Source organism: Ruegeria sp. I3 (assembly GCF_056532525.1).
The window spans coordinates 1-56683 of sequence record NZ_JBQFNI010000005.1 but is presented as its reverse complement, the minus strand read 5'-3'; the positions used below and the strand labels follow the sequence as shown (position 1 = coordinate 56683).

Genomic DNA, 56683 nt, shown 5'->3' with positions numbered 1-56683 from the left:
GTCAGCAGACCTACTCGATCTTCCTGCCGATCCATCCCGAGACCGGGCGGGTTCTGTATGTGCCGATGAAGAAGGTTTGTGCCGATACCTACACTGTCACCTTCGATGACGAGGATGGCAAGGAATGGACGCTGCCCGTGACTGGCGGCAATGTGAAGCTGCAGTGGAAGCCTGATTTTGGCGCGCGCTGGGCCGCTTTGGGTGTTGATTTCGAGATGTATGGCAAGGAACATGCCACCAACGAAAAGATCTATGACGCGATTTGCCGGGCTTTGGGAGGTCGTGCGCCTGAGCATTTCTCGTATGAACTGTTCCTCGATGAGAACGGGCAGAAGATATCAAAGTCCTCGGGCAATGGCGTGTCGATCGACGAATGGCTGACCTATGCACCGACCGAGTCGCTGGCCTATTTCATGTATCAGAAGCCCAAAACGGCGAAGCGGATGCATTTCGATGTGATCCCAAAGGCGTATGATGAATATCATCAACAGTTGCGGGCCTATCCGGGACAGGACCTGAAGGCTCAGCTGAATAATCCCGTCTGGCATATCCATGGTGGCGACGTTCCGGAATCCACCCTGATGGTTCCGTTTGCGATGCTGTTGAACCTGGCGTCCGTGTCTGGGGCCGAGGACAAGGAGGCGCTGTGGGGCTTTATCCGCCGTTATGCGCCCGAGGCCACTGCCGAGACCCATCCCGATCTGGATCAGGCGGCGGGCTTTGCAGTGAGGTACTTCAACGATTTCGTCAAGCCGACGCGCCAGCATCGCGCGCCGACGGATCAGGAACGTGAGGCGCTGGAAGCATTGAAGGCGGCCTTGGAGGCCTATGATGGGCCGATCGAAGATGAAGCGCTGCAATCGGTGGTCTATTCCATCGGGCGCGAGCGGTTTGATCCGATGCGCGGCTGGTTCACGGCGCTTTATGAGGTGCTGCTGGGGGCATCGCAGGGCCCGCGCTTCGGTGGGTTCATCGCGCTTTATGGATTAGACGAGACCATAGAGCTAATTGACCGGGCACTGAACAACGAACTTACGATGGATGAAGCCCCGGGCTACGATGCTCCATCACCCGGGATGGGGATGTAATCCATCATCCGATCTGGTGTTGCGCCGATCTGATTTGACCTGATCCAGTGTGGGGCTACCCTTGCATCAGGAGGTGGCCCCATGCGTCGACTATTGCTTGCTGTATCCCTGAGTGCCGGACTAGCATCCGGAGTTTTTGCTCAGAGTGACGAGATTGAGGCCAATATCTCGGCGCAGATTCAGGCCTTCAAGGCGGATGACTTTGCCACCGCCTTCACCTTTGCCAGCCCCAATATCCAGCGGCTGTTCGGCGATCCCGAGAATTTCGGGACCATGGTGCGCCGCGGCTATCCTATGGTCTGGCGGCCTGCGGATGTGAGGTTTCTGGAGCTGCGCGAGATTAGCGGAGCCCTGTGGCAGAAGGTCATGATCACTGATGGTGACGGACGGGTGCATCTGCTGGACTACCAGATGATCCAGCAGGAAAACGGCTGGAAGATCAACGGTGTACAGTTGCTGGGCAATTCTGACCCGGCGGCCTGAGGCAACACCACCGTCACGGTGGTAAGAGCCGCGATTAATCCCTTTTCGATACTCAGACCCATGCGCTTGGGCTCAGGGCCCAGGCGGTATCGGGTTTTGGCGCGCGTGCTTGGCGCGATTGGGAAAGGGATTTTACATGAACAAGGCAATCACCGACGGCATCGTGTTCATGCCGCCCGCCTATGCGGCTGGTCTTGGGGTCTGGTCCAGTGGCGACGGCACGCCGGGCTCTCCGACCTATGAGGGGTCGGGCACGGGGGTGTTCGTTCCGGCGGATGCGGATTTCGCAGGCTGTCTGGAGATTTATAAGACGGCAGAACCGCAGCGGCTGCGCTATATGGGGCAAACACCTTTGTTGCCGGGCTGCTATCTGCAGATCAAGGCGCGGGTGAAGGCGATCAGCGGGCCGCTTCCCGAGGTGCGGATTGCCGGCTGGGCCGGAGGAGCCGGAGATGCGCACGTGGACGGATTGGCCGAGCAGGGTCCGGCGGTGCAGCTGACCGGCTATGGCACTGTGCATGAGGTGACGGCCATCGTGGGCACAGGCCTGCGGCCCGGCGTGGACATGCCCTGGGGCAATGCGGTGCTTTATGGCCATTTTGGATTGGATATCGAAGGCACCAACGGTGCGGTGGTGCGGGTGGATGATATCGAGATCACTGATGTGACCTCGGTCTTCCTGCGCGATTTGATTGGTCTGGTCGACGTGCGCGATTTCGGCGCTGTGGGTGACGGGGTCACCGATGACTCGGCAGCGTTTGAGGCGGCGGATCAGGCAGCGAACGGGCGCAAGGTTTATATTCCGCAAGGTGAGTTCCGGCTGGAAGAGAACACTAACATGGCGTCCGAGGTCGCATTTGACGGCACCGTCACGATGCCGGTCGACAAGATGTTGCTGCTGACCAAGAATTTCGATCTGCCCACCTATATCACCGCCTTTGGTGATGAAATGCTGGCGTTTAAAAAAGCGTTTCAGGCGTTGCTGAACAGCTCGGACCATGAATCGCTGGATCTGGGCGGGCGCAAGATTGCGGTGACCGAACCCATCGATATGGCGGCGGCAGTGCCGAACCGGACAGGCTATGCCACCCGTCGCGTGGTGCGCAACGGGCAGTTTGACGTCAAAAGCAGCTCGACCTGGGATACCGAGACCTTCACCTCGATCGCGACCTACAGCCCGTCTGATCCTGATACGCTGACCAACGTGGCCAATGTGGCGAATATACCGGTGGGTTCGCTGGTCACCGGCAGCGGGGTCGGGCGTGAGGTTTATGTGCGGTCGAAAAACGAAAGCACCGGTGAAATCACGCTGAGTGCGCCGACTTATGATGCCGCAGGGACGCAGACCTTCACCTTCACATCGTTCAAGTACCTGCTAGATTTCAGCGGTTTCAGTGCGCTGCAGAAGTTCAACATGGAAGGGATCGAGTTCCAGTGTAACGGTCGGTGCAGCGCGATCCGGTTGTCTCCGGGCGGGAACACTTTTGTACTGAAAGACTGTTTCATCAGTCGCCCGAAGGACCGGGGTATCACATCAATCGGGCGCGGATGTCAGGGGATGCTGATCGATGGCTGTCAGTTCCTATCGACCGAGGAAAGTCTGGACGTGCCGGACCGAAGCTCAATCGCGCTGAACGCCAATGCCAACGACGTCAAGCTGCGCCACAACCGGGCCACGCGGTTCCATCATTTCGCGGTGCTAAGTGGGGACAACAATCTGGTGCTGGGCAACCACTTCTTCCAGGGCGACAACGTCGCGAACGGGGTGCGCAACGCTGGGTTGGTGATCATCGGCGGCTATAACAGTTCGTCCATCGCCGAGAACTATGTCGATAACTGTTTTATCGAATGGACCAACGAGCACGATGCCAACCCGGATTATTTCACCAGCTTCTCGTTCAGCGCGCTGAGCATCACGGATAACATCTTTTATGCCAGCGATGTTGCCCCCTGGTTCAGCTATCTGGTGATCCGCCCCCATGGCACGGGGCATTTCTTGAACGGGCTGACCGTCACCGGCAACAAGTTCCGCGTCAACAACGTGCGGATCGACCGAGTGGACCGGGTCGATACCAGTTTTGCCGATCTTGATCCGGAAAGGCACAAGAGGGTGTGTTTCGAGAACAATACGTTCCACGGCATCGATACGCCTTGCGCCAATCCATTGCGGCTGCAGCACACGCAAAGCTCACCGTCATCAGCCTGGACCGTCAGTTCGCAGGGCCAATTGCCGTTCGGGGGCAGGGCGCGCGGGTGTGATGCGGTTGTTGCTCTGGGAAGCCTCAGGACATCGTTGAATGCGGTGCGCTATACCGCGCCATATGTCGAGTTGCGACAGGGATCGGGCCAGAGCGATATCCGCCTGCGCTGGTCCGAAGGCTTGCGTGGTGCGGTTTCGACCATTCTGCGGATTGATACCTGATTGATGCGGTGGGCCGCCTGAATGTAGGCGGCCCATCTTTAATAGCTGCGCCACAATCCAAATTTGATCCCGATGTTATCATCAGCCGAATTGCGCTCGGCACCCAGAACCCAGGTGAGTCTGCCCGTCTTTGGGCGATACATCAGCGAAGGTCGCACCCTCCAGTACCATGGTCGGTCCGAAACATAAGAAGTTTCGATCTGCAGGAGCGGGTCAAACCGTCGACCCGAGGACAGACCGGCCGTGAAATCCAATTTGCGGATCACTGCCTCATTGGTGCGGTTTTCGAGCGCGGCGTCGACATTGATCCATCCGCCTCCCAATCCGGTTTGAATGCTTTTGCCGTAGGAAAGTGTTGCTTTGTACATTGCCCAACTACTGTACTGGCGATGGTGTGCGCCAACGCCGAACTCGGCCGCCAGACGCCCTGCTGACCCCATGTCTGCAACCGGCACGCGGGCAAAGACCAGCGCGTGCCCATACAAATCCTGATACTCCTCGGCATCCAGTCCGATCGTGAGTTTCGGTCGCAATCCCCACTCGGTATAAAGCGAGGATTTGTACTTGTAGACGTCTTCCTCTTTGAAAGCGGTCACAGATAACGCGGTGAAGCTTGACCCCTTCTCGCGGAGCCACGCGCCGGACCATGCCGGAGTGCACACCATAAAAAGCAGCGGAATGACGAGAACCAGACGAGCCATGGGGGCAGCATCGGCAGACATGGTTAACGGATGGTTAGTTTCTTGTTCATCTTCGAGAAAGATTTTTTGATCCAAAAACATTGTCTATGTGCAGGAAAAGGGTGGCGTTTTCAAAAGCTGTGCTAGGCTCGGGTCAGCTTTAAAGGAGGAGCCTTATGCCGCAGATTTCCAAAACCAACAGCTATCAGACTGTCATCACCACCTTCGAGATGACCCCCGGAACCTGCCAGGACCTTCTTGAGGCGCTGACCGATGCTTATGCCGAGTTCATTTCGAAACAGCCGGGTTTCATTTCAGCCGGATTGCATGTGAATGATGCCCAGACGCGGATTGCCAATTATTCACAATGGGAGCGCCGCGAGGATTTCCTGGCGATGTTGCGCACACCGGAAATGCGAGAGCGGAATCGCAGGGTTAACGAGCTGTGCAAGAGCTTTGAACCCGTGATGTACGACGTCGCCGAGACATTCGGTGAGACCTGATCTGAGTCAATGCACGGCCACCACCGGTCGCGCAGTATAGCGGCACAACTACGGAGGCGCGAGCCATGTATCATAACATTCTTGTTCCCATTTCCTTTGATGCTGAACGGGACAGCTCGGCAGCGTTGAAGCTGGCAGAACTACTGTCGACGCCCGAGGCTGCGGTTACGCTGCTGCATGTGGTAGAGCACATTCCGGATTATGCGATCTCGTACATGCCTGCCGAGTATCTGTCCGAAGCCCGCAAGGCCATTCAGACCGAGCTTGATGCTCTGGCGGCGCGCGTCCCGAATGCGAAGGGGCTGGTGGTTGAAGGCCATTCCGGGCGAACGATTCTGGACTGGGCCGAAGTGAATAAGCCTGACCTGATCATCCTGGCTTCGCACCGCCCGGGGATGCAGGACCTGTTGTTGGGTTCAACAGCGACCCATGTGGTGCGCCACGCCAAATGTGCCGTGCATGTGGTGCGATAAGGTCGAGCTTTTTCCAAGCCGACCCCGATTGCGGCCATGGCTTTGCCACATACCGCGTGTAAGACCTATGGCATGACAACCGGGAAACAAACGAAAGACACCGATCCGAACCCTCGTCTTACACGGCGGCAACGGCGGGCAGACGCGTTGCGCAGGCAGGCTCTGTCTCCGGTGCGTATTCTACTGATGGTGCTGGCCTTGCCCTTAACCACAGGAATGATCGCAATCGGTGTCTACCTGCGCGTTTCAGACTACGAACGTCATGAAGCGGTGATCCATCTGGTGGCGCTGGCTGGGTGTGATGCGGTGGAGATGCTGGGTTTCGGGCCTTTTCGCGAAGGAAGGCCCGGATATCATAAGCGCAATGACCCCGATGGCGATGGTGTCGCCTGTGGCTCGTTTGCCTTGCAGAAACCACGCAATGTCGCGATGCCGGGAGATATCCAAGCCAATCCCCGGAATCTTCAGACCCCGAAACAGCGCACTGTCGGAACGGCAAAGTTTTTGAAGCCTTGAATCGGTGGGGGGCGAAATCTTGAAAAGATTTCGGGGCGCTTTCTTTTCAAGAAAGCGTTGCGTGGCTCAGGTGAGCCAACGCACGGGTGCGCGGTTGCAGAAGATTACGATCTGGCCCGAGTTTTCCGCCACTTGATAACCGCGACGATTGATTTCGGCCATAAAACGCTCCATCCCGGCAAATCGCTCTATATCGCGCGCCTTGCGACGGATTACGCCACCTTGCTGCACCGCCTTGGAGGCGAATAGATCACTGAGCCAAACCTCAGGCGAGAGGGGAGAATTGCAGTTATACATCACCTATGATTTGGCGCAGCTAGGTTAATGCCGGGTAAAGAAAGTTTCGCCCGCAAAGCGGGTCTTGCCTTGTCCTGACCAGAGCGCCACAGTCGCCGCGATGACTCGTGATGAATTCAATGCCTTTTGCTCGGACCTCAAAGCCACCAGCCATGTCGTGCAGTGGGGCAACGCAGATGTCTGGAAAGTAGGCGGCAAAGTCTTTGCCATCTGTGGTTGGAACGACGGAAAGGATGCGTTTACCTTCAAGGCTACCGATCTAGCCTTTGAGGTCCTCGGAGATGAGCCAGGTATCCGCCCAGCGCCCTATCTGGCATCGCGAGGTATGAAATGGCTGCAGGTTTACGATGAACGTGGCATGAGCGACGCGTCGCTGCGAGATCATATTGTAATCTCATACGATCTGGTCGTTGCTAAGCTGACCAGAAAGGCGCGGGCAGAGCTGGGCCTTTAAGGCGGTCAGTCTTTCATGGCGTGCAGCAGCTCAAGCAGTTTTTTCCGGTCATCATCGTCGGCATAGTCTCCGCTGGCCAGCCGTTCGGCGATGCTCAGGCGCAGACGGTCATGTTGTGTGCGAACCTCTTCGCCCGCCGTTTCAGCGAGGGTCTTCATGATCACTGCCACCGCCTGCTGCCGTTTGGTGGTGGGATTGGCGATGTAGTCCACAAGGCTTTGCTGTCCGGAATCAAGGATGTTTTCGGCCAGATCACGCAGTTGATCCCCATTTGGAAGCAACTGCGTAGGGGCATTTTGCGGTGGCAGAATCTCAGGCGGGTTGCGCGGGGTTTCCGCTAGCGCATTGGTGCCGTCAACAAAGGCTTCGGTGATCATCCGCGTGATCCTGATCGCGCGCGGATCTTTAAACAAAGTCGAGGCAATAGCTACGCCGTAGTCGGTATAGACCCAGGGATTGACCCGTCGGCCACCGCGGCCTTCGGGTTTTGAGATCACATTCTGTGATTGCAAATCCGCGACCTCAGCGTCGGAAAGCTGAAAGCGGTAGCCTTCGAACAGATCCTTATTGCGCGAGACGGCCTGATTGAAGGCGCTGACGGATTTTCCGTAAAACTGCGCCAGATCTTCTGCCAGAACCACGCGTACACCGCGCACCCGATGAATGGCGTTTTGGACCTCTTGAGGGCTGGGCAGGTTTTCCGGGTTCGTCATCATATCCGTTTGGAATCACAATTTGTGATTTCAAACGTGACGCAGGGCGCGCTGGGGTGCAAGTTTGAACTGCAGGTAGGTTCAATGTCTCTTGCCGAGAGGTCTGCCAGATACGGCCAATACCCTGATGGAAATAACCTTTTTGAAAGAACAAGCTTGCCCTCTATCAAGTTGACAATCTTAATGGATTGACTGATACAAACGGAACAAGACCGGGCCGTTAGCTCAGCTGGATTAGAGCAGGGAACTTCTAATTCTCAGGTCGGGGGTTCGAGTCCTCCACGGCTCGCCATTTTTTTCAGATGTTTTTCGAAACGGGGCAAGGGTACGGCCCTTATATCTGAATTCAAAGCGGTCGGTCAGACTGCACCAAGCGGGTGCTTTCAGCTTTTCCCTCAGCGTTTTGGGCTGGACGTAAGGTCCAACCGCATAAACGCGCTGTTTGGATCGGCGTCATAGCCGTAGATCGGACCGCAATAGGAATATCCCAATGTTTCATATAGCTTGCGTGCTGCGTCATATCCCGAGAGATGATTTGCGCCAGTTTCCAGGACAAGTGCGGAAACGCCCTCGGCTCGGGCCAGATCGGCAAGATGGTTCATGATCACACGCGCCAATCCTCGGCCGCGCGCAGCAGCAACCACGTGCACCGATTTAACTTCGGCAGTGCCATCCGGCAGCGCCTTAAGCGCACCACAACCCAAGGGCTTACCCGCCTCATAAATAGCCCAAAAGCGAATGCCCGGCTCGCGCAGGGAATCAATGTCCAGCGTATGATTTGAGGTTTGCGGTGTCGCGTCCCAGCTATGGGCGAGATGCGCTTGAATGATCGGGCGCAGATCCTTGGCGCCGGGGTCTGCTTGGCGGATGTCGATCATTCACTGGGCCTTGTCAGTGGGTCCAGGGAGCGCGCCGGTCAGTGGCGAAATTCTCACCATAGCCGCGCGCCCGCAGGTTCGGCTTGCGCTTGTGCGGCTCGCATACCTGCGCGTCGATACCGTTGTCTTTGGCATAGTCCAGCGCCTCTTCCTTGGTATCGAACTTCAGACGCACCTGCGTTTGGGTGTCATTGGACGAGGTCCAGCCCATCAGCGGATCGACCTCACGCGCAGAAGCCGGGGCGTATTCCAGAACCCATTTGCGGGTTTTGGCCATCCCCGAGGTCATCGCGTTTCGCGAAGGCTGGTAAATCCGTGCGCGCATGTCGCCTCTCCGTACTCACTTGGTGGGCTTGTTTATGCGTCAGAGCGCGCGCCGGGACAAGATGACAATTGTCGCGGGTCGCATGGACTGCCTAATGACAGGTATTGTCATTAGTTCGGGTTAGAAAGCGCGCAGACTTATAAGGACAGCAGGATGCTTCACCAAGAACGCCACCTCGACATCAACGCCCGACCCAATGAGATTTGGGCCATCCTCCGCCGCTTTATGCATATCGATGAGTTTGCCCCGCAGGTGACATCGGTTGATGCTTTGACTGCCGGATCGGATGGTGTTGGGTCACAGCGCCGGTGTCACTTCGCGAACGGCACATCATTGGTCGAAGAGGTGACGGATTGGCAGGTTGACCGCGGCTACACCGTGCGGTTGTCGCAGATGGCGATGCCTCTGCGCGAAGCACAGGCGGCGATTGCCATCACACCGCTGTCCGACACGCGCAGCCGTGTTATCTGGAGTATGGATTTTCGTATGAAATATGGACCGTTGGGCTGGTTAATGGGACAAACCCTGTTGAAGATGATGATAGGCCGCGTACTGGCCGAGAACCTGTCGGCCTTGGCGATGAAGGTTCAAACGCACCCCGACGCCCAAGCCCGGACCGCTTAGCTGAAAATGAATCCAGATCAGCCCTTGCAGATGGACAAAATAAGAACAAATGTAGGGGCCTGACCCGGAGCCCGCCCATGCCTTATGCCCATTCCGACAAGACTCAACTGACCGCAGACGACGTGCGCGCGCGTCTGAAACTGGAGGGCGGCAAGGAGTTCGTCATGCACACCGAGTTCGCACCGGCTGGCGACCAGCCGACGGCGATTAAGGAGCTGGCAGGCGGTGTGAATGATGGTGAGCGAGATCAGGTCCTGCTGGGTGCGACCGGGACGGGCAAGACCTTCACTATGGCCAAGGTGATTGAAGAAACGCAGCGGCCTGCGATCATCCTGGCGCCAAATAAGACGCTGGCAGCGCAGCTGTACGGGGAATTCAAGGGCTTCTTCCCAGAGAACTCGGTCGAGTATTTCGTTTCCTATTACGACTATTACCAGCCAGAAGCCTATGTGCCGCGGTCGGACACGTACATCGAAAAAGAATCGCAGATCAACGAACAGATCGACCGGATGCGCCACTCGGCCACGCGGGCGCTGCTGGAACGCGATGACGTGATCATCGTCGCCTCGGTCTCGTGCATCTACGGTATCGGTTCGGTCGAGACCTATGGAGCGATGACACAGGATCTGAAGGTGGGTCATGAGTATGACCAGAGGCAGGTGATGGCTGATCTGGTTGCCCAACAGTACCGCCGCAACGATCAGGCTTTCCAGCGCGGGTCCTTCCGGGTGCGTGGCGATTCCCTGGAAATCTGGCCGGCCCACCTTGAGGACCGTGCTTGGAAATTCTCGTTCTTCGGCGAGGAACTGGAAACCATCACCGAGTTCGACCCGCTGACCGGCGAACGCGCGGCAACGATGGAGCAGGTGCGGGTCTATGCGAATTCGCACTACGTCACGCCGAAGCCAACGATGAATCAAGCGATTATTGGGATCAAAAAGGAACTCCGCATCCGGTTGGATCAGCTGGTTGGCGAGGGCAAGCTGCTGGAAGCTCAAAGGCTGGAACAGCGCACGAACTTCGATCTGGAAATGCTTGAGGCCACCGGCGTTTGCAACGGGATCGAGAACTACTCGCGCTACCTCACGGGCCGTGCGCCGGGCGAACCGCCGCCAACCCTGTTCGAATTCATTCCGGACAACGCGATTGTCTTCGCCGACGAGTCCCATGTCAGCGTCCCGCAGATCGGCGGTATGTATCGGGGCGACTACCGGCGCAAGTTCACGCTGGCGGAACACGGGTTCCGCCTGCCGTCCTGCATGGATAACCGTCCTCTCAAGTTCGAGGAATGGGACGCCATGCGCCCGCAATCCGTCTTCGTCTCGGCCACCCCGGCAAAGTGGGAGATCGAACAAACCGGCGGTGTCTTTACCGAACAGGTGATCCGCCCCACGGGTCTACTGGACCCAGAGGTTGAAATCCGCCCGGTGTCGATGCAGGTGGACGACCTGCTGGACGAGGTGCGCAAGGTGGCCGCCAACGGATTCCGCACGCTGGTGACAACGCTGACCAAACGCATGGCCGAGGACCTGACCGAATACCTGCACGAACAGGGCATCAAGGTCCGCTATATGCACTCGGACATCGATACGCTGGAACGCATTGAAATCCTGCGCGACCTGCGGCTGGGGGCCTTCGACGTGCTGGTCGGGATCAACCTGCTGCGCGAAGGGCTCGACATCCCAGAATGCGGACTGGTCGCCATTCTGGACGCGGATAAAGAGGGTTTCCTGCGCTCGGAAACCTCACTGATCCAGACCATCGGTCGCGCCGCGCGCAACGCCGATGGGCGGGTGATCATGTATGCCGACAAGATCACCGGCTCGATGGAGCGCGCCTTGGGCGAAACCAACCGCCGCCGCGCCAAACAGCTCGCCTATAACGAAGAACACGGCATCACGCCTGAGACCGTGAAGAAGAACGTCGAGGACGTTCTGGCCGGTCTCTACGAAGGCGATGTCGACATGAACCGCGTCACCGCCACCATCGACAAACCGATGCACGGCGCGAATTTGGAGGCTCACCTGGACGGGTTGCGTGACCAAATGCGCAAAGCCGCCGAGAACTTGGAATTCGAAGAGGCCGCCAACATCCGGGATGAGATCAAACGTCTGGAAGCGGTCGATCTGGCCGTCGCCGACGACCCCATGGCGCGCCAATGGGCGGTCGAGAAAGCCTCGGAAGACGCAGTGAAATCGCGGGGGCGGTCAACGGCTGGCAGGCCGGGGCAGCGGGGTGGGAATGTGAAGCGGAGGAAGCGGTGATATGCCCTTAGTCAGCCGCAACTGGGTATCGTGCGTCTCCACCGCCTTTTGCTGCCAAGGCGTCTAAAATTGCAATGGATTTTTTAACCTCGGCGCTGGAGGAATGTTCCCCTTGGATTGATCGCCTGAGCTCGATAACCAAAGCCTGCTTTATCTCCTGAAGGAAAATCGTACTGCTAACATCTGGGAATTTTTCGAAAGTAGGTTCTTGATGGGGGAGCGCTTCCAATATGGCTTTCTTCAAGCCCGAATTGATTTCTGGGCCTGTTAGCGGAGCACCTATTGCCAGTGTTTTTAATCGAATGGCACCAGTCATCAGTATTGAATGGTACGCCGAATAGAAGGCCCAAGCGCTTTCATTGACGAACAGCCTCGCCCAGTCGCAGCGCAAGTCCTTTGCAAACTCAGGAGTAAAAGTCTTAGTCAGCATTTCAGCTAACTCTTCGAACTTTTTTCGATCGCTAGATGAAGCGGCTTCAATTTCATCAAATTTTAGAATTTCTGCAATTTGCGCCGGCGCGAACAACTCGTCAAGCTTACCCACTGACGACCAAATAGCTTCGGCGGCTTCAATTTCGCGCTTTGACACTTCTTTTGCCCGATCAGATGATACGTCTAAAACAGATGATAGAATTTGGTCTTGCTTGGAATTCAACCGCTCAAAATCCAATTGAACCTGTTTAATTTGAAGCTCAAACGCATGTTGTCTTTCTTGCAGAACTTTCTGTGAAGAAAGTGCCACACGCTCCCCAACAACTTTCAATATGCTTTCACGGAATAGCAACCCAATTCCGACTATCAATGCCGCTGCAAAACCTGAAGAAACTAGCCAACCTATGAAGCTCTCCAAATACCTTCTCCCACTCAATCGTTGGTGTTTGACTAGAGAAGATTCTACCTGAAGGAAAGCACTGCAATGTGCTTGGTTGGTGTTCGCACTTATCTCACACCATTGCTTTTCAATTTGCCACATCCCACACTTCCAACTTGCAGCAAGCGTAGGATGGGTGCTCGCACCCATCTCACCCGTGACTATACAACAAGCGATAAAACCCTCTCAGATCACGGTGCCAACGTCTTAGAAGTCAAACAGCTCATCCAGAAAGCCGCCGCGTTTCTTCTTTTTACGGTATCCGTGATCAGATCGGTCATCATGACCCCGCTGCGGCGGTGGCGGCGGCGTATGGTCGGCAGAGCGATCGATGATCTTGTCCAGCTCTCCACGGTCCAGCCACACGCCACGACATTGCGGACAATAATCAATCTCGACCCCGCTCCGCTCGGTGATTACCAGCTGAGTTCCATCAATCGGACATTGCATCAGACGCTCTCCTTTTTCTGTCCTGAACAGATGGGAGCGCGCGCAGGGTTTTTCACCCTACTGCGACCGCACGTCCCGCTATGGGCAAAGCTGTAGGGCAGAGTTGGCCCGGTCCCGCGCTGCCCCCTTCAGCATTGGAATTCACAAATTGAGGTTCCAAATGGTTGCCATGACGAACCCTAAGAAATTTCTCAGCAGCTGATGGGTGCATAGACCCATTGTCTCTGTCTTCGAGCCCTCAATGCTGGGTTGGATACTCCCCAAAACGCGATGGAAATGTGCTTAGGGCTCACCTCAAAACGCAGGCGAAACCCAAACGTGAATTGGTCTAACGAGATGCGTGCAACGAGACCGCAGAACGACCCGAGTTTGGACAAAATTCCGCCCAAAATCGTCAATAGCCGCCGCAGTGCAACAGATCGAATACAGATTGGAAATCAATGAAAAAGGCAGCTCTTCTTCTTGCCCTACTGCCCGCAGCCGCATTCGCTGAGGAGCGGGTGTTTGAATGTGAGGCACCGGATGCGGAACACCCGGAAATGGCCGCTCGGCTTGTGAAGTATGATGGCCAGCAAAAGGGCCACATCACGATCGGGGATATCGACAAGGATGTGGATGTGTTTCCCGGTCTCGACACCCTGACCTATCTGTATGTCGGTGAGGATTACACGCTGAATTATAACGTTCACCCTGAGAAGGGCACGTTTGATTACTCTGCCTCTGGCAGCAAGTCAGGATGGGGCAAGGGAACGTGCGTAGAGACCACGGGCCAATAATGGCGTTCGAATAGAATGGTTTAAGGCGCGGTCGAGACGGCAGTCTGGTCGCGCCTTTGCTTTTGTTGCGAGGTCGAGTTCGCACAGCTGATCCAAGCATTTGCAACATAATTACGAACCCAGGCGGAACTTGGTCGGTGTCATTCCGGTCTGGCCCCTGAAAAAGCGTGTGAAATGGGATTTGTCGGAGTAGCCGAGCATCAGACCGATCTCAGCTATTGTCATTTTGTCTTCTCCGAGGTGTTCCTTTGCGACTTCGACACGCAGCCGTTTGATTTCGCGGGGCAGCGTTGTGCCTTGCTGCTGAAGCGCCTTAAGAAACCGTTCCGGCTGTATTCCCAACAATCCAGCCACCACCTCTGGTCCCAAATCGGTTTCATCCAGCTTATCGCGTAAAACAGATCGCAAAGCAGCTACTACGGTTACTTCTTCATCTTGTCGCGTTGAGGCGATGGGCTTGGCAGAGCCCTCAGAGACATGGTGCAAAAACAACCATTCTACAGGGAAGCTAATCTGCATTCCGGGATCGGTCCCAAGGCCGACCTCGATCCCTTTGTAATCGATAGGTAGTCCGTTGATGTATCTGCTTTCCCATCGCACACGCGAAGAATCCCAGGCATCTCCGACGACGGTCTGCAATAGGCGTACATAGATTGCGGCACCAAAACCGGTCACCTGAATCGGCGGCACAGTAGGCTCTTGTTGCCTTTCGATTCGATAAGTCGCTTTGTCTGCTTCAACGACAAGGCTATGTCGCACAGAATTGGATTCCTGCGGTACAAGCCCCACGAAACGGGTAAAGAACTCGAACAGCGTCTTTGTCGATTGCAGTGCCTGAGCGAACGGAGGCCACTGTTGCAGGTCAAACGTCTCCCCTACTTTCAGTCCAAGGTATCGATCTCCTGACACTTCTGAGAAGGCATTTACCAAACCGTAGACCAACTCTGAGTGCACGAACACGGCTGGGTCAGACAACAGTTCGGCTTTCAGGCCAACCTGATCCAATGCTGGTTGCGGATTGATCTTACGTTCGGTGAGATATTGCAGGAACGGAGCAGCTAAGGAGAGGCGAATAAAGCCCTCGCTATGCTCTTGAGAGGTGGAGTTGAAAGGCAAGCTCGTCACCCTTGTCTGGATTAGTTTTAAGAAGTGGCCATTTTTTCAATCACATTCGAACATCCTAATTCGAAAGTGGCAACCGAGCCAAGATTTTCCGGACTACAGTTTGCAAAACACGAATATGAAGGGAGTACTTATGTCCGGCCTACGATTGTCCCTTTGCTCGACGGTAATTGTCGCTGCAGCTCTTTCTTTTTCAACGTCCGCGCATGCTCAGGATCAAGAAGAACCTCAAACGTTGTTTACCAACGTGCATGTCTTCGATGGCGTCAATGAACAGCGTATCGAGAATGCCAGCGTATTGGTCGAGGGTAATCTGATTAAGGCCGTATCAACCGATGCGATCGATGCCCCCAATGCTACGGTCATTGATGGAGAGGGACGGACACTGACCCCCGGGTTTATTGAACTGCACGCGCACCTCATGCTGATGGGGCCGACGTTACCTGCGATGGAGGCCAACACAACGTGGGAGGACTTTGCCATACACGGTGCGCGGATGGCCGAGATGTATTTGATGCAGGGCTTCACCACAGTCAGGGATGCGGGTGGGGCCAATGGCGGGTTACGCCGGGCAATTGACTCGGGGCAAATTGACGGCCCGCGTTACTTTCCATCTGGTGCATTTATCGGAACGCGAGGTGGTCACGCTGACTTTGCGAATTTCACCGCACCGCCCGGGTCTGAAACAAACATGAGCAGGCTGAACTTGGCGCAGGAAATTAGCGGTGTTGATGACGTTTACAAGTTCGCACGCAACAATTTCCGCATGGGCGCGACGCAGTTGAAGTTCATGCAATCTGGTGGCGTCGTATCGGCCTTCGATCCGTGGCAGTTGCTGGCTGGATCGCCTGAGGAAATCAAAGCTGCGGTGCAGGTGGCAAACGAGTATGGCAGCTATGTCATGGCGCATTCCTATCGGAAGGAAGCAATCCTGAGCGCGCTAGATGCGGGTGTGATGTCGATCGAACATGGCTTCTCGTTTGACTGTGAAATTGCCCAAGTCATGAACGAAAAAGGGGCATACATTACCACCAACCTGACGGCCTTCGATCCCGGATTGCTAGATATTCCGGCAGTGGCAAATGTCCCGTCGAGTCTTGCTAAGGCAAAATCCGCCTCGGCCACATTTGCGGGCTACATCGACAATATGAAGGAATGCCCGGTGAAGCGAGGGTTCCAGACCGACTGTGTTGGTTCGGTCGAGGCATGCAATATCCAGATTGCCTACGAGAAGCACCTGAACAATGAGTTTTTTGGACCCTACACGTCGATGGTGACGTTGACATCGACGGGTGGTGAGGTGGTCGCTTTGTCAGGTGACTTTATGAACCCGTATACCGCCGGAAAACTGGGCGTTATCGAGGAAGGAGCTTATGCGGATATCCTGCTCATCGATGGTAACCCACTTGAAGACTTCTCGGTTGTTGGCACGGGTGATCAATGGTTCGGTGCCGACCCGAGGCCTGAAAGCCCAGATACGATCCGCCTGATCATGAAGGACGGCGTCATCTACAAAAACACGCTGAATTGACCTGTCTGAACAGCCGGAGAGTATTTATGCGACATTGCTTCCGCTCCGTAGTATTCGCAGGGTTGGTTTGGTGTGCTCATCCTGTCATGGCGACACCAGGAACCGCGTTAGACTGGTCTGACCTGCCTGACCCGTCCGCGCAGGTCTTTGAAGACCCCTATCGCGAACTTAGCGCTGAACAGTTCGACGATGTTCTTTACGTCGTAAGGCTGCGCGGCAGATTGCAGCGGGAAACTGGTAGCGATGAAGAAAGGCAGAAATGGCAAGAGCTTCTGACCGAGACTGAGGATGCCTTGGTGGCAGATGGGATTGATGTCGACTGGCTGCTGGATCAGCGAGAGGTCGTGACGGAACGTCGAAGAAAAGCAGGTACAAACGGAAATCCGCAATTCGACGGTCAAACAATCACACTCGCGGGCTTTGCCATTCCCGCTCCGAGTGATCCGGACGGGCGACCTGTCGCGTATCTGGTGCCGGAACGCGGGATGTGTAGTCACATGCCTCCTCCTCCGCCCAACCAGATGATCCGTGTACGGTTGAATGGAGACTGGACGCCCAGCTATTTCCACGAACCCGTTCGGCTGACGGGCACGCTGACTATCGATCCTTCTGTTCAGAATATGATGGTTGTGGACGGCCTCATGCCTATGAATGCGACTTTCCAGTTGGAGACGGAACGCGTCGAAACTCTGGAAACTGAAGCAGACAGGCTGGAATGGAAGCAGCGCGCCTCCGATCGCATCCGGGCGGCGGGAGCTCGCAAGACCAGCGGGGCAAAGGCGTCTGAATGATAAGACTTCTGTTTGCCGCATTGAGTATTGCCTTTGCTGGCGCAGCGTCGGCTCAGGGACTGTCCGGGCCATCTTCGGTTGAAGCTGATCTAGAGCCCGGAGATGGGCTAACCGACCCGCAATACCGTTCCGATTTTCCACGCAATATCGCACCAGGTTGGTTTCAGTGGAAAGACCGACTGGCCGAGGAAGGTTTTCGCTTCAATATTGACTACTTGGCATTGGGCCAATCCACGAATGCTGATCTGGGAACCGGCGAAGCGGCAAGCGGAATTGCGCGTTTTTACGGTAGCTGGCAGGCAACTGAACGCGGCTCTTTGACATTCAAGATCGAAGACCGGCACAGTTACACCGATGTTGCCCCGCAATTCCTTGGGCTGGATGGCGGAGCACTTTCGATCACTGGGACAGCCTTCAACGATAATGGTTTTCTGCTGACCAATCTATTCTGGACGCAAAGGGCCGAGAACGGCGCGTGGACGCTGCAAGTCGGGCAGATTGATGTAACGGACTTTGTGGACATTTATGGGTTGGTCAGCCCATACAGCGGTTTCCAGAACCTGTCTTTCAATACCAATCCGACTATTAACACACCCAATCAAGGCCTTGGCATTGCCGGTGGAGTAAAGCTGAGCGAAAACTTCTACGCTGTTGCGAGCATCTCAGACGCAAACGCCGACCCGTCTGATCCAAACTTTGATGTGTTTAGCGATGGCAATCTCTTCAAGTCACTCGAGCTTGGTTACACCTCCGGCTTTGATCGCATCTACTTTGACAATATCCATTTGACCCTTTGGCACGCGGATGCAGCCGACGATGGCAGCCGCCCTGAAGACTATGGGGCCGCGTTTTCAGCGGCTTGGTTTGTTGGCAATAAATGGATGCCATTCTTCAGGGCAGGGGCCTCAAAAGGGACAGCGGCGCTTTATGATCGGTCCGTTTCTGCAGGTCTGGGATATTACGGTCGTAATACCGATCTGGCCGGGCTGGGACTGAACTGGGCCGAGGCAAGGGGCATAGACGGTGATCAGTTCACGCTCGAAGCATTCTATCGTTTTTCAATATCACCCGGGCTGCAGATCACGCCATCACTGCAGTTCATATCTGACCCGCTGCTGAACCCCACGCAGGATAGCATTATGCTGTTCGGTCTAAGAACTCGGATCGTTTTCTGAGGTGGGGCGAAAGCAGACTCCAAAAACAACAAAACATTCAGTTTTGTCGATAAAAGGGAGGATCCATCCATGCGTACCTTGTTTCTGGCGGGCACGTTGTCTGTTTTTTCGACACTAGGCGCCGCGCAGACTTACGACATCGTCATTCTCAACGGTCGGGTCATGGACCCGGAAACCGGGTTCGACCAGATTGCAAACGTTGGAATTAGCAACGGCTGGATCACTGCGATTACCGACGAAGATATTAACGGCAGCCAGACCATCGATGCGACAGGGCACGTTGTGTCACCCGGATTTATCGACCTTGAGCAACACGGGTTGGACCCTTGGGGTATAAAAGTAAACCTTAGGGATGGCGTCACAACTCAAATGGATTTTGAGGTCGGAGCCGCTAACATTGATGAATGGTATGAAGCACGAGAGGGCTCAACGCAGGCAAATTATGGCACGGTGGTTGGACAAGAATTCGCACGGATGCGGGTCCATGACGGGCTCGTGCTTGAAGGTGGAGATATAGACTTCCGGAACTTCTTCGCACTGAGGGCACAATGTGTGGAAGACGGCGTCGAGGGGTGGTCTTCTGTACCAAGCAACCGTGAGCAGATGAACGAAATCACTGCCCAGCTGGATGAGGGACTACGTCTTGGAGCACTCGGTGTGGGATCGACCATCGGTTACGCCCGCGAAGGTATTACCACCTATGAGATGTTCGAAGCACAGCGGGCTGCGGCGCGTTACGGTAGACTGACTTCCGTCCATCACCGATTTCATCCCAGTGCTTCGACGCCGACAGAAACACAGACGGGTGTAAATGAAATCTTGGTCAATGCGATGGTGCTTGGTGCCCCGCTGCACATTCATCATGACAATGATTATGGGTGGTGGGAAAATCAGGAAAAGCTCCAGATGGCCCGCGACCAAGGCTACAACGTCTGGTCCAGCTACTATCCTTGGACTGCCGGATCGGGAAACTACGGAGCCTCAATCATCGCCCCCGAAAATTGGGAAGGTTCGATGGGGTACAAATACGAAGACACCATCTTTGATCCCCAACTCGATCGCTTCGTGACAAAAGACGAGTTTTTGAGCTTCGCTGAGAATGAACCGGGACGGACAGCCATAGTTTTTAGCCCTCCAAGAGAGCAATGGCTGAATGATTGGATCACCATCGCAGGCTATGGCATCTCGGGCGACGGTATGGCCGGGCTAGACATTGAGGGCAACTTGATGAGTTGGGATGCTCCTTACGAACACTATGCCGGGCATCCTCGGTCAGCAGGCAGCCACGCGCTTGTCTTGAGACTGGCTCGTGAAGCGAATGTGCCGCTTATGCTCACACTCACTCAGCTAAGTTACATCCATGCGAAGCGCTTAGGTGACACAGGGTTGCGAGCAATGCAGGTGCGTGGGCGTATGCAGGAAGGCATGGTCGCGGACATCACGATTTTCGACCCGGAATCTGTGACCGAAAAGGCGAACTATACTCTCGGTCAGCAAGGTCTTCCGTCAGAAGGCATTCCGTACGTGCTCGTTAACGGAACCCTTGTTGTTAACAACAGTGAAGTTCAGCGGGATATTTATGCCGGACAGCCGATCCGGTTTCCAGTCGAGGAGAGCGGACGTTTCGTTCCGGCTGGTCGCGAGCAGATCATGGGTATTCTCACGCCGGATACCGGCACGGCCCGTCCAACACTGCTCGATGATATCACAAATAGTGAAGCCAATGTCGCACCTGTTGATCCACCAACCAATCAGATTGCATCGATAGAGCCCACCGACCCCTTTGATTGGTTTACTCCTCGCAACGGTCTAGATGACGGTGCCCTGTTCTTTTGCGTCGTGCATGCTCGCTTCGAGGACCGTGCAACGGTAAATCGTGATTATGCGAAGGCCATGATGTCCAAAACGGGCGGACTTAGAGGTGCTAGTCGCGTAAGACCTTGATCCATTGTGGGGAAAGGATGGTGGGTGATGAGAGACTCGAACTCCCATCATATTATTTAAAATCAATGACTTACGTGTGTTTTTGTAACCGTGTAACCGGCCCTAAAATGGGCCGGTTGACGTTGGGTTAACTAGTCAAAAATACTGCGCTCTTGAGAGTTCCGCTCTAAAGTATCGATCCGACTCTCACAGAGAGCTATTTCTACGACCAGTTCTTTTTGCTGCTGTTTTAGTCTCACCAACTCATCTGGATCAGTTTCATCACCTATCAGTTTTTGAATTTCCAATTTATCCCTTACAGTTTTCAGCGCGCGAATGCAGTCAAGGCGACGAGAATGGATTTCGCGGATTAGTCTCGACTTGTCGTCTGCGTCACTTTTTTGAATTGCTTGAGCCGCTGCTATAGCATCCATAATGCTACGACTGTTTTCTGATACATGTTTCACGGCGTTGCGAGCGGCATCGATAAAATCTGATGAACGCTCCTTTTTGTAGTCAGCCTTAACTTCATCAACTGTTGCAGCGCTGACCTTTGAACCGAGTTGCTTTTCAGCGAGTTGCACAAATTTATCGGGTGAATAAATCAATATTGATTGCATTGTTTCTGTGCAAAACTCGTCAATCAACTCCGGTCGCGGAGATATGGTTCTGCCGGACTGTTTTTGCCACCAGTCTTCTTTGGAATCGTCAGTAACAAACACTATGTCGACCTGAGTTTCCTTCGCGCGGGCTATCGTCTGCATCCAGAGGATCAGATCACCGTATACGCGACGCTTGTCTGTGTTTGTTTTAGGGTCTTTAATCTTGTCCTTGTCTTTGTAGCCGGGCGGAATGCTCTCCGCGTATCGATCAACCCCATCCTTGAAAAGCTGGTCCATAGCTTGAGCGTCGAATGGGCCTCCGACGCGACCCTCAAAAACATCAGCAAGAGTTTCTTTGATATCGTCTCGGTTAAACCGAGTTTCCTGACTCTTCCTGCTTTTCTCAAGCTCTTTAGAGATCTTCTTTAGGACATTGGAAAGCTCATTGTGGCTCTCTTCTGTTAGGAATGGATGCCTGTTTGACCCGGAGAAACGCTCCTCAATCTTCGCAAGTTCTTCCCCAGTCGATTTGTAGGCCCGCTCTTGTTCACTGATCACACTTAGGCGATTGCCAAAAAACTCAAATGCACATTGTTCAGGAATCCAAACCCGGTCTTTGATACCCGTAATGATCCGCACAAACTCTTTTCGTGTCTTATCAGAATAGCGATACAGGTTCAGCAGCACATTGGCGTCAAACACAAAGGTCGCCGTTTTCCAAAGCTCATCGATGGTTTCCTGAGTTTCGCTAAAATGGCCCCGAAATTTTGAACGCATGAACTGCCCCTAGAATCTTTTGATGGACTGTGATCTGGCGAACGGAAATGTGCAACCCATAGAAGAATCTCGTCAACTTGTGCCGCGGCTAGATCGTTCCCGGGGGCGCGATAGAGGTAGTTACAGCCTCCGCTAACCGGCCCCAATTGGGTCGAACGACATCCCGTTAAGAGTCTGCCGAACGGCAATCTTAAAATCGAGTTGCGCTTAGTTAGATCTGTGTCCAAAAGTGCGATATCAATTAAGGATTGATTATCGTGAAGAAACTTCTCGCTCTCGTTATTTTGGCAGGCTGCACCGAAATGACCGACTACTACCCTGATGCGCAAACCATAGAGATTGATGGACGGACGTTTTTTGTGGCCGCTCAGCCGCGCAATGGTCCGGGTGTTTATCTGGCCGGTCCCAATGACCCATCGGGCTCGGAGGTTTTCCTGTCTTCGGACATGACGCTGCCCGCCGCCAATGTGGCGGCGATCGAAAAGGTCACGGGATGCCCGGTATTGCGCGAAACCATCCGCAACGTGCAGACGGGGACAACCTTCGCGGCGGTGCGGTGTTGATCAGAAAGCCGAAATAGTAAACCCGCCAGTTTGCACCGGCGGGTTCATCGTTCAGGAGCGTCCGATAACCAGCGTGCACTTTGCCTAGTGCAGCAGAACAACTATAGCTACTCGCTATGGGAGCGCACTAAGCGGCTAGCTTGTAGTAGTCTTCGCTCGTTGCGTCCGCCTGGACTACACTAGCAACACTTGAGATCAGTGTGAGCTTTGGTCCGATTGCCTTGAGGCTTGGAGTGACGCCAATGGGCATCGGTCCATCGTCTAATCTACTAATGTCAGATAGTTTTACGTAAGCAGAGTTTACTGCATTTCCTGACTTTGAAAAATAATCAAAGGCGAGCGAATTACCGTTTAATTCTACCAGTATATCAACATCATGTTGCGTGGTGGATCGTCCGACTATTTTTGCGTGTTCAATACGTGTGTAGTTCTTAAATGCTTCACCGACGCGTCGAACAAAGCGCTCGTGTGCCCTGTCCACAGACACTGCAAACGAACGTTCGAGAGTTTCGTCAATGACTTCTTTTGTCAAAGATGCCATGGCAATAATAGCGCCTTTAAGCCGATCACGCGCTACTCTTAGAAACAACATCGAGCAACCATCGAATTCTGCGCCGTAACGTTCACATTTTGCCTTAGCGACACTAGTAAATGTCCGCTCATTTGCAGCTGCAGTGCTCACCTCGTGGTATGCCATGCCGTCGTCTGTGACGAGAAAGGTTTCCCCTCCTTCAGACCAAACTGAGACGTTGATCAAAGAACCATAAATGGTCACCACGGGCATTTGGATCACTTGCCGACCATTGATTAGATGAGAAGTGCACAAGTCGCGCACAACATCATCCAACGAACCGGGGATTGTCCCGACTCCTTGAAAATTTATAGATGTGCGCTGAGTTGCCATGGTGGTGACGGAGCCTCTTCCAAATTTGTTACGTTCATAAGTCTAGCACAACATTCAAGCAAAGCACTAAAATCGTGTGGTGGCGGATGCGAATTTACTGCGATTGGCAAATTCATTTTTATGAAATCCATCGGATTTTCGAAGCCATCGTGTAGTAGTGGATTGTGATAGTGAGTTCGACCCGCATCTACAAACTGAAAATCTCCACAGAGAGAATTGACGTTCTGATGAGTAGATCCCCTCCAATCATACCGCGCGATGTTCTTAGGGCCGATACTGGTTTCCATGCACAGTCCGATGGAAACCATTTCGTCTGGCCGGTCCCGAAGGCACTTCATATACAGTTCCACTCCGGTCACTGTGCTAGCGCCAGCCATAACGGCCGTTCTAATCTCCAAGGTTCCAGCCCGGCTACCGGCACGCCAAGTAGACAAATCCACGGCTGCTTTGTCCGTTAACATTAGTTCTTCGATCTGTCTGAAGCTAGGATCGTTGGGCAATGGGAATTCTCGGATTCGTTCGTAACATTTGAACCAAACCGCAATGATTCTTCAATGTCTAGATGTGGTGCTTCGATTGCGTAACTCATTTTAAAAAAAAACAATTTGACCCGACACAAGCGCAATAACCTGCCAGCTTGCACCCGCGGGTTAGGTATTGGTCAAAGTTGGAACTGCTTACATCATTGGCAGCGGTAGGTGCGCTCCAGCCAAGAATGATAAGGACCGGCGGTATAAGTGCGCTGATTGGTGAAACCTGCGGCGCTCTTACCCAGCTCCTCGCACTCTCGGAAGGCCATACCGTCCATGTGAACCGCCATCTGAGCCACCTCCGGTGACTGACGATCCATGTTGCCGATATTGGCCTGAATGATCACTCCATTGGCGTTGCTCTGCGACACCTCGTAAAACATTCTATCCGGGCTGAAGGTGCAGGCTGACAGGCTTGCGATTGCGATAATGCCAATACGTTTCATTGCAGTCATGCCGCCTCCGCAACCTGAGCCTCATCCAGCACCGACACCGGCCAGATTTTCCCAATCTCACCGAGAGCCGTGACGATCTCGGTCTCAGGGTCAGTGCCGCATTCTTCGAAGGGCTCAGACACCAGCTTTTCCAGCTTGGCTTTCAGTGCGTGGTAGATGTGATCCGGCAGATAGATTTCTTGGGTATTGGTAGTAGCCTGCACGAAACTATTCCTCTTTAAGATGATTTGGTGTGCGCAGACTCGCATGATTGGAATCTGGATCGCAAGAGAAAATTTGAATTAAATCATTGTTTTAATTATGTTTAATTGCTTACTTGTCGCTGAAAACATGAACCCTGCGCCGATTGGCTTACATCGCATTGATGATCCAGTGCCGGGTTCGGAGAGAAGGTAGTTGGAAGCCCATCCTTATCCGTTAAATTACAAGAAATTTTATGTCAGATGTTGAATAAATTCGTTTTGGTCCCGGTGTTTTTCAGCGAGCGCGTGCAGCTCTGGCAGAAATGTTTTCAGGTCTATTTGTTTATCGCCGCCCCGGACTAGCATAGGCCGCGAGCTTGTAAGTGCTTCAGGCAGAGATCATCTCTGCCGCAAGTCCTGCGCGCTGGCTAACGCTCGCTTTCGGGCGCTTCGCGCCCACCGGTTCTGTTTCTTCTGCCGGCAGAAGCATGAAATGCTCGGAATGAATGACTATCAAAAATCCCTGCAGAAATAGGACTTTCCCCCCAGGACAACACAAACCTTTTCTGTGATGTCCTGGGGGAATAATCTGCATATAACAGGTGGTGAAGAGCTTCTAACACTAGGTGGCTTCCATTGACCTAGCAGCGCTCCGATCCCGGCTTTGCGGCCAAGCGGTTACAGCCTTTCGACTGAGCAACACGTCCGGCTTTCCTCCAACCTAGACGTGATAGGTTGTTGTGACCCGGGTCTAAGCCCGACGCACATTGCAACCGTCTTTCTGTGCCATTTCGTCATACGACTGGCGGCAACCACTTGGGGCGTCCGATGCTTTCCACCGGGGAGCGATCCGAAGTGATCTTTCCTGCACCTTCCAGATAGGTGACTCGCTGCCCGGTCATTTTCCCGGCGCCGGCGTTTCTTGTTGGTCTGGTATGAGGTGTCAAAGAACATAGGCATAGAAGCGCGTTGTTCTTGGCTGACTGCTTGTTGCTTTGTGCTGCCGTAACGGCTTCTTAAAAATATCAAAACTCAGCTTCGCCCACAAGGCGATTTCCAGGGCGAAATGCACTTTTGTCTTTAGCGCGAGAGTTTTGCGTTTGGCACACGGGGCCACTAGGTATGTATAGAACACGCGCGCAATGCTGTAGTCTCCTATGCACATCGCCAGGTCGGCTGGGACGTTCACTGGCTGCGTCCAACGCAGTTTTCGACGCAAGACAGCACTGAATTTACAACGCACGCCCTGAGCGCACTCAGCACTTAGCGAGTTCGGTCACAATGTGACCATTGCTACAGGAGGTTTGGACCGTCCGGATGCTGCGGCGCCAGAACGCATCCCCTTTATCATGCGTGGGGAAACCTAGGACTTCGACATTCTAGGGATCTGGCGAACGGGCTTGAGCGAGGCGCTCAGCCATTCCTCGCCCGCTTGCGTGATTGGGCCCTTTGTTTGCGACTCAACGCCCATCAGACAGATCCGGCTGTTGCTGTTCTCCATTTTTTCAAACCCGAATTGTCCCTTCGACTCACGCTTTGGCCGACCACAACAGAGCCAATAACTATGACTGCTCCCATGGACTGAGTGAGGCTAAGCGTTTGTCCCAAGTATACCCAGCCGAGCACGACAGCTGTTACAGGACTCATCATGCCGAGCATCGAGACTGCACTGGGCTCCAGGCGCGCAATGCCACGAAACCAAAGCGCATAGGTTGCTGCAGCACCGATCAACCCAAGCCAAATAAGGCCGGCGACATTTGTCGCGCTGAGCGCAGGTAGAGGCGGCTCAAGGAACAGTGCGACTGGCAGCAGTATCAAACCACCGGCTGTTAATTGCCACGCTGTGAAACTCAGCGCCGAGACCGGAGGTTGCCATTTCCGGCTGAGAACAGTGCCAGCAGCCATTGACGCAGCTCCTCCCAAACCCGCTGCTATACCGATCCAATCAAGTTGTGCTTCTGGTCCGTTCAGCAGCAGAGACACACCCATTACGCCAGTCGCTGCGGCGCCGAGCGCACCAAGTCGGATTGGGGTTCCCAACCATCCCCACGCCATCAAAATCACGATCATTGCTTGCAACGATCCCAGGGTGGCGGCCACACCACCGGGCAACCTATACGCAGCAACGAAGAGGAGCACCCAGAACAGAGCGAAATTGAGGCTGCCTAAAACGAAAACTCGACCGAGCCATTCGCGTGATGGAACACTGCGCGTCATTGCAAGCAGCAACAAGCCAGCAGGCAGAGCTCGTAACGCAGCCAGGGTAATCGGATAGCCAGCCGGGAGCGCTTCGGTAGTTACCAGATAAGTGCTTCCCCATACCGCTGGGGCGAGTGAGGTGAGTAGAATATCGGTTGAGCGTGACATGGTATGTCTCCCGGCTGAGGCGTTTGAGAATTTGAGTGAGACGTCAGAGGCGCGCGGGTTACGCTGCTTTCGCTTGGAGGTTTGATCCAACGAGGCACGCTGCAATACTTGCAACATGAGCGCCCTGGAACCGCGCTCCGGCTAGGTCGGTTTCAGTAGGTGTGCGGGAACCATCAGCACCGGCGATCGTTCCGGCACCATATGGTGCGCCGCCAATGATTTCTTCTGATGTAGTCTGGCCAGCAAATGTGTATGGCATTCCGGCAATCAGCATCCCAAAGTGTTGAAGAGGGACTTGCGTTGTCAGAAGGGTGGCCTCGTGCCCACCGTGTTGCGAACCTGTTGATGCAAAGACCGCCCCGACCTTACCAACCAGTGCGTTCCTTGCCCAAAGCCCTCCGGCCTGATCAAGGAAAGACTTCATTTGGCCAGCCATCATGCCAAATCGGGTCGGTGTTCCAATGATGATTGCATCATAGTTTTCCAGATCTGTCGGCAAGGCGGCAGGTGTATCATCTACGACATAGCCAGCCTGCTGGCGGACTTCCTCAGGGACAGTTTCGGGCACACGCCGAACGTCAACTTCGGTGCCGGGAACACTTCTGGCGCCTTCAGCTTCGGCATCGGCCAATGTGCGGACATGGCCATAGCTTGAATAGTAGAGAACGAGAATACGTGACATAGGATACCTCTCAGGGCTGTGACTTGTTCCCTGAGAGAATGGAATTTGTTGCGCCGCCAATTAAGTCGCGCTCTTTGACATCACTCTTTACCTGTATTGAATAATGTCAGGACCTGAGAGCCAGACGCAGATGATCAAGAAAGGCTGTGACCTTTGCATCCATTCCCAAGCGAGATGCAGTAACGGCGAATACTTCCGGCGCGGGCAGTTCGTGGTCAGGAAGAACTCTCACCAAGGCCCCGCTAGCTTCAGGAGCATCAGAAACGAACTCGGGCAGAGTTCCGATGCCTTGCCCGGCTATCAGCAGATCACGCAAAACGAGGCTGTTACCAACCCTCACACGCGGATCAAGTTCCAATGATGTGACGCCGTCGGCGGCCGAGAGCTTCCAGCTCGTCAAATGATCAGCAAGCAAAAAGCCAATGATAGCGTGGTTTTTCAGATCCGCCGGCTGGGTCGGTGTCCCACATCGCTCCAAATAGTCAGGAGACGCAAAAATCCGCTGTCGCATCACGCCGATCCGTCGCGCAACAAGGGCCGAGTCCGGCATCGCGGCTCGGATTCGTATCGACAGATCGAACCCGCCCTCGACCATATCGATCACCTTGTCGTCCATCGAAAGAGTAAATCGCAGATCTGGATAGGTTTCCAGAAAATCAGGAAGCATCGGTGCGATAACGGTTTGGCCGAAGGAGCTTGACGCATTCACCCGAAGGTGCCCACGCATCGCTTTTGAACCTTCCCTAATGGTCTGTTCCGTTTTTTCGACTGCGTCGAGTATTCCAATTGCATCTTCGTAGTAGAGACTGCCGGTGTCAGTCAGTGACATGGATCGGGTTGTTCTGGTGAGGAGGACGGTTCCCAGACTTTCTTCCAGAAGCTTGATTTCTCTGCTGAGAAGCGCAGGAGAAACACCAAGATCTTCCGCCGCGCGGGCAAAGCTGCCACGTTCAACGATGCGGCGAAAGGCTTGCATGACTGACAGTTTGTCCAACTCCTGGCCCCCGAGCAGTTTTTTGAGCCGCCCAATTGGGCGTAACGACTTGCAAGTTATACGACCGCGAGACTGGTGCGAAGGGGCGACGCGCCTGTGTTTCTTGCGTTGATTTCCGGGCGATTGCCAGAGAATAACCATCACTCTATTTTCGGAGAGGCTAGGAGTAAGGCGCAATGGCAAAATCTAAGAACCCGCTTACACCGAAAAGTGTTCCAAGCCGGTCGAGCAATGAAAACTCGGATCGCCCTGTCAATAGCAATGCTAAACCAGTGAGCGACGCTGCTAGTGAGCCAACTCGGCAAGAAAGACTTAGGGCGATTGCAGAGGATGCGGAAAGACGTCTCAAAGGTTCAATGAAGCTTCTCTCTTGAAGTCGCAACACGAACTTCCAAAGAATTTTCAGCACATACAATAAAAGTGCAGCCTTCTTTACGCTCCACGGCGAGTTACCGGTTTCCCAACGAGCACTTAGAAGCAACGGAGCATACAAAAGTTCTGGTAAACATAAGCGCAAATCGGGTGCCGCCCCTGAACACTCCTCCCTACGATCACCTTCTCTCTCTAGCACCCAGTTAACTTGGCACCTCTTACACTTGGTTTTCGCTCTCTAGGGCGCTGTTGCATGTTGGTGCTATCAATCGTGATTGCGATCTAGGTGCATCTATTCCCTGTCTATGAGCAATCGTCGGTTTCTTCTCTCCGGAGTAGCTCAATACACTGCCTGGCATAGACCTGTGCTTACGCTCTCAATGTGGTTCTCTCTCCGGAGAGTTGTGAGCAGGCCTGAGTTACGTCCGTTCTCTTATTTGTGTCTGGGTCCTGGGTCGTCTGGCCTGTGTTTCGTCGCTGTGCACGCTTTTCTGGCCTATCTTCGGATATGTGTTTTCTGAGAACCTTTGTTTAATGGGTTTGTCTGGTTCAAAGGTTTACATTTTGGTCTGAAAAACCTGATTTTGGGTGAAATCTGTCAACTTAATGTAAACTTAGTGTAAACCTTTGGCCTGATTTTGGGGTGTTTTTGAGGAAGAAAGGTTTACATCCGTCGATCCCGCGAGGGGCAGATGTAAACCTTTGTCAACCTTGTGCAACCATTGAGGAGTGCGAGGAATCCACATTGCGAAGAGCAATTTGAAACGCACCTTCTCTTTTGTCTGAAATCCGGTAGCTATCAAGGAGACACTAAAAGAGAAAATCCGGCGAGCAATGATAACGAACGGTCAGGTGGACATTTCGCGCTTTCTTGAGCGCTGTGTATCGATTGACCTGGAAGTGGATCCTAAATCCGCTCGGATATTCGCATTCGCTGCCACAACGAACGATGACTCCAGACCGGCTCTAGTTGAAAAAAGCAGCTCCGCCTCAGCACTGTCGCAGCTCGACACATATTGTAAAGGTTTCGACAGTGTCATCGGCCACAACATCTTGCACCACGACCTGCCCCACCTGGCCGCTGCAGCGCCCCGCTTTGCCGCCTTGTCAGAGGCACCAATCGACACACTCTGGCTCAATCCTTTGGCCTTCCCGCGCAACCCCTATCACCATTTAGTCAAACACTATCACGACGGACGGTTGCAATCGGGTCATGTCAACGATCCCGAAAAGGATGCACGTCTGGTCTTCGAGGTTCTGCAAAACCAGATCGAGGCGTTCGCCAAGCTAAACACAACGACCCCGGATGCGCTGACAGCCTATCATTTCCTTGCCACACGCCCCCCACGCAGCGGAGGGTTTGACGCACTTTTTACTGCTGTGCGTTGCACTAGCAGACCCAATAAACAAGAAGCCTTTGACGCCGTTCGCCGCCTTTTGGCTGGACAAGTCTGCTTGCATCGGCTCGAACAGACTCTAAGCCGGATGGAAAACCCGAACCTTGCCTGGCCTTTGGCCTATGCCTTGTCGTGGATTTCTGTTGCTGGCGGCGACAGCGTCATGCCTCCCTGGGTTCGCATGCAATTCCGCGAAGCTTCTCTGATTGTGCGTCACTTGCGAGAGGCTGCTTGTAATGAGGACTCTTGCCAATGGTGTGTCGAACACAACAATCCTAAAAGGGCGCTGGATCGCTGGTTCGGCTTTCCGTCCTTCAGACCCGAACCCGTGGACGAATTCGGTCAACCCTTGCAGGAACGCATTGTGGCTGAAGCGATGGCAGGCAAAAGCGTTCTGGGCATCCTTCCGACCGGAACTGGCAAGTCAGTCTGTTATCAGATTCCAGCCCTTTCACGGTTCGACAAGACCGGTGCGCTAACCGTCGTTATCTCACCGCTAGTCGCACTCATGGCAGATCAGGTGCAGGGCCTGGCGAGAGCCGGGATATCCTCCGCCGTCACGATCAACGGCCTTCTGTCGCTGCCTGAACGTCACGACGCTCTGGACAAAGTGCGCATGGGTGATGCTGCGATCTTGATGATTTCACCCGAACAGCTTCGCAACAAGTCAGTTCGCAGCGCTCTGACACAACGCGAAATTGGCCTTTGGGTGCTAGACGAAGCACATTGCATCTCAAAATGGGGCCATGATTTTAGGCCCGACTACCGCTACGTCAGCCGCTTCATCAAAGAAAACTCCGGCGATGCCCCCGCTCCGATACTTTGCCTTACCGCCACTGCCAAACCCGAGGTAGTGCGCGATATAAGAGAGCATTTCAAAACACGACTGGATCAGGATCTGATCCTGCTGGACGGTGGTGCGTCGCGCACGAACCTTTCTTTTTCGGTGCGTGAAACCCAGCGCGCGACGAAACTCGCAGATATTCTGAACGCGATCGAGCAGGGCTTGCCCGCCTCTGGCGTCTCCGGAGCCGTTGTCTATTGCGCGACCCGAGGTGCGACAGAACGCGTGGCCGAATTCCTAAAACAACAGGGTGTCAGCGCCGAACGTTTCCACGCTGGCCTACCTCCCGAAGAAAAGCACGAGATCCAAGAACAATTCCGGACCGGCGAATTGCGCGTGATTGCTGCGACCAACGCCTTTGGCATGGGCATCGACAAACCTGACATCCGCCTAGTAGTCCACGGCGACGTGCCAGGCTCGTTGGAGAACTACTTACAAGAGGCAGGACGCGCGGGACGCGACCGCGACCCCGCTAGCTGCGTGTTATTGTTCAACATAGAGGATGTTGAACGCCAATTCAGCCTTTCGGCCCGCTCCCGCCTTGCGCGGCATGAAATAGGTGCCATCCTTAAAGCGCTACGTCGCTTGGATATGCGCACTCGAGACGAAGGTAAGATCGTCGCCACTCCGGGCGAGATTGTGCGAGAAGAAAAGGACTTTGAATTTCTGCGCGATAACAACACTGAAGACACGCGCGTAAAAACAGCTATTGCTTGGCTCGAGGAGGCGAGCCTGTTGCGGCGTGAAGAAAACAGCGTGCAAGTCTTCCCCGCCTCCTTACTCGTGCGCGATGTGAATACCGCAGCCGCGTTGTTGGAAAAAGCAGATATCTCGGGCACTCGGCGCAAACAACTGCTGGCAATAGTGCGCCATATCGTAAACACACCAGTGGGAGAAGGAGTTTCCACCGACGAATTAGCAGGAGCTAGCGGGCTCTCCTCCGCTGAGTTGCGCAAAGCGCTGACCGATCTGGAGGCGATTGGAATTGCCAGCGACGACACCAATATAACCATTTTTGTGCACTATGGCGTGACCGACGCATCGCAAGCCCGCCTGGATCGGGCCGCGCGACTAGAAGAAGACCTAATCGCCGTGATGCGCGAAATGGCCCCAGATGCCGATCAGGCTGAACCGATTCCGCTCAACCTGTCCATTGCCTGTCAGGAATTGCGACAGCGCGGCCATGGCGAGGTGCGTCCGGATCTGGTGGAGACCCTGCTGCGCGGTATGGCACAGGATGGACGTGATACGGAGGGAGGGCGTGGCAACCTTTCTCTGCGCAAATCAGTGCACGGTAGCATCCTTGTGCGACTTCAACAGTCTTGGCGCTTTGTCGCTCAAACCGCAGAGTTGCGCCATCAGGGTGCACAACGCCTGCTGGCGCATCTTCTGACCCTGGTGCCGAAAAGCACGCACGGCAAGGACATTCAGGTCGAGACCACTCTGGGAGCGATGCTGTCCACGATTACCGGCGACACGCTTTTGCGCACCAGCATCAAAGACCCAAACCGCTTAATGGACCGAGCACTTTTGTGGATGCATGAACAGCAGGTGATTACGCTGGGACGCGGACTGTCCATCTTTCGCCCTGCCATGACGGTGCATCTTGGCTCCAAAGGCGGTGGTTTCACCGTCCAGCATTTCGCACCACTTGAGGAACACTATGACGAACAGACCATCCAAACCCATGTGATGGCAGCCTACGCGGAAAAAGGACTGGAAAACATTGAGACAGCGCAGCGCTTGTCCGACGACTATTTTGTGCTGGAGCAAGACGCCTTCATGCGCCGATGGATGCCGGGGCGCGGGACCGAATTCCGGCGTCAGGCCACTGGTGCCACCTATAAGGCAATTGTCGACAACCTGGGCAATCCGGTGCAGCAAAAAATTGTGCGTGACAACCGGGAACAAACCAACGTCCTTGTGCTAGCAGGACCAGGCTCGGGCAAAACACGAGTCCTGGTTCATCGCATCGCTTATCTGCTGCGCATCAAACGCGAGGATCCCCGCGGTATCCTCGTGCTGGCCTACAACCGTCACGCAGCCGCTGAAATACGTGAACGCCTGCGCCGGTTAGTTGGAGATGACTCAACCTTAGTAACCGTCTCAACGGTGCATTCACTGGCTATGCGCCTGATCGGAGCTAGTTTCGCGGGCATTCAAACAGCCGACATCCCCGATTTCAAAGGTCTATTGCAAAAGGCCGCGGCACTGCTACGGGGTGACGGTCTAAGCAAGCAAGAAGCCGAGGCGCTGCGTGAAACACTGATACAGGGGTATCGCTGGATTTTAGTGGATGAATATCAGGATATCGGTCCAGATGAATACGGGCTGATCGCTGCTGTGGCAGGGAGAACTCTGGATGATCCCGATCTGCGACTCAGCCTATTTGCCGTGGGTGATGACGACCAGAATATTTATGCTTTCTCCGGTGCATCGATCCGCTACATCCGCCAGTTTGAACAGGACTACGCTGCAAAACCGGTTTTCTTAACCGAGAACTACCGCTCTACCGGTCATATCGTCGCCACCGCCAATGCCGTGATCGCAGGGGCCGCCGCGCGTATGAAACTTGGCCACGATATTACCGTAGATCAGGCCCGGACGAAGGCTGACGCCGGTGGATCTCTGGCAAAATTGGATCCAGTAGCTCAGGGCCGTGTGCAGATCCTTGAGTGCCCAGCTGGTAATGAAGAGCAGGCTATGGCCGCACTAGACGAGTTGATCCGCCTCTCTCGTCTCGACCCCGATTGGACATGGTCACGCGCCGCGATTATCTCGCGCGATTGGCGAAAGCTGATACCGGTGCGCGATTTTGCCGAAAACCTCGGGATACCGGTTGAAATGGCTAACGAAAACATGCCTAGCCTATGGCGGATGCGCGAGATGCAGACGTTTGTCAAAGCCCTACGCGAGACACCCTCAGAGCTTTACTCGATCAATAAGTTGACCGAAGTGCTGAACACACTTTCGCATTCGCGCTGGACCGATCGTATTGGCGAAGGATTAGGCCTACTAGCACGCGAGGTTGGGTCGCGCAGCCTGCCCGTCCCAGACATTGTCGAATGGTTCGCGGAATGGTCCCGTGATAGCTGGGATGAACAAAGAGGATTAAAGCTGCTGACGGCCCACCGCGCAAAAGGCCTGGAATTTGACGATGTAGTTATACTCGATGGCGGGTGGGAGCGGCCCTCGCGGTCCGAAGATCAGGACGCACCCCGTCGACTGTTCTATGTCGCTATGACACGTGCCCGCCGCAGCCTTGTAGTAATGAGCAACGACAACCATGAATACCTACCAACAGGAGCACCTTCAGTTCTCACCCGTAGCGTGACGCCTGACATGAACGCGTTGCCTGGTCCCCGTCGTTTTTTTCAGGCGGCTGAGGCGCGGATGGTTGATCTTTCCTATGCTGGACGCTTGCATCCAGGCCACTCTTCTCTGAGTGCTGTTAATGCGGCACGCGTCGGCGATGCAGTGTTATTGGTAAAGGACGGCGACCGCTGGTTGCTACACAACGAAAAAGGGCAAGTGCTGAGCCGCATGTCCAAATCCTTCGCACCACCGCCAAATACCAGGTTTGAACGGGGTGAAGTCGCCGCTATCCTTACATGGCGAAAGGAAGACTCTGGTGAAGCCTTCCAGCACACTCTCCGCCGCGATGCATGGGAGGTGGTTTTGCCGGAGCTCATTTTCGTGTCCGTCAACTAGGACATCACTTACAATTCTTTGTTTCCAGATGGATCCGGCGAAGCCCAGCACTTCAGCCATTCCCCAACACAGTAATGCTTCGCATTGTCATCAAGCTCTCCGAGGCTCGCACAAGCGCCGCAACAGCTGCACTCGCCGTAGTGTCGGTTCAGGATCGCTTCCGTTGCTCACGTCACGGAGGAACCGCATCCAGGCGCGCTCATTCAATGTCAGGACATCTTTCTGGTCATACATGGCACCTACTTCCCAAAGATGGTCTTGATCGCCGTCTCTGACCGGCTGGTCAGCCTAGGATCAGTGTTGTTGGAAGCCCTGCAAATTGCTTTAAGCCAACCAAGCTCATTCGAAGTGACAGGTTCTCCGAACACCTCGACAACTGCCTCAGCTGCAGTCAGGCCGATCGACTGCTCAATTGCGAGGCGCATAAGGTAGGCAGCGTCGCATTCCAAAGCTTTCGCCAAAGCCGGGACGCGATCCAATGCCACCTTGGAACTTCCCTGCTTGATCATCGTGATCATGTTCGGGTTGACGTATCCCACCTGGGCCGCGATCTCGGCTTGGCTCTTGGTAGGTTTCAGTTCGAGCACCCTCCGTTCGACATACGTCGCCATCCGGGTGTCTCCATACGGTTTATTTGTCATCGCTACCTCTCAAAAGTGACGCAGCACGTGCTGCATGTCTTCTCTATAGCGATGCTGACAATGGGAGTTGTGGCGGGAAGAAATCAGCGAGCTAAAGTGTTTAGCCAGTTGGGAACAACTCATTCTGAGTCGGTCTATCTATCCGGGCGGAAAAACGGCGGTCTTTTTTACTGTTCCATAGACAAAGCTGGTATCGATCGAGGCTATCCCACCGATCGGATGAATTCGGTGACGAATAAATTCCTCGTAGGCCTCGAGATCCGATACCAAAACCCGCAATTGGTAGTCCATTGCCCCGGTCAGCACGTGGCATTCAAGAACTTCATCGATCATCCGAACGCGTTTCTCGAAGTTCTGAACGTCCGTTTCGTTGTGTCGTTCCAACCTGATACGCACGAAAACGGTAATGGCCATCCCATACGCGGCAGCGTCTACGTCGGCGCTGTATCCCTTTATCACTCCGTTGGCTTCAAGGTTTTTGACCCGGCGCAAACACGGTGAGGGAGACAGGTTCACCTCGTCAGCAAGATCTTGGTTCGTCATGCGCCCGTCCCGCTGTAGCGCTCGAATGATCTGCCTGTCCTTAGCGTCCATTTCACCCTCTTTCTTAGCAGAAAATGCCAATATTGCTACTCATGTTGGTATATTTCGCAACCATTAGCCCAAAGTAAAGGCGCAAACTAGCTTCAGCATGATTCAGGAGCTTCTAATGACTCGTCCAACCGGATTTGCCACCCGCGCCATTCACCACGCTTACAACCCTCTGGAAAATGACGGTGCGCTGACGCCACCCTTGCATTTGACGTCCACATTTACCTTCGAAACCGCAGAGGCTGGTGGAGAGATGTTCGCGGGCGAGCGTGAAGGTCATATCTACAGCCGCATTTCGAACCCCACATGCGACCTTCTTGAACAGCGTATTGCCGTGCTTGAGGGGGCCGAGGCCGGGCTAGCTCTCTCAAGCGGCATGGGGGCGATCACGGCAGTGCTTTGGACCCTGCTGTCGCCAGGTGACGAAGTCATCGTGGACAAAACGCTCTATGGCTGCACCTTCGCCTTTATGCGCCACGGTTTGGCAAAATGGGGTGTCACGATCACACATGTCGACATGACAGACCCTGAGAACCTGAAAGCGGCCGTTTCTGACAAAACCCGCGTTGTCTATTTCGAAACTCCGGCCAATCCGAACATGCGCTTGGTGGACATCTCCGCAAGCGCCGCAATTGCGCATTCGGTCGGCGCAACAGTCGTCGTCGACAACACTTATGCCAGCCCGTATCTAACCCGCCCGATCGAGCATGGTGCAGATATCGTTCTGCACTCCGCTACCAAATATCTCGGCGGACACGGGGATGTGGTGGCCGGTCTGGTGGTAGGAACCGCCGAACAGATTGCTGAAATCCGCCTTGTTGGGATGAAGGACATGACCGGAGCGGTAATGGCCCCTTTCAACGCGATGCTGATCCTGCGTGGTCTGAAGACACTGAACCTGCGTTTGGATCGCCACTGTGCGTCCGCCAAGGTCGTCGCGGAATTCCTCGAAGCGCACCCCGCCGTCGGCGAGGTTTATTTCCCCGGGCTTGAGAGTTTCGCCCAGCATGATGTCGCACATCGCCAGATGTCCCAACCCGGTGCTATGATAGCGTTTGAAATCAAGTCCGGCCTGTCCGGTGGGATTGATTTCATGAACCGCCTGCACATGATCCAGCGTGCAGTGTCGTTGGGCGACGCGGAAACACTGATCCAGCACCCGGCATCGATGACCCATTCGACATATACGCCGGAAGAACGGGCCGAGCATGGGATCAGCGATGGCCTGATCCGCCTGTCCGTCGGGCTGGAGGATGTCGAAGATATCCTTGCAGACCTAGAGCAGGCTTTGCCCTACCCTGCTCGCAGCGCCGCCTAAACCCGGAGACCACCATGCACATTGATCCCACCCAACTAAAGATCGTCGAACAGCGCCTGCTGTGGTTGTCTCATTGGATGATCCACCATGCCAACCATGTCCGACCAAAGGTGGATGGGATCAAAATCGGTGGCCATCAGGCTTCGTCTGCGTCGATGGTATCGATCATGACCGCGCTCTACTTCTCAGCCTTACGCCCTGACGACCGGGTTGCAGTAAAACCGCATGCGTCGCCGGTGTTTCATGCGATGCAGTATCTCATGGGTAATCAGACACGCGAGAAGATGGAGAATTTCCGCGGATTTGGCGGTGTGCAAAGTTATCCCAGCCGGACCAAGGACATTGACGATGTTGATTTCTCGACCGGGTCTGTGGGTTTAGGCGTCGCGATCACCTCGTTTGCCTCGATCATTCAGGATTATATCAAGGCCAAAAGCTGGGGGACAGACGCCCCGATGGGGCGCATGGTGGCCCTGGTAGGCGATGCCGAGCTGGATGAAGGCAACGTCTATGAGGCGTTGCAAGAAGGCTGGAAAAACGACCTGCGAAACACGTGGTGGATCATCGATTACAACCGGCAGTCTCTGGACGGTATCGTCCGGGAAGGACTGTTTGAACGGATCGAGAAAATCTTCGATGCGTTCAGCTGGGATGTCGTTCGTGTCAAATATGGGGTTCTTCAACGCGCGGCCTTTGAAGAGCCCGGCGGCGACCGACTGCGCGACTGGATCGATGCTTGCCCCAACCAGGATTACTCCGCTTTAACTTTCATGGGTGGTGCGAATTGGCGACAGCGCCTCATGGACGATCTGGGGGATCAGGGGGATGTGACCGCTCTGATCGAGCGGCGCACGGATGCAGAGCTCGCGGCCCTTATGGAAAACCTGGGCGGCAACTGCGTCGAGACCATGGCCCAGACATTTGCCGCCATCGATCATGATCGCCCAACATGTTTCCTGGCCTACACAGTCAAAGGATGGGGCACCCCTATTGCAGGCCACAAGGACAATCACGGCGGGCTGATGAACAACAGCCAGTTCGCCGCATGGCAGTCGCATATGGGTGTGCCGAAGGGCGAAGAATGGGAGCCCCTCGCGACGGTGCAAGATCCAGACGCATTCGAAGGTTTTTTGGCCAGCACCCCGTTCTTTGCCAAAGGTCCGCGCCGCTATTTTGATGACAAATTGGATGTGCCGCCAATCGAAATCGACACCAGTCGCGAAATCTCGACCCAGATGGCGTTTGGCAAGATCCTAGACGATCTATCAAAGGGCGACAGCCCATTGGCTGAACGCATAGTGACGACCTCCCCAGATGTGACAGGCACGACAAGCCTTGGTCCTTGGGTGAACCGGCGCAAGCTCTTTGCCCGATCCGAACAATCCGACGCCTTTATAGAACACCGGATTCCTTCGACGGCGAAATGGGAATTCACGCCGGAAGGGCAGCATATCGAGCTTGGTATCGCCGAAATGAACCTCATGTTGCTTCTGGGAGCGGCGGGTCTGTCGCATTCCCTGTTCGGTAAGAGGCTGATCCCAATTGGCACCGTCTATGATCCATTTGTCAGCCGCGGTCTCGATGCGCTAAACTACGCCTGTTATCAGGACGCGCGCTTCATGCTGGTTGGCACACCATCGGGTGTCACACTCGCACCCGAAGGTGGAGCACACCAATCTGTTGGCACACCGCTGATCGGGATGAGCCAGGATGGTCTGGCCGCTTTTGAACCCGCCTTTGCCGACGAACTGGCGGTGATCATGGAATGGGCATTTGACTACATGCAGCGCGACGGCGAAGGGCAGCCCGATGAGCGCACATGGCTGCGCGATGAAACCGGCGGGTCTGTTTACCTGCGCCTGACCACCAACCCGATTGAACAGCCCGGCAAACGTGTCGACGACGAGTTCCGCCAAGGTGCCATTGATGGAGCCTATTGGTTACGAAAACCCGGATCCAATTGCGAAGTTGTAGTCGCCTATCAAGGAGCAGTCGCGCCGGAGGCAATCAAGGCTGCCGGTATGATTGGTGAAGGCCGTCGCGACATAGGTGTATTGGCCGTGACATCCGCAGATCGCCTGAATGCTGGATGGACCGCCGCTCAACGAGCGCGTTCGCGCGGCAACCAAGCGGCACGCTCTCACATCGAGACCCTGATGTCCGACCTTCCGCCACACTGCAAGCTTGTCACTGTTATCGATGGTCATCCTGCGACTCTATCCTGGCTCGGGGCAGTGCTAGGGCATCAGACTATTCCCATGGGCGTCGAGCATTTTGGTCAGACCGGAACGATCGGCGATCTATATCGCCATCACTGCATCGACGCAGACGCTATCCTGGAAAAAGTGAGTGGCCTGACTCATGGCAGGACTCTTCACAGTGCATAAGTGGGCTGGATCTGGGCAAAAATATAGAAAGCAAACTAGCACTGATCATAGACCAAGATAACTTTCGGCCAATGTAGACAGTGCTCTTGGGTTCAATGAATCTGCCGGACCTGAACTTGGCTGGTTTAATTGGAGGCGACGCTCAAAAAACAGGGTTCCTTTGATTAAAAATCAATAAGTTGGTCCTCTGCACCGATCTTCGGGAGGCAGGGGTCGGAGGTTCGAATCCTCTCACTCTGACCAATAAAAAAGGCGCGCGAGAGCGCCGTGTAACTGGCTAGACTGCAACGAGAAATCTCGCATGAGCTACTTCAATATGTAGTGAGGTAGTCTGTTGATTGCGTCGATCTTGGTTTTCAACGTCACGTCGCCGTAATCGTCACCCGCCGTTTTCCCGGCATGGCCCTGAATGGCATCAACAACGCGATCTGAGATACTAAGTTCGCGGCACTGCGTTTTGAAACGGTGCCGCCACGCATGGTTAGGCAACAACCCTTCTGGTGTAAGCCCGGACTTGCTCAGCCATGCTGCCAACTGATTAGCGATACGCTTCGCCTTGCGTGAATAGTCCTCTTGTTTCGTGCCGCCGTGGAACATTGGGCCGGTTTCATGGGCTTCAACAAAGTCAATGAAGCCTTCGCTTATGATTTGGGGATGCAGCGGAGCGTCACGATATCCACCTGTCTTAACTGAACCGGCGTCGGGCGTAATCCGAATAACCCAATGCTCATCGATCTTGCGCACGTCTTCTTTGCGGAGCTGAGTAATCTCTGAGACGCGCGCGCCAGTGAAGGCGCATATTAATGGTGCCCACCGTTTGGCGGCAACCAGGTGTGATTTCTCCCTGATATAGCCGCGCTCATCTTCGTTGGGTTGGTAGGATCGGCTTGCATTCAAGACCTTGTTTGCCTCGGGATCTACATATCCACGTTCCCGAGCGTGTTGTTTTTTAGGTTTTGCCTGCCGCACGTTGGCTGCCGGATTCTCATCCAGGAATTCATTCTCGACTGCCCACGAAAATAGTGACCGGATGGTTGAGAGATACACATCGCTAACCGTCTTGGCCGACAAGTCACGCATCAGGTGATCACGCCACGCCAGCAGGTTTTTCTTTGTTACTCGTGCTGCGTCGTTGTGCTTTAGGTATTTGACCAACTTATCGATGACCGGCTGTTGTCGACCTGTGCCAGACCGCATGAATCCGGCTTGCTGGCGGTGCGCAACGTAGTCCTTCCAGAGCTGTTTGATGCTGACCGGCGTAGGGGCGTTTTCCGGAGGCTGTGCGTTCACAATGATTGGCGCTGTGGGTGTGCCCGTAAAATCACCCTCATCGCGCTCTAGGGAGCGCGCAAGGGCCTCAAGCTCTGCTTGGCAAAGGGCACGGGCTATCGCTCGCCATTCGGTGCTACCCGGTGCCGCATCCACATTGCCAGCAGCCCGGAAGCGTTCAATCTGTGCGCCGACCAGTTCGCCTAGTTCAGCGTCATTGGCATTCCCGGCTATGGCAGCGCGCAAGCGGTCAACCAGTAGGTCATCAATGCCGACAGCAGAATAGCGTGGATCATTTCTGAGTTGATCATCAAAGGCCATGCGCTGGTGATAGTGGCTGTGTGCGATCTGACCCGGTGTTAGAGGGAAGCGGGCAGGGGCGTTTGGTGGTCGGTTTGGGTTCGCCTTTTGCTCTGCCACCGCGATCTGATGCTGAATCTGCGTAACTGCGCCCGGCAAAAGTTTGAGCGCTTCGCGGTAGTCACCACCCAGAGCGATGCGTAGCTCGGTCTTCCCGATGATTCCGCGCAGGTCTTTCGGAACCACAACACGTGCATGATACCGCCCGGAACGGTTGACGAGGTGACGAATCTTACCTGCCATGGAAACACCTTTTGTAACCAAAGTTGTAACCTTCAAACGGACATAACGCCCTGTTTGCAAGGGTTTTCTTTTGTTTCAAAAGGTTAGGATGGTGGGTGATGAGAGACTCGAACTCCCGACATCTTCGGTGTAAACGAAGCGCTCTACCAACTGAGCTAATCACCCGTGAGGGCTCATGTAGCTAAGCCCGTGCGTGGGTGCAAGAGGGTATGGCACAATTTCTTTTGCAAAATTGCGCAAGGTTTCAGATCAGCGTTTAGGCAACTGGGCGCGGTTACCAATCGAGCAAACTCGTGTGTCATATCGTGGTTGAATAGCGAAATGCGAATATCGCTGTTCAGACGAGGCGGATCAGACACGTTGTTTAGCGATTGAGCGCTCTACCTCGGGAGTTTTCGGTTTTAGAGAAGCGCGACAGCATATTGATCTTGGGTTGGGCGATTCTCGTTTTCCACCGAATTCTGAGTTCAATATGGGCCGTAGCTTTGGTTGTAAGGCCAAAGGGCCTTGCCTGCCACGTGTTGCCTCCGATATGCCCAGAGGGATTGCAACCCTCTGATCCGGAGGCAAAGAATGACGGGCGCCTGTCGCAGTCTGATCGCAGCTTTGGCCTTCTGCGCGATACTCGCTGCCCCGGTTCGGGCCGAGGGCGTGCTGGTTTTTGCCGCCGCCAGCCTCAAGACCGCACTGGACGTGATTGCCAGAAGTTATGAGGCTGAGACCGGGCAAGAGGTGACGGTGTCGTACGCGGCCTCCTCGGTGCTGGCGCGGCAGATACAAGCGGGGGCGCCCGCCGATCTGTTCATTTCCGCCAACGAGGATTGGATGGACGTGCTGCAGGATAAGGGCCTGATCGATACCGCTTCACGTATTGAGTTGCTGGGTAACGGGCTGGTTTTGATTGGTGCGCCGGGGGCTGACACGGCCGAGATTGAGGCGGGGTTTGACCTGAGCACCCGTCTAGGCAGTGGGTATCTGGCCATGGCTTTGGTCGATGCGGTGCCTGCGGGCATCTATGGCAAGGCCGCGTTACAGGGTCTGGGACTTTGGGGCGATGTTCAGGACCAGATCGCCCAGACGGATAATGTACGCGCCGCGCTGGCGCTGGTTGCGACGGGGGCGGCGCCTTTGGGGATCGTCTATCGCTCGGACGCTGTGGCTGATGAGCGGGTCGGGGTCATCGGAGTCATCCCGGCAGATATCCACCCGAAAATTGTGTATCCAGCAGCCCTGACTTCTACTGCAGAACCTACGGCGCACGCGCTTTTGACCTATTTGCAAGGCAATTCCGCACGGGCCGAATTTGTGAGGCAGGGGTTCTCCCTGCCCGAAGGTTAGTACGATGGGATGGTTGGGCCCGGCAGAGATGGAGGCATTGCGCCTGTCGCTGCGCGTATCGTTCTGGGCAACGCTGATCACGTTGCCCTTTGGGATTTTCATTGCCTATGCGCTTGCGCGCTGGCGGTTTCCGGGGCGCCAGTTGCTGAATGGTCTGGTTCATCTGCCTCTGATCCTGCCGCCGGTGGTGACCGGCTATCTGCTGCTGCTGACCTTTGGGATTCAGGGGCCGTTGGGCGCGCCTTTGGCCGAGCTTGGGATCGTTTTTGCTTTCCGATGGACTGGCGCTGCGCTGGCTGCCGGGATCATGGCTTTTCCGCTGATGGTGCGCGCGATCCGGCTGTCGATCGAGGCAGTAGACCCAAAACTGGAACAGGCAGGCGCCACTTTGGGGGCGTCGCGTCTGCTGGTCTTTGGAACGGTGACGCTGCCAATGATCCTGCCTGGGGTCATTGCGGGCGCGATCCTGGCGTTTGCCAAGGCGATGGGAGAGTTCGGGGCCACGATCACCTTTGTTTCGAACATACCCGGTCAGACGCAGACGTTGCCCTCGGCAGTCTATGCGTTCTTGCAGGTTCCAGGGGGTGAGGCGGCGGCGACACGGTTGGTGATCATCTCGATCATCGTCGCCATGGGCGCGCTTTTGCTGTCGGAATATGTGGGCCGTCGTGTGGCCAAACGCGTGGCCGGATCATGAGCCTGTCCGTCCGCCTGCAACACCAGTTGCCCGGGATGAAGCTGGACCTCGATTTCGACGCACCTTCCGGTGTAACGGTTCTGTTTGGGCGTTCTGGTTCGGGAAAGACGACGGTGGTGAATGCAGTCGCGGGGCTACTGAGACCCGAGGCCGGGCGGGTCGCGGTTGGCGATTGGGTGTTGTTCGACACGGATCGCGGTGCGTGGCTGCCGCCACATAGACGGCGCTTGGGCTATATCTTTCAGGAAGGCCGTCTGTTCCCGCATCTGACCGTACGCCAGAACCTGAATTATGGTCGCTGGTTTGCACCGCGCGGGGCACGACGCGAAAACCCGGATCGGGTGATCGAGATGTTGGGTGTTGGCCATCTGCTGGACCGCCGCCCAGCCATGCTATCGGGGGGTGAGAAACAGCGCGTCGCCATTGGCCGCGCCCTGCTGGCCAGCCCGCGACTGATTCTGGCGGATGAGCCTCTGGCCGCGCTCGACGACGCGCGCAAGGCCGAAATCCTGCCCTATTTCGAACGGTTGCGGGACGAGGTATCAGTCCCGATACTCTATGTGACCCATTCGGCGGCCGAGGTTGCCCGGCTTGCAACGTCCGTGGTCGCGCTGCAGGACGGACGTGTCGTGCGGCATGGTCCCGCGTCCGATGTTCTGTCGGACCCATCCGTGGCCCCTGCAGGCGTGCGCGCGGTGGGGGCCGTTCTGCGGGTCCGTGTTACGGCGCATCACGACGATGGCCTGTCCGAACTTGATGCCGGCGGCGCACGTCTTTACCTGCCTCGGATTGCCCATCAAATCGGCGAAGAGCTGCGTATTCGTATTCCGGCGCAAGAGGTGATCCTGTCCAATAGACCACCCGAGGGTCTTTCAGCCTTGAATGTGTTGTCGGGGCAGGTCGAAGCGATCCGGGCAGGCGAGGGTCCCGGTGCAATCGTGTCAGTCAAAACAACTGCGGGTGTTGTGCTGGCGCGCGTGACCCGACGCTCGGTCGCGGCGCTGGGTTTGCAGCAAGGCAGTACATGCTATGCGGTGATCAAGACCGTCGCGCTGGCTCCGCAGGATGTCGGGGGGCGGGTTGTCTAGGACCTAGGCAAGCGCACGCGCCTCATGTTCGCGCAGGATCAGCCGCGCAGCAAGGCCGAAGCCGATATGTTCGTCCGAGGCGCGCTCGGGGAATATCTCGGCGAGTTCCTGCAGCGCGTCAGAAGACAGCGTGTGGAGGGTTTCTTCACCCAGAAACAGGCTTTCGGCCTGAGCCCCTTCGGCAATTAAAATCTCGTGCCTGTCCAGCAGGATATGCAGGTATTCGACCGGCTCATCACCGGTATCAATATCTATTCCCGGCCACGAGCACAGATGTTTGGCGGCGACCAACACTTCGGGCGCGCCAAACAGCATCTCGACCTTGGGGCCGCGGATCAGGAGGCGATGCTGTTGAGACACCAGCAAATCGCGGGATGGAACACCGGGTCCCAGACTGCCTGCGGTCACACGCACCGGGCGCATCGCAGGATTTGCGCGCAACCGCTCGGGCGACATGGTGCTGCTTTCGATCCAGCGGATCGGCTGTATTCCGTGATCGGCAGTCAACACGTCGTCATCCACGTTCAGGGTCTCAATGGCGCGCTGGCCTTCCGCCGTTTCAATCAGAGTACCTGCGGTAAAGCATACGCCTTCGATAGTGATATCAATGATCTGGGTCTGGGTTCCACTGAAGGTGAAGAAACCATTGGCGAAATTAGCGGTGACCGTCACCTCGAACGAGTCTAACTGGATCACTCCGTCATCAAGGCTATCGAAGAAGGCCGGGTCGACGGTATAGGTCCATGTACCGTTCGCATCTATTGAGGCGGTGCCGAAATCCGGTTGATCGGAGATTGCCCAGGTGGCCCCGGTGAAGGTTCCGAAATCCGATGTTGCGGTGACATCGAGGTCACCCGAAGCAACATTAGGAGGAAAGCCGGTCACGTCGCCCGTGATATCGCCCGATATGGTTACAACCGAAGTCATCCGTTTTCCTGCTCAAGCGTTCTGGCAAATTCGGCATCCCGGTAAAGGCGCATATGCACCTGTTGCTGGTCATCGCGTGTCCATTCGACGATACGTTTTGTGGATAGGTCGCTGCTGAGACGATTGGTGCGCACGCGTGGGTGCGGGATGTCCCGTTTCAGCATGTCGACGATCTGACGAGTTTGGCCGAAGGGTGCCACCATATCGATGATCCAGAAGGATGAGCCACTGGCGAAATCGACATCTCTCAGCGGCTCTTCCTTCACCGCATAGCGATATTCGGCTTCCGGGCTGAGACCGGCAAATGTCACGAATCCGCGCGGAAAGCCGTTTTGGCGGAAGATGTGATACTGGCCCAATCTTAGCGGCGTTTCGAACGCATAGAGAACCTGTGCCAAACTGCGGTTACGATGCGTTTTGGTCAGGGCAGCCAGATAAAATAACGCACCGAAGTCGGCGTATTTTTCACCGGAAAGATCGAACCAGTCTTTGGGAAATGACTTTTCCACGGGCCACTCTGGAAACTGCTGATGCTGAGATCATAGCGCACCACATATTCAAAGAAAGAATTTTCACTCAAGCTGATGTGTTACGGGTTGAGTTAGACCTGAGGCCCGGTTTGACTATATTGATTCGTATAGGCTGGTTGGTCCCACGTCGTCTCAGCCGTGATCGCGTTTTTCATAGGGTGTTTTATATGCGTTTTCTTACATGCCTCTCTTTGACAGCCATCATACTGGCCCCCACCATTGCGCAGTCTCAGGGCGTTGGTTTTGGCTATAAACTTAGACCGCAGTTCAGAACCCAGATCACGCCGCTAAAGGATGGAACCTACGAAGTGAAGCCTGTCGGTGGATCCTCGGCCGCGGTCACCTATTGGTGTGGAATTGGTGATTATGCAGTTCGCACATTGGGAGTTTCAAACTCGCAGCGGATTTATGTTTCCAAAGCTTACGAGAAAGGTGTTCGCACAGTGCAGTTTTCGCTAACCCCACCGCCCGGTGCGGATACCAATCCGGGATATTCTTTGACCGTCAACAGGGTGGGTGAGAACCTGTCCGCCGCTTCGGCGCAAAACTACTGCTTTGATAATTCCATCGATATGGGGTTTTAGCGGTCAGACCCATTTGGCCAAGGGCGGCAGACTCATCAGAACAGCATCAGGGTCGTGCCCGGTTTCCAGACCAAACTTGGTGCCCCGGTCATAGACCAGATTGTATTCGGCATAGAGCCCACGATGCACCAGCTGGGTGTTTTTGTCCGCGTCGTCAAAGCTTTGCACCCGGCGTTTTTCGACCAGAGGCAGAAAGGCGGGCAGGAAGGCGCGACCGATGTCCTGAGTCAGCGCAAAATCCGCCTGCCAGTCGCCGGTGCAATAGTCATCCATGAAGATCCCGCCGACACCCCGAGCGCGCTTTCGGTGGGGGATATAAAAATACTCGTCAGCCCAATCTTTGAGGCGCGGGTAGTGGCCGGGTCCGTGCGGGTCGAGATGCGCTTTTTGGGTGGCGTGGAAATGGGCGGTGTCGTCGTCATATTCGATGCAGGGATTCAGGTCGGAGCCGCCGCCGAACCACCAGGCATGTGGGGTCCAGAACATCCGGGTGTTCATATGGACCGCAGGCACATGCGGGTTCTGCATATGGGCCACAAGGCTGATGCCCGAAGCCCAGAACCGGGGGTCGTCCTTCATCCCCGGAATACCCTTGCGCGCGGCCATCGCGTTTTGCGCGCGCTCACCCAGCGTACCAAAGACGGTTGAGACATTAACGCCCACCTTCTCGAACACGCGGCCCCCGCGCATCACCGACATCAGCCCGCCGCCCGCGTCGGAGCCATCGTCAGACTGCCGTTTAGTTTCTTTGACTTCGAACCTTCCCGGCTGAGAATCCGAGAAGGGGCCTGAGGTGTGGCTGTCTTCCAACGCTTCGAAGGCGGTTACGATGTCATCTCGCAACTGGCGGAACCAGGCAGAGGCGGTGGCTTTTTCTTTATCGAACATTGGGATCAGTGGGCCGGGGCTGCGACAGGGTCCAGCAGGGTGCGGCCTCCGTCAATGGTTAGAATTTGGCCTGTCATGAAGCCCGCAGCGTCCGACGCGAGAAATTGCGCGGTTTCGACCAGTTCGTTCGGAGCGGCAATCCGGGAAAGCGGAGTATGTTTTTCGATGTCGTCCCGGAAATCTCGGTTTTCTTTCAGCGTTGACTGCAATGAGGCGCTCATGACCGATCCCAGCGCGATGGAGTTTACGCGAATGCGGCTGGGCGCAAGTGCAACCGCCAACGAACGGGTCATCTGATCCAGCGCAGCGGTCGAAACGGAATAGGCCATCAGATCGGGATGGGTGCGGCGTGCGGCAATCGAGGACAGGTTGATGATTGACCCGGCAGGGTTCTCATCGTCTCCATCAGCCTGTTTGATAAATCGCTTAGCCACTAGTTGGCTCAGTCGCAGCGCAGGCATCAGGTTCTGGTTCAGCAATGTGCGCACGGAATCGTCATCGGTGTCCAGCGGGTCCGACGGGATCACCTGCCGTGCACCATTGATCAGGATATCAACCTGATCAAACGCATCCAGCGTGGCCGAAAGCAGATTGGCGATGGTCAGCTTTTCACGCAGGTCACCGGCGAAATAACGGATGTTGCTGTCATCCGCCTGTTCGCCCAGCTCATCGGACAGGCGCTTTTCATCCATATCGGCGAACATGACATTGGCGCCTGCATCGGCAAAGTGCCGTCCGATGGCCAGTCCGATGCCGTTGGCACCCCCGGTAACGATTGCGGTCTTGCCCGCGATGGAAAAGGACATGCGAATCCTCCTGAGTTCTGGCGAAGGTTAGCGGGCCTCAGCCCCGAGGGCGAGAGGCATGGAACACCTTGAAGCGGTTGTCTCCTGCCACTTCGTCAACACGGTCGAAAGCCTCGGCCAGCGTGGCCTCGTAAGGCAGGTGGCGATTTGCAACCATCCAGAGGTGACCGTTGCGGGTGAGGTTGCGTGCAGCACTGGTGATAAAGCCCTGGCCCAATGTCGGGTCGGCGCTGCGCGAAGTGTGAAAGGGCGGATTCATGATCACCATGTCCAGCGGCTCGGGCGCGCTCCATTTGGTGGCGTCGGCCCAGTGGAACTGCGCACGGGGGTCGGTGACGTTGGCGCGGGCACAAGTAAGGGCGGTGTGGTCGGCCTCAACCAGATGCAGGCTGCGCAAGGTGTCGTCGATCAGCATGGCGGACAGAAAGCCCCAACCTGCACCCAGATCAGCGATGCGCGTGCCGCGCTTGGTTGGCAGAGACTTCAGCAGCAGGGCCGAGGCAGGATCGATACCATCGGCGGAAAACACACCGGGCGCGGTATGGAAGCCGTCAACCATTTGGTTTTCAGGCGCAGCCCAGTCGGCAAAGGCGTCCGCATCAGACTGAAACCAGAAAATCTTGCCATGTGCCTTCGAGATTGGGCCCTCGATCGCGACCCGCTTGCGGATGTCTTTCAGCAAACTGTCGACGCCATCGGTTTTGGCCCCGTCCACCACAATGACCCCGCTGGCGCGGCTGCAGGCCTGATGGATCAGCGCCCGGGCCAGCGCCTTGGCGCGCGGTAGAAACACGACCGCATCCTGGCAAGGCGCGTCACTATTGGGCGTTGCGACAAAGCCCTGCGTGGCAAAGTGATCGTGGAATGGTTTGAACGGTTGCACCATCTGCGCCTCGCGCGGAAGGTCCGACAAATCGTGGTCAGGGGTGGGCGCCAAGACAGTCAGCGGTTGCGACAGGCTGAGCCCGCTGTTCAGGGCTAGATCAAGGCGAGAGGACATGGCCGTGCGTTATTCTTCGCGTTCCATGGTGCATTGCAGCGGGTGCTGATGCCTGCGCGCAAAATCCATGACTTGCCCGACCTTGGTCTCGGCAATCTCATGGCTGAACACGCCAACCACGGCGACACCTTTCTTGTGGACGGTCAGCATTATTTCAAACGCTTGCGCATGGGTCATGCCGAAGAACCGTTCCAGCACATGCACTACGAACTCCATCGGTGTATAATCGTCATTCAGCAACAGCACCTTATACAGCGGCGGCCGCTTGGTCTTGGGGCGCGTTTGCACCAGGACCGACGTGTCGTCGTCTTCGTCGTCCTTTTCAGACATGATCCACTGGTGTTTGCGCATTGCTGTAAGAGAATCTCGATTAACACTACGAATTGTTTCCCGGCTTATATAACGTCACGGTGGCCAGAGAAAAGAGCAACCGGACGGAAATGCGATGCGGGACAAGCTGACAACAATCGGGTTCGATGCAGACGATACCCTTTGGCATAACGAGCGTTTCTTCCAGCTGACTCAGGCATATTTTGCCGAATTGCTGGCCGATCACGCCGATCACGATCACCTGATGGAACGTCTACTTGCCGCCGAAAAGCGCAACATCCAGCACTATGGGTATGGCATCAAGGGCTTTACCCTGTCGATGATCGAGACAGCGATTGAGGTGACGCAAGATCGCGTACCGGCGCGCGTCATCCGCCAACTTGTTGAAGCGGGGCAGGAGATGCTGGCACATCCCATCGAACTGCTCCCCCATGCGCGCGAGGCCATCGAGGCGGTGGCCAAGACGCATAAGGTTCTGCTGATCACCAAGGGCGACCTGATCGACCAGGAGCGCAAGCTGGCGCAATCCGGATTGGGTGAGCTGTTCGATGGCGTCGAGATCGTGAGCGAAAAAACGGCGGCGACCTATGCGATGATTTTTGACCAATACGGTGATGGACCCGACGCTTCGATGATGATCGGAAACTCGATGCGTTCTGACGTGGTGGCCCCAATCGAAGCCGGGTGCTGGGGCGTGCATGTCCCGCACGGGTTGGTATGGGAGGTCGAGCAGGCCGAGGTCCCAACTTCCAACCCACGGTTCCGCGAGTTGAAGGATTTGGGTGATCTTTCAGCTTTGATTGATCAGATTTCCTGACCTGTTGCCGTTTGACATCAGTCACAAAAAATTCGATGACACGGCTTGCCTGAAATTCGGCACAATCGCCGGTATGGTGTTCGGGCGCGCATGAAACACCATATGTAGCGTGAATCTGATTGTGTATATGATCCACTCAAACGCAGCTTTCAGTTTCTTTAAACCCATCCCTGTGTTAGCCTGAAGAATATCAAAATAAAAATTGCTGACCGGGAAAACCCGGCGGCGCGAGGCAGACAGAGGCAAAGATCGTGCAGATTCGGCGGACAGTTCCGGCCCGAATGGGCTTATTACTTATAGCATTTCTGTGGCTGCTTTCATTTGCACCACTTCAGGGCATGGCGGCCCCTTACGCGGCCATGGTGATCGACGCACGCACCGGAGAAGTGCTGCATTCCCGCAATGCCGACACGCGGTTGCATCCGGCATCTCTGACCAAGATGATGACGCTGTATATTGCGTTTGAGGCCGTGCGGAATGGTGAGATCACGTTGGACACTCAGGTGCGCATCACCAAGGCTGCAGCGGCTGAGCCGCCCTCGAAGCTGGGTTTGCGCACTGGGCAGCGAATCGCGTTTCGCTATCTGATCCGGGCGGCGGCGGTGAAATCCGCCAACGACGCGGCAACCGCGATCGGCATCGCCCTCAGCGGGTCCGAGGCGGCGTTTGCTCGTCGCATGACCCGCACCGCCAAGGCGATGGGGATGAGCCGGACCACCTTCAAGAATGCCCATGGTCTGACCGAGTCGGGGCATTTGTCGACCGCGCGGGATATGACCACGCTGGGCCGTCACCTGCTGTATGATTACCCGCAGTACTACAACTTGTTCTCGCGCCAATCGACGAATGCCGGGATCAAGACTGTACCGAACACCAACCGCCGCCTTTTGGCAGCCTATCGGGGCGCCGATGGGATCAAGACCGGCTATACCCGCGCTGCAGGGTTTAATCTGGTTGCTTCGGCCAAGCGCAAAGATGAACGTATCATCGCGACCGTCTTCGGTGGCAAATCAGGTGCATCGCGCAACGCCCGGGTGGCCGAGCTTTTGGATATGGGTTTCCGCCGTGCCCCCTCGCGTGCGCCAATCCGTAAGCCCGCCCGCCCGGCCTATGCAGGGAATGCAGGTCTGGGTAGTGCACAAGTGGTCGCCCAAGCGGGCCCGCCGAAAAAGAGCCTGCGCCCGGTGTTGCGCCCGGTGGCGAGCGAAACGGTTCAGGTCGCGGGGTCGGTCGCCGCAACGGCTGAAAAAGACAACACCCGGATTCAGGACGGTATCGCTGCTGCGATTGCAGCAGCAGACATAGCACCGTCGGATGGCGCCAAGCCTTCCGAAAACGTGGTGCTGGCCTCGGTCGAACCGGCCAAACAACCCGAGCCTGAACCCGAAGTTGTGACCCGCTTGTCCACTTCCGGCGGTCACCTTTGGGGCGTCAATGTTGGCCGCTACACCACACGGTATGAGGCCGAGAAGGTTCTGTTGAAAACTGCGCTGTCGGAAATGACCACTTTGGAAGGCACTTTGCGTAAGGTGAACCAAAGCTCGCGTGGGTTTGACGCGACATTTCAGGGTATGACCCGCGAACAGGCTGATCTGGCCTGTCGTCGGTTACAGGCGCGCAATGTCACGTGTTTCATGATCGGGCCGTCATAAGACCCGGCATTCTCTCCTGGATGGGCCTGGGCTGCGATGACCTCGCAGCCCATTTTTTATGGTAAATCAATCGAAGACGTGGCCGTGCTGGTACTGTTCGTCCTGTCCGGCCGCAGCGGTCAGGGCGGCCACGTTATCCTTGGTGAAGAAGCCGTCATAGTGATGGCAGCGTTCGATATATTCGGTGATCAGCAGCGTGTGTTTCGAGTGTTTTGAGAAGATCTGTTTCAGGTTCGGATCATCTTTGCACTCACCCACCACATGGGCCAGAAACGGAACGCCCTTGTCTTTGAGCGTGTTGACCACGAAATCGACATTCTTCTCGCCAGCCCCGTGATCGCCGTCTTGGATTTCAACCGCCATGTGGTGCAAACGGCGCCCGAAATTGCGCACGAAATCCTCGGTCGGCATCGGCAATTGCTCGAAAGAGTTCACGAACGACGGCGTATTGTTTGCAGTAAAGACCTTGGCCGGGGATTTCTTGTCGTCATCCACATTGGCGTTGCGGTTCACATTGGTCGACGAATTCATGTCGAAGATGTTGTAAGCGCCCCAGAAGTAATAGGGGACCATGGTCAGAAATTCGAGGATCGCATCCTCACGTTCTCCGGCCAGAATGCGCGTCGCCAGATGGTCGATCCCCAGCATCAGGGGTGCGATTTTGCTGTCGGCCCCAAAGGCTGCTGCCTGATCCAGCTTGGCTTGTTCTGCGTCGCTCAGCAATACGCGATCACCCAGCCCCAGACTGTCTGTGTCGTTGAAATCATGCGTGGAATAGCCGACGCGATTGCAGGTGAAATCCGACGGCGTTGTGAAGCGGTATCCTTCCAGCGTGTAGAACGGGTTTTCGGTGTCCCCAGAATATTCGAACCGAATATTCTGATCCTCCAGCGTTCCGGTCAGAACCTTCAGATCGGTGGCGCCGTAAATCTCACCCACATAACGCGTCTGCGGCTTGCCGCGTGCCAGCGGGTACATGCGGTTGATGCGCGGGATGAAATCCTCGAATGCCGGGCTGAGCGGAGCCATCAGGATCAGCGCCGGATAATCGGCATGTGAATGCATCACCGAGAACTTGTGTGTCTGTCCCAAATAGCTGGCGGTGTGGCGATAGGGGGTCATCACATAAAGCTCGACCAGCGTGTCAAACAGCGCATCTGTCTCGACCTGAATGACAATGGCCCGCATCGCACCGACTTGATCCGCAATGCCCGAGCTGATGCGGCGCTCGTAAATCCTGGGAAGATATTCGGTGAAGAAGTCCGAGTTCTTCTTGTCGCCCCTTGGCTGGTAGGACATCAGATCAAAAGACATAGGCTCACCTCCTTGCGGCGCGTTGCTTGGATTTGTGGTAGTCAGATCATGCACTTGCCATGCATGCTAGGCGCTAAGGCCTGCATGGGCAACAGTTTGGAGAAGGGGTGCCAAAGTTACGTTGTTGTAACTAACGGATGAATTTTGTGACCTCGACTCCGCCCGCGATCAGGTTCTCGCGCACCGAGTGCGCGATCTGAACTGCCGTCGGGCCATCACCATGCAGGCAGATCGTATCGATTGAGGTCTCAAGGCGTTTGCCGGATTCGGTGATGATGGCACCTTCCTTCACCATTTCCAGAATACGTGGTCCGGCCAGTGCAGGGTCGTGGATCACGGCTCCCGGCAGTGACCGATCCACCAAAGTGCCATCGTCGTTATAGGCACGGTCGGCAAAAATCTCGCCCACCCATTTGCAGCCCAGCTCGCGCACCGCTTCTTCTTGTTTGGTGACCGCCAGCACCATGATGATGATGTCCGGGTCCACGTCCAATGCACCCTGATAACAGGCCCGTGCCATATCGATATCGACCGAACACATGTTGGCCAGCGCCCCGTGCAATTTCAGGTGACGTACTTCGGTGCCCACCGCCTTGGCCATACCGATTGCCGATCCAAGCTGATAACGCACCAGATTGCGCAAACTGTCATGGGGCACTTTCATGTTTCGACGCCCAAATCCCTGCAGATCAGGAAAACCGGGATGCGCACCGATGCCCACACCGTTCTGGGCTGCCAGAGCCATGGTCTTGGCCATCACATCAGGGTCACCCGCATGAAAGCCACAGGCAATATTGGCCGAGGTGATGATCTTCAGAAGGCTTTCATCATCACCCATCTTCCACGGGCCAAAGCTTTCGCCCATATCGGCATTCAGATCGACGCTCGGCATCGCAATAACTCCTTATTCGGTGGCAGAGATCATTCCGCTGATCAGTTGGTAGGACAGGAGGTCCGGGATGTCATGCGGATCGCGGACCAAGGGTTCAACACGGGCGGGCAGGCGGGCAAGGTCGGCCTTAAATGCGGCTTGCAGCGCGATGGCTTGTTCCAGTGTTACGAATTCGAAGCGCACCTCGCCTCCCGCCGGGGTCTGTGCAGCACGGGGCAGATCACAGGGCAGAACGGTTGCGATGCGCGGGTAACCTCCGGTGGTCTGGCACTCGGGCAGTAGGATGAAGGGCGCACCGGTGCCGGTCATCTGTATATCGCCGGGAGTTATGACTTCGGACAGTATGTTCAACTGACCCTTTGCCGCGAAGCCGTTACCGTCGCTATCCAGCTGCATGCCCATCCGGTTGGCTCGGGCACCGCGGCGGAATGTCGTTTGCGTAAACCGTGCCAGCGTCTCGTCATCGAACAGTGCGGTTTGAAAGCTGGCCACAACCCGCAACGTCCCACCCGAAAACCGATCCTCCGAACGCAGTTTCAGGCCGGTCTTGCCGGTTTCCGTCGAAGGCAGGTGATCACCCGCTTGAACGGCGCGCCCGATCCTTGCGGTCAGATGGGCCGCGCGTGAGCCCAGAGTCATGTCGGTCCCGATCCCGCCACCCAGATTCAGATACCCGTAACTGCCCTGCAGCACCGACCCGACTACCAGCCGCTGCCCAGCCTCCATCTGATGCGAGGCATTCCACAAGACGGGGCTGCCATCGATACTGGCCTGCATCGGTGCGCCGGTCAGCGCGATGGCGGTTGGTGCGGTTGCCTCAAACTCACCACCCATCCCCGCCATTTCGAGGGCGGCGCTCGTTGGAGTGTTACCAAGCAACGCGGCCCCTTCATAAAGCGCAACTATATCTGCGGCACCCGAACGCGACAGGCCTTGATCCAGATACCCGGTGCGCCCTTGATCCTGAACCGTGCAAGCTGGGCCGATGCGATGGACGATCAGCGTCATGTCGTGATCTCCTCGCAACTCGCACCACCAGAGCCATCAGTGCAGGTTGTACGGATATCCTCAAGCTCTTCGCGCGAGACTGAGATGAACTGCATCTCATCACCGGGGTTGAGGGCAAAACTTTGCTCCATGTCCGGACGAAAGCAACGAAACGCGGTTTGTCCAACATGACGCCATCCAGTTGGGGTTGGCCCCGAGAACAGGACAAATTGCGAAATTGCCAAAACCAACGCCCCTTCAGGTACCATCGGCGTCAGCTCTTTCAGGCGTGGAATGTTGAATTCGGGTCCGAGTGGCCCGAGATAAGGTTGGCCCGGCGCAAATCCGATGGTTAAAACCCGCACACGCGATTGGCTGAGACGATCAATGGCGTCCGCTGGTGACAACCCTGCTGCCAATGCCGCGTTTTCTAGCTGTGGCGCGAGATCGGAACCGTAGACCGTCGGCACTTTCCAGAATCGTCGCCCCGCAGGCAAAGGTGCAGCGTACCAATCGCGACTGACCAGCATAGCCCGCAGCAACTCTTCGATGTCCCGATGCGACAGGCTTAATGGATCAAACCTTATAAATGCAGATGCCAGCGAGGCCGAAGTCTCAAGCACGCCGTCAATCTGCTGCGCCTCGACTGCGCCCCGAAACGCCAGGGCGGCGCGGTTCGACGGCTCGGACATGGTTTGCGCAAAGGTCACCAACAGACCGTCAAATCCAACGGTTCGCAGCAAGGGAAACTTAATGTCATTCGTCATATCAAGGTCACAGGCGTATCGGGTTTGCTTTGAAAAGACCTGAGCCTATCCATAGACAATGCGCAAGGCCCTGTAAGACCAACTTGCATTGCGCCTGGCGGAGCCGATATCGGGCGCGATTCCGGGATTGGAAATGAATCGCTGATTGCCGTCGAGTCGGTATAGTCTTGTGGGTGACTGTAATGTTCTCACTATATGTTGGGTTTGAACCAACAAGCACTGAAACCTAGGAGGTATATCTGATGTGCTTGAAGGATGATTTTCGCCGATTTCCATGAGGTGAGTTCCACTCAACTATTAGAAATTATTGTATAAAAAATGAATTTGAAGTTTTTTGCGATATTCTTGAATTTTCCACTTGCGCGTTGAATGCGTAAGGCATAGAACGCCCTTCACCGGCGCTGCTGAGGTGCTGGGACGCGGTGGAAGCTGCGGAGACGCTCGGGAGAGACTGGGGGCATCTGAGGTTTTTGATTGGGCGGTGGCGCTGAGAGATTGGCGTTATGGTCTGGTTTTTG

At 55.4% G+C, this 56683-nt stretch carries 52 protein-coding genes and 2 tRNA genes (1 of these 54 cut by a window edge); 25 read left to right on the top strand and 29 right to left on the bottom strand.

Annotated elements, in window-relative coordinates:
- The 3 genes from ACR0L9_RS14330 to ACR0L9_RS14320 form a co-directional block, all read left to right on the top strand.
- Window positions 1-1088, top strand: the 3' portion of a protein-coding gene (locus ACR0L9_RS14330; protein ID WP_480895931.1) for a lysine--tRNA ligase. Its footprint begins 535 nt before the window's first position; only the last 1088 of its 1623 coding nucleotides appear in the window; its start codon lies off the left edge, out of view; the stop codon is at window positions 1086-1088.
- Between the two features lie 81 nt (window positions 1089-1169).
- Complete coding sequence (locus ACR0L9_RS14325; RefSeq protein WP_170514055.1) at window positions 1170-1571, top strand: DUF4864 domain-containing protein; 402 nt, start codon at window positions 1170-1172, stop codon at window positions 1569-1571.
- Between the two features lie 136 nt (window positions 1572-1707).
- Window positions 1708-3993: a glycosyl hydrolase family 28-related protein gene (locus tag ACR0L9_RS14320; protein ID WP_170818638.1), complete on the top strand. Its 2286-nt coding sequence runs from the start codon at window positions 1708-1710 to the stop codon at window positions 3991-3993.
- Window positions 3994-4031: 38 nt separating this feature from the next.
- Here the strand turns inward: ACR0L9_RS14320 and ACR0L9_RS14315 are convergent, their stop codons facing one another.
- Entirely contained in the window at window positions 4032-4715 is a 684-nt protein-coding gene (locus ACR0L9_RS14315) for a hypothetical protein (RefSeq protein WP_480895930.1), read from the bottom strand.
- A gap of 134 nt (window positions 4716-4849) precedes the next feature.
- Here ACR0L9_RS14315 and ACR0L9_RS14310 point away from each other — a divergent pair, with 134 nt between their 5' ends.
- The 3 genes from ACR0L9_RS14310 to ACR0L9_RS14300 all read left to right on the top strand — a co-directional run bounded on the left by ACR0L9_RS14310 (window position 4850) and on the right by ACR0L9_RS14300 (window position 6165).
- A complete protein-coding gene (locus ACR0L9_RS14310) occupies window positions 4850-5176 on the top strand; it encodes an antibiotic biosynthesis monooxygenase family protein (RefSeq protein ID WP_170395957.1) in 327 nt (108 codons plus the stop codon).
- A 65-nt stretch (window positions 5177-5241) separates the two neighbouring features.
- Window positions 5242-5649 carry a universal stress protein gene (locus ACR0L9_RS14305; protein ID WP_170395959.1) on the top strand — a complete coding sequence of 136 codons (408 nt, stop codon included), beginning with the start codon at window positions 5242-5244 and terminating at the stop codon, window positions 5647-5649.
- A 72-nt stretch (window positions 5650-5721) separates the two neighbouring features.
- Window positions 5722-6165, top strand: coding sequence for an excalibur calcium-binding domain-containing protein (locus ACR0L9_RS14300; protein ID WP_255612008.1), 444 nt, complete (start codon window positions 5722-5724; stop codon window positions 6163-6165).
- 66 nt (window positions 6166-6231) lie between these two features.
- Here the strand turns inward: ACR0L9_RS14300 and ACR0L9_RS14295 are convergent, their stop codons facing one another.
- Window positions 6232-6462 carry an aspartate aminotransferase gene (locus ACR0L9_RS14295; RefSeq protein WP_170396104.1) on the bottom strand — a complete coding sequence of 77 codons (231 nt, stop codon included), beginning with the start codon at window positions 6460-6462 and terminating at the stop codon, window positions 6232-6234.
- Between the two features lie 100 nt (window positions 6463-6562).
- Here ACR0L9_RS14295 and ACR0L9_RS14290 point away from each other — a divergent pair, with 100 nt between their 5' ends.
- Window positions 6563-6916, top strand: coding sequence for an MmcQ/YjbR family DNA-binding protein (locus ACR0L9_RS14290; protein WP_170423840.1), 354 nt, complete (start codon window positions 6563-6565; stop codon window positions 6914-6916).
- Window positions 6917-6921: 5 nt separating this feature from the next.
- Here ACR0L9_RS14290 and ACR0L9_RS14285 read toward each other — a convergent pair whose 3' ends face one another.
- Entirely contained in the window at window positions 6922-7629 is a 708-nt protein-coding gene (locus ACR0L9_RS14285; protein WP_170396106.1) for an ORF6N domain-containing protein, read from the bottom strand.
- A 214-nt stretch (window positions 7630-7843) separates the two neighbouring features.
- Here ACR0L9_RS14285 and ACR0L9_RS14280 point away from each other — a divergent pair.
- Window positions 7844-7921 (top strand) — tRNA-Arg (locus tag ACR0L9_RS14280).
- 103 nt (window positions 7922-8024) lie between these two features.
- On the opposite strand, the gene ACR0L9_RS14275 is transcribed toward ACR0L9_RS14280, so the two are convergent.
- Together ACR0L9_RS14275 and ACR0L9_RS14270 are read right to left on the bottom strand one after the other, a co-directional pair.
- Window positions 8025-8507 (bottom strand): GNAT family N-acetyltransferase, encoded by a 483-nt coding sequence (locus ACR0L9_RS14275; protein ID WP_480895929.1) that lies wholly within the window; start codon window positions 8505-8507, stop codon window positions 8025-8027.
- Window positions 8508-8520: 13 nt separating this feature from the next.
- Window positions 8521-8832: an ETC complex I subunit gene (locus ACR0L9_RS14270; protein ID WP_170395965.1), complete on the bottom strand. Its 312-nt coding sequence runs from the start codon at window positions 8830-8832 to the stop codon at window positions 8521-8523.
- Window positions 8833-8985: 153 nt separating this feature from the next.
- Here ACR0L9_RS14270 and ACR0L9_RS14265 point away from each other — a divergent pair, with 153 nt between their 5' ends.
- Both ACR0L9_RS14265 and uvrB read left to right on the top strand, forming a co-directional pair.
- Window positions 8986-9456, top strand: coding sequence for an SRPBCC family protein (locus ACR0L9_RS14265; protein WP_480895928.1), 471 nt, complete (start codon window positions 8986-8988; stop codon window positions 9454-9456).
- Window positions 9457-9533: 77 nt separating this feature from the next.
- Window positions 9534-11720, top strand: coding sequence for an excinuclease ABC subunit UvrB (gene uvrB / locus ACR0L9_RS14260; protein ID WP_170664073.1), 2187 nt, complete (start codon window positions 9534-9536; stop codon window positions 11718-11720).
- 7 nt (window positions 11721-11727) lie between these two features.
- Here uvrB and ACR0L9_RS14255 read toward each other — a convergent pair whose 3' ends face one another.
- Together ACR0L9_RS14255 and ACR0L9_RS14250 are read right to left on the bottom strand one after the other, a co-directional pair.
- Window positions 11728-12693 carry a hypothetical protein gene (locus ACR0L9_RS14255; protein ID WP_480895927.1) on the bottom strand — a complete coding sequence of 322 codons (966 nt, stop codon included), beginning with the start codon at window positions 12691-12693 and terminating at the stop codon, window positions 11728-11730.
- A gap of 105 nt (window positions 12694-12798) precedes the next feature.
- Window positions 12799-13041, bottom strand: coding sequence for a TFIIB-type zinc ribbon-containing protein (locus ACR0L9_RS14250; protein ID WP_480895926.1), 243 nt, complete (start codon window positions 13039-13041; stop codon window positions 12799-12801).
- 440 nt (window positions 13042-13481) lie between these two features.
- Here ACR0L9_RS14250 and ACR0L9_RS14245 point away from each other — a divergent pair, with 440 nt between their 5' ends.
- The gene (locus ACR0L9_RS14245; protein ID WP_170423854.1) at window positions 13482-13817 is read left to right on the top strand and encodes a hypothetical protein; all 336 of its coding nucleotides are present in this window, start codon (window positions 13482-13484) and stop codon (window positions 13815-13817) included.
- 111 nt (window positions 13818-13928) lie between these two features.
- Here the strand turns inward: ACR0L9_RS14245 and ACR0L9_RS14240 are convergent, their stop codons facing one another.
- The gene (locus ACR0L9_RS14240) at window positions 13929-14933 is read right to left on the bottom strand and encodes a helix-turn-helix domain-containing protein (protein ID WP_480895925.1); all 1005 of its coding nucleotides are present in this window, start codon (window positions 14931-14933) and stop codon (window positions 13929-13931) included.
- A gap of 124 nt (window positions 14934-15057) precedes the next feature.
- On the opposite strand from ACR0L9_RS14240, the gene ACR0L9_RS14235 reads away from it, so the two are divergent.
- From ACR0L9_RS14235 to ACR0L9_RS14220, 4 genes are all read left to right on the top strand, one after another.
- A complete protein-coding gene (locus tag ACR0L9_RS14235) occupies window positions 15058-16470 on the top strand; it encodes an amidohydrolase family protein (RefSeq protein ID WP_480895924.1) in 1413 nt (470 codons plus the stop codon).
- 86 nt (window positions 16471-16556) lie between these two features.
- A complete protein-coding gene (locus tag ACR0L9_RS14230; protein ID WP_480895923.1) occupies window positions 16557-17261 on the top strand; it encodes a DUF3299 domain-containing protein in 705 nt (234 codons plus the stop codon).
- A complete protein-coding gene (locus ACR0L9_RS14225; protein WP_480895922.1) occupies window positions 17258-18436 on the top strand; it encodes a carbohydrate porin in 1179 nt (392 codons plus the stop codon). The genes ACR0L9_RS14230 and ACR0L9_RS14225 overlap by 4 nt, the downstream gene beginning before the upstream one ends.
- A gap of 69 nt (window positions 18437-18505) precedes the next feature.
- On the top strand, window positions 18506-20380 hold the full coding sequence (locus ACR0L9_RS14220; protein WP_480895921.1) for an amidohydrolase family protein: 1875 nt from the start codon (window positions 18506-18508) through the stop codon (window positions 20378-20380).
- A gap of 131 nt (window positions 20381-20511) precedes the next feature.
- On the opposite strand, the gene ACR0L9_RS14215 is transcribed toward ACR0L9_RS14220, so the two are convergent.
- Window positions 20512-21738 carry a PIN-like domain-containing protein gene (locus tag ACR0L9_RS14215; protein WP_480895919.1) on the bottom strand — a complete coding sequence of 409 codons (1227 nt, stop codon included), beginning with the start codon at window positions 21736-21738 and terminating at the stop codon, window positions 20512-20514.
- Between the two features lie 257 nt (window positions 21739-21995).
- Between ACR0L9_RS14215 and ACR0L9_RS14210 the strand changes: the two genes are divergently transcribed.
- A complete protein-coding gene (locus ACR0L9_RS14210; protein WP_480895918.1) occupies window positions 21996-22301 on the top strand; it encodes a hypothetical protein in 306 nt (101 codons plus the stop codon).
- Between the two features lie 127 nt (window positions 22302-22428).
- Here the strand turns inward: ACR0L9_RS14210 and ACR0L9_RS14205 are convergent, their stop codons facing one another.
- The 6 genes from ACR0L9_RS14205 to ACR0L9_RS14180 all read right to left on the bottom strand — a co-directional run bounded on the left by ACR0L9_RS14205 (window position 22429) and on the right by ACR0L9_RS14180 (window position 28415).
- Window positions 22429-23205: a hypothetical protein gene (locus ACR0L9_RS14205; RefSeq protein ID WP_480895917.1), complete on the bottom strand. Its 777-nt coding sequence runs from the start codon at window positions 23203-23205 to the stop codon at window positions 22429-22431.
- A gap of 682 nt (window positions 23206-23887) precedes the next feature.
- Entirely contained in the window at window positions 23888-24190 is a 303-nt protein-coding gene (locus ACR0L9_RS14200; protein ID WP_480895915.1) for a hypothetical protein, read from the bottom strand.
- A complete protein-coding gene (locus tag ACR0L9_RS14195; protein ID WP_480895914.1) occupies window positions 24187-24393 on the bottom strand; it encodes a hypothetical protein in 207 nt (68 codons plus the stop codon). The genes ACR0L9_RS14200 and ACR0L9_RS14195 overlap by 4 nt, the downstream gene beginning before the upstream one ends.
- A 1449-nt stretch (window positions 24394-25842) precedes the next feature.
- The gene (locus ACR0L9_RS14190) at window positions 25843-26739 is read right to left on the bottom strand and encodes an EamA family transporter (protein ID WP_480895913.1); all 897 of its coding nucleotides are present in this window, start codon (window positions 26737-26739) and stop codon (window positions 25843-25845) included.
- A gap of 58 nt (window positions 26740-26797) precedes the next feature.
- Complete coding sequence (gene wrbA / locus ACR0L9_RS14185; RefSeq protein ID WP_480577271.1) at window positions 26798-27421, bottom strand: NAD(P)H:quinone oxidoreductase; 624 nt, start codon at window positions 27419-27421, stop codon at window positions 26798-26800.
- Window positions 27422-27527: 106 nt separating this feature from the next.
- Window positions 27528-28415, bottom strand: coding sequence for a LysR family transcriptional regulator (locus ACR0L9_RS14180; protein ID WP_480895912.1), 888 nt, complete (start codon window positions 28413-28415; stop codon window positions 27528-27530).
- 1206 nt (window positions 28416-29621) lie between these two features.
- Between ACR0L9_RS14180 and ACR0L9_RS14175 the strand changes: the two genes are divergently transcribed.
- Window positions 29622-34739 carry a RecQ family ATP-dependent DNA helicase gene (locus tag ACR0L9_RS14175; protein ID WP_480895911.1) on the top strand — a complete coding sequence of 1706 codons (5118 nt, stop codon included), beginning with the start codon at window positions 29622-29624 and terminating at the stop codon, window positions 34737-34739.
- A 239-nt stretch (window positions 34740-34978) separates the two neighbouring features.
- Here ACR0L9_RS14175 and ACR0L9_RS14170 read toward each other — a convergent pair whose 3' ends face one another.
- Entirely contained in the window at window positions 34979-35380 is a 402-nt protein-coding gene (locus ACR0L9_RS14170) for a helix-turn-helix domain-containing protein (RefSeq protein WP_480895910.1), read from the bottom strand.
- Window positions 35381-35518: 138 nt separating this feature from the next.
- Window positions 35519-35974, bottom strand: a complete 456-nt coding sequence (locus tag ACR0L9_RS14165; RefSeq protein WP_170554944.1) for an Lrp/AsnC family transcriptional regulator — start codon at window positions 35972-35974, stop codon at window positions 35519-35521.
- 115 nt (window positions 35975-36089) lie between these two features.
- On the opposite strand from ACR0L9_RS14165, the gene ACR0L9_RS14160 reads away from it, so the two are divergent.
- The gene (locus tag ACR0L9_RS14160; RefSeq protein ID WP_480895909.1) at window positions 36090-37289 is read left to right on the top strand and encodes a methionine gamma-lyase; all 1200 of its coding nucleotides are present in this window, start codon (window positions 36090-36092) and stop codon (window positions 37287-37289) included.
- 14 nt (window positions 37290-37303) lie between these two features.
- Window positions 37304-39676, top strand: a complete 2373-nt coding sequence (locus ACR0L9_RS14155; protein ID WP_480895908.1) for a 1-deoxy-D-xylulose-5-phosphate synthase N-terminal domain-containing protein — start codon at window positions 37304-37306, stop codon at window positions 39674-39676.
- A gap of 306 nt (window positions 39677-39982) precedes the next feature.
- On the opposite strand, the gene ACR0L9_RS14150 is transcribed toward ACR0L9_RS14155, so the two are convergent.
- The gene (locus tag ACR0L9_RS14150; protein WP_480895907.1) at window positions 39983-41548 is read right to left on the bottom strand and encodes a DUF6538 domain-containing protein; all 1566 of its coding nucleotides are present in this window, start codon (window positions 41546-41548) and stop codon (window positions 39983-39985) included.
- 89 nt (window positions 41549-41637) lie between these two features.
- Window positions 41638-41713 (bottom strand) — tRNA-Val (locus ACR0L9_RS14145).
- 408 nt (window positions 41714-42121) lie between these two features.
- Between ACR0L9_RS14145 and modA the strand changes: the two genes are divergently transcribed.
- The 3 genes from modA to modC are packed head-to-tail and all read left to right on the top strand — an operon-like array spanning window position 42122 to window position 44671.
- On the top strand, window positions 42122-42886 hold the full coding sequence (modA, locus tag ACR0L9_RS14140) for a molybdate ABC transporter substrate-binding protein (protein ID WP_480895906.1): 765 nt from the start codon (window positions 42122-42124) through the stop codon (window positions 42884-42886).
- A 4-nt stretch (window positions 42887-42890) separates the two neighbouring features.
- Window positions 42891-43583: a molybdate ABC transporter permease subunit gene (gene modB / locus ACR0L9_RS14135; protein ID WP_170423885.1), complete on the top strand. Its 693-nt coding sequence runs from the start codon at window positions 42891-42893 to the stop codon at window positions 43581-43583.
- Window positions 43580-44671, top strand: a complete 1092-nt coding sequence (gene modC, locus ACR0L9_RS14130) for a molybdenum ABC transporter ATP-binding protein (protein WP_170396032.1) — start codon at window positions 43580-43582, stop codon at window positions 44669-44671. Before modB ends, modC begins: the two co-directional genes overlap by 4 nt.
- A gap of 3 nt (window positions 44672-44674) precedes the next feature.
- Here the strand turns inward: modC and ACR0L9_RS14125 are convergent, their stop codons facing one another.
- Together ACR0L9_RS14125 and ACR0L9_RS14120 are read right to left on the bottom strand one after the other, a co-directional pair.
- A complete protein-coding gene (locus ACR0L9_RS14125) occupies window positions 44675-45598 on the bottom strand; it encodes a Hint domain-containing protein (protein ID WP_480895905.1) in 924 nt (307 codons plus the stop codon).
- Entirely contained in the window at window positions 45595-46107 is a 513-nt protein-coding gene (locus ACR0L9_RS14120) for a toxin-activating lysine-acyltransferase (protein WP_170408881.1), read from the bottom strand. The genes ACR0L9_RS14125 and ACR0L9_RS14120 overlap by 4 nt, the downstream gene beginning before the upstream one ends.
- Window positions 46108-46295: 188 nt before the next feature.
- On the opposite strand from ACR0L9_RS14120, the gene ACR0L9_RS14115 reads away from it, so the two are divergent.
- A complete protein-coding gene (locus ACR0L9_RS14115; RefSeq protein WP_170396038.1) occupies window positions 46296-46712 on the top strand; it encodes a hypothetical protein in 417 nt (138 codons plus the stop codon).
- Window positions 46713-46715: 3 nt separating this feature from the next.
- Here ACR0L9_RS14115 and hemF read toward each other — a convergent pair whose 3' ends face one another.
- From hemF to clpS, 4 genes are read right to left on the bottom strand one after another with little or no spacing between them, the layout of a single operon-like run.
- Window positions 46716-47600, bottom strand: a complete 885-nt coding sequence (hemF, locus tag ACR0L9_RS14110; protein WP_170423893.1) for an oxygen-dependent coproporphyrinogen oxidase — start codon at window positions 47598-47600, stop codon at window positions 46716-46718.
- 5 nt (window positions 47601-47605) lie between these two features.
- Window positions 47606-48406 (bottom strand): SDR family NAD(P)-dependent oxidoreductase, encoded by an 801-nt coding sequence (locus tag ACR0L9_RS14105; protein WP_170408883.1) that lies wholly within the window; start codon window positions 48404-48406, stop codon window positions 47606-47608.
- Window positions 48407-48443: 37 nt separating this feature from the next.
- Window positions 48444-49406: a class I SAM-dependent methyltransferase gene (locus ACR0L9_RS14100; RefSeq protein WP_480895904.1), complete on the bottom strand. Its 963-nt coding sequence runs from the start codon at window positions 49404-49406 to the stop codon at window positions 48444-48446.
- A gap of 9 nt (window positions 49407-49415) precedes the next feature.
- A complete protein-coding gene (clpS, locus tag ACR0L9_RS14095; protein ID WP_170396046.1) occupies window positions 49416-49757 on the bottom strand; it encodes an ATP-dependent Clp protease adapter ClpS in 342 nt (113 codons plus the stop codon).
- 94 nt (window positions 49758-49851) lie between these two features.
- On the opposite strand from clpS, the gene ACR0L9_RS14090 reads away from it, so the two are divergent.
- Together ACR0L9_RS14090 and ACR0L9_RS14085 are read left to right on the top strand one after the other, a co-directional pair.
- A complete protein-coding gene (locus ACR0L9_RS14090; protein ID WP_480895903.1) occupies window positions 49852-50553 on the top strand; it encodes an HAD family hydrolase in 702 nt (233 codons plus the stop codon).
- Between the two features lie 281 nt (window positions 50554-50834).
- On the top strand, window positions 50835-52205 hold the full coding sequence (locus tag ACR0L9_RS14085) for a D-alanyl-D-alanine carboxypeptidase family protein (protein ID WP_170396050.1): 1371 nt from the start codon (window positions 50835-50837) through the stop codon (window positions 52203-52205).
- Window positions 52206-52271: 66 nt separating this feature from the next.
- On the opposite strand, the gene ACR0L9_RS14080 is transcribed toward ACR0L9_RS14085, so the two are convergent.
- The 4 genes from ACR0L9_RS14080 to ACR0L9_RS14065 form a co-directional block, all read right to left on the bottom strand.
- On the bottom strand, window positions 52272-53519 hold the full coding sequence (locus ACR0L9_RS14080; RefSeq protein ID WP_480895902.1) for a hypothetical protein: 1248 nt from the start codon (window positions 53517-53519) through the stop codon (window positions 52272-52274).
- A 130-nt stretch (window positions 53520-53649) separates the two neighbouring features.
- On the bottom strand, window positions 53650-54411 hold the full coding sequence (locus ACR0L9_RS14075; protein WP_170396054.1) for a 5-oxoprolinase subunit PxpA: 762 nt from the start codon (window positions 54409-54411) through the stop codon (window positions 53650-53652).
- A 12-nt stretch (window positions 54412-54423) separates the two neighbouring features.
- Window positions 54424-55419: a 5-oxoprolinase subunit C family protein gene (locus ACR0L9_RS14070; RefSeq protein ID WP_170627314.1), complete on the bottom strand. Its 996-nt coding sequence runs from the start codon at window positions 55417-55419 to the stop codon at window positions 54424-54426.
- Window positions 55416-56165 carry a 5-oxoprolinase subunit B family protein gene (locus tag ACR0L9_RS14065; RefSeq protein WP_480895901.1) on the bottom strand — a complete coding sequence of 250 codons (750 nt, stop codon included), beginning with the start codon at window positions 56163-56165 and terminating at the stop codon, window positions 55416-55418. The genes ACR0L9_RS14070 and ACR0L9_RS14065 overlap by 4 nt, the downstream gene beginning before the upstream one ends.
- Window positions 56166-56683: the final 518 nt, after the last annotated feature.

What these genes read in the sequence shown, in the direction of transcription:
- ACR0L9_RS14325 (WP_170514055.1), top strand. Translation starts at nt 1,170, where the DNA reads ATGCGTCGACTATTGCTTGCTGTATCCCTGAGTGCCGGACTAGCATCC.
- ACR0L9_RS14320 (WP_170818638.1), top strand. Translation starts at nt 1,708, where the DNA reads ATGAACAAGGCAATCACCGACGGCATCGTGTTCATGCCGCCCGCCTAT.
- ACR0L9_RS14315 (WP_480895930.1), bottom strand. Translation starts at nt 4,715, where the DNA reads ATGTCTGCCGATGCTGCCCCCATGGCTCGTCTGGTTCTCGTCATTCCG.
- ACR0L9_RS14310 (WP_170395957.1), top strand. Translation starts at nt 4,850, where the DNA reads ATGCCGCAGATTTCCAAAACCAACAGCTATCAGACTGTCATCACCACC.
- ACR0L9_RS14305 (WP_170395959.1), top strand. Translation starts at nt 5,242, where the DNA reads ATGTATCATAACATTCTTGTTCCCATTTCCTTTGATGCTGAACGGGAC.
- ACR0L9_RS14300 (WP_255612008.1), top strand. Translation starts at nt 5,722, where the DNA reads ATGACAACCGGGAAACAAACGAAAGACACCGATCCGAACCCTCGTCTT.
- ACR0L9_RS14295 (WP_170396104.1), bottom strand. Translation starts at nt 6,462, where the DNA reads ATGTATAACTGCAATTCTCCCCTCTCGCCTGAGGTTTGGCTCAGTGAT.
- ACR0L9_RS14290 (WP_170423840.1), top strand. Translation starts at nt 6,563, where the DNA reads ATGACTCGTGATGAATTCAATGCCTTTTGCTCGGACCTCAAAGCCACC.
- ACR0L9_RS14285 (WP_170396106.1), bottom strand. Translation starts at nt 7,629, where the DNA reads ATGACGAACCCGGAAAACCTGCCCAGCCCTCAAGAGGTCCAAAACGCC.
- ACR0L9_RS14275 (WP_480895929.1), bottom strand. Translation starts at nt 8,507, where the DNA reads ATGATCGACATCCGCCAAGCAGACCCCGGCGCCAAGGATCTGCGCCCG.
- ACR0L9_RS14270 (WP_170395965.1), bottom strand. Translation starts at nt 8,832, where the DNA reads ATGCGCGCACGGATTTACCAGCCTTCGCGAAACGCGATGACCTCGGGG.
- ACR0L9_RS14265 (WP_480895928.1), top strand. Translation starts at nt 8,986, where the DNA reads ATGCTTCACCAAGAACGCCACCTCGACATCAACGCCCGACCCAATGAG.
- uvrB (WP_170664073.1), top strand. Translation starts at nt 9,534, where the DNA reads ATGCCTTATGCCCATTCCGACAAGACTCAACTGACCGCAGACGACGTG.
- ACR0L9_RS14255 (WP_480895927.1), bottom strand. Translation starts at nt 12,693, where the DNA reads ATGTGGCAAATTGAAAAGCAATGGTGTGAGATAAGTGCGAACACCAAC.
- ACR0L9_RS14250 (WP_480895926.1), bottom strand. Translation starts at nt 13,041, where the DNA reads ATGCAATGTCCGATTGATGGAACTCAGCTGGTAATCACCGAGCGGAGC.
- ACR0L9_RS14245 (WP_170423854.1), top strand. Translation starts at nt 13,482, where the DNA reads ATGAAAAAGGCAGCTCTTCTTCTTGCCCTACTGCCCGCAGCCGCATTC.
- ACR0L9_RS14235 (WP_480895924.1), top strand. Translation starts at nt 15,058, where the DNA reads ATGAAGGGAGTACTTATGTCCGGCCTACGATTGTCCCTTTGCTCGACG.
- ACR0L9_RS14230 (WP_480895923.1), top strand. Translation starts at nt 16,557, where the DNA reads ATGGCGACACCAGGAACCGCGTTAGACTGGTCTGACCTGCCTGACCCG.
- ACR0L9_RS14225 (WP_480895922.1), top strand. Translation starts at nt 17,258, where the DNA reads ATGATAAGACTTCTGTTTGCCGCATTGAGTATTGCCTTTGCTGGCGCA.
- ACR0L9_RS14220 (WP_480895921.1), top strand. Translation starts at nt 18,506, where the DNA reads ATGCGTACCTTGTTTCTGGCGGGCACGTTGTCTGTTTTTTCGACACTA.
- ACR0L9_RS14215 (WP_480895919.1), bottom strand. Translation starts at nt 21,738, where the DNA reads ATGCGTTCAAAATTTCGGGGCCATTTTAGCGAAACTCAGGAAACCATC.
- ACR0L9_RS14205 (WP_480895917.1), bottom strand. Translation starts at nt 23,205, where the DNA reads ATGGCAACTCAGCGCACATCTATAAATTTTCAAGGAGTCGGGACAATC.
- ACR0L9_RS14200 (WP_480895915.1), bottom strand. Translation starts at nt 24,190, where the DNA reads ATGACTGCAATGAAACGTATTGGCATTATCGCAATCGCAAGCCTGTCA.
- ACR0L9_RS14190 (WP_480895913.1), bottom strand. Translation starts at nt 26,739, where the DNA reads ATGTCACGCTCAACCGATATTCTACTCACCTCACTCGCCCCAGCGGTA.
- wrbA (WP_480577271.1), bottom strand. Translation starts at nt 27,421, where the DNA reads ATGTCACGTATTCTCGTTCTCTACTATTCAAGCTATGGCCATGTCCGC.
- ACR0L9_RS14175 (WP_480895911.1), top strand. Translation starts at nt 29,622, where the DNA reads ATGATAACGAACGGTCAGGTGGACATTTCGCGCTTTCTTGAGCGCTGT.
- ACR0L9_RS14170 (WP_480895910.1), bottom strand. Translation starts at nt 35,380, where the DNA reads ATGACAAATAAACCGTATGGAGACACCCGGATGGCGACGTATGTCGAA.
- ACR0L9_RS14165 (WP_170554944.1), bottom strand. Translation starts at nt 35,974, where the DNA reads ATGGACGCTAAGGACAGGCAGATCATTCGAGCGCTACAGCGGGACGGG.
- ACR0L9_RS14160 (WP_480895909.1), top strand. Translation starts at nt 36,090, where the DNA reads ATGACTCGTCCAACCGGATTTGCCACCCGCGCCATTCACCACGCTTAC.
- ACR0L9_RS14155 (WP_480895908.1), top strand. Translation starts at nt 37,304, where the DNA reads ATGCACATTGATCCCACCCAACTAAAGATCGTCGAACAGCGCCTGCTG.
- ACR0L9_RS14150 (WP_480895907.1), bottom strand. Translation starts at nt 41,548, where the DNA reads ATGGCAGGTAAGATTCGTCACCTCGTCAACCGTTCCGGGCGGTATCAT.
- modA (WP_480895906.1), top strand. Translation starts at nt 42,122, where the DNA reads ATGACGGGCGCCTGTCGCAGTCTGATCGCAGCTTTGGCCTTCTGCGCG.
- modB (WP_170423885.1), top strand. Translation starts at nt 42,891, where the DNA reads ATGGGATGGTTGGGCCCGGCAGAGATGGAGGCATTGCGCCTGTCGCTG.
- modC (WP_170396032.1), top strand. Translation starts at nt 43,580, where the DNA reads ATGAGCCTGTCCGTCCGCCTGCAACACCAGTTGCCCGGGATGAAGCTG.
- ACR0L9_RS14125 (WP_480895905.1), bottom strand. Translation starts at nt 45,598, where the DNA reads ATGACTTCGGTTGTAACCATATCGGGCGATATCACGGGCGACGTGACC.
- ACR0L9_RS14115 (WP_170396038.1), top strand. Translation starts at nt 46,296, where the DNA reads ATGCGTTTTCTTACATGCCTCTCTTTGACAGCCATCATACTGGCCCCC.
- hemF (WP_170423893.1), bottom strand. Translation starts at nt 47,600, where the DNA reads ATGTTCGATAAAGAAAAAGCCACCGCCTCTGCCTGGTTCCGCCAGTTG.
- ACR0L9_RS14105 (WP_170408883.1), bottom strand. Translation starts at nt 48,406, where the DNA reads ATGTCCTTTTCCATCGCGGGCAAGACCGCAATCGTTACCGGGGGTGCC.
- ACR0L9_RS14100 (WP_480895904.1), bottom strand. Translation starts at nt 49,406, where the DNA reads ATGTCCTCTCGCCTTGATCTAGCCCTGAACAGCGGGCTCAGCCTGTCG.
- clpS (WP_170396046.1), bottom strand. Translation starts at nt 49,757, where the DNA reads ATGCGCAAACACCAGTGGATCATGTCTGAAAAGGACGACGAAGACGAC.
- ACR0L9_RS14090 (WP_480895903.1), top strand. Translation starts at nt 49,852, where the DNA reads ATGCGGGACAAGCTGACAACAATCGGGTTCGATGCAGACGATACCCTT.
- ACR0L9_RS14085 (WP_170396050.1), top strand. Translation starts at nt 50,835, where the DNA reads ATGGGCTTATTACTTATAGCATTTCTGTGGCTGCTTTCATTTGCACCA.
- ACR0L9_RS14080 (WP_480895902.1), bottom strand. Translation starts at nt 53,519, where the DNA reads ATGTCTTTTGATCTGATGTCCTACCAGCCAAGGGGCGACAAGAAGAAC.
- ACR0L9_RS14075 (WP_170396054.1), bottom strand. Translation starts at nt 54,411, where the DNA reads ATGCCGAGCGTCGATCTGAATGCCGATATGGGCGAAAGCTTTGGCCCG.
- ACR0L9_RS14070 (WP_170627314.1), bottom strand. Translation starts at nt 55,419, where the DNA reads ATGACGCTGATCGTCCATCGCATCGGCCCAGCTTGCACGGTTCAGGAT.
- ACR0L9_RS14065 (WP_480895901.1), bottom strand. Translation starts at nt 56,165, where the DNA reads ATGACGAATGACATTAAGTTTCCCTTGCTGCGAACCGTTGGATTTGAC.